This window comes from Staphylococcus sp. GDX8P114P-2, assembly GCF_017892945.1.
GTDB classification, from domain to species: Bacteria; Bacillota; Bacilli; order Staphylococcales; family Staphylococcaceae; genus Staphylococcus; species Staphylococcus arlettae.
The window spans coordinates 346,029-389,836 of record NZ_JAESMB010000008.1 but is presented as its reverse complement, the minus strand read 5'-3'; the positions used below and the strand labels follow the sequence as shown (position 1 = coordinate 389,836).

Annotated in this window: 51 protein-coding genes and 1 pseudogene (1 of these 52 only partly in view); 35 read left to right on the top strand and 17 right to left on the bottom strand. The window is 34.5% G+C overall.

Annotated features, from left to right (window positions below; translation table 11 throughout):
• Nucleotides 1–113: 113 nt before the first annotated feature.
• Nucleotides 114–320, bottom strand: a complete 207-nt coding sequence (locus KA845_RS05040) for a helix-turn-helix domain-containing protein (protein WP_103388415.1) — start codon at nucleotides 318–320, stop codon at nucleotides 114–116.
• 220 nt (nucleotides 321–540) lie between these two features.
• Here KA845_RS05040 and KA845_RS05035 point away from each other — a divergent pair, with 220 nt between their 5' ends.
• Together KA845_RS05035 and KA845_RS05030 are read left to right on the top strand one after the other, a co-directional pair.
• Nucleotides 541–1,299: a glycerophosphodiester phosphodiesterase family protein gene (locus KA845_RS05035; RefSeq protein WP_103388414.1), complete on the top strand. Its 759-nt coding sequence runs from the start codon at nucleotides 541–543 to the stop codon at nucleotides 1,297–1,299.
• 1 nt (nucleotide 1,300) lies between these two features.
• Nucleotides 1,301–2,587 carry an MFS transporter gene (locus tag KA845_RS05030; protein ID WP_021459097.1) on the top strand — a complete coding sequence of 429 codons (1,287 nt, stop codon included), beginning with the start codon at nucleotides 1,301–1,303 and terminating at the stop codon, nucleotides 2,585–2,587.
• An 87-nt stretch (nucleotides 2,588–2,674) separates the two neighbouring features.
• On the opposite strand, the gene KA845_RS05025 is transcribed toward KA845_RS05030, so the two are convergent.
• The 3 genes and pseudogenes from KA845_RS05025 to KA845_RS13155 form a co-directional block, all read right to left on the bottom strand.
• On the bottom strand, nucleotides 2,675–2,959 hold the full coding sequence (locus tag KA845_RS05025) for an LOG family protein (RefSeq protein ID WP_258027394.1): 285 nt from the start codon (nucleotides 2,957–2,959) through the stop codon (nucleotides 2,675–2,677).
• Nucleotides 2,960–2,963: 4 nt separating this feature from the next.
• Complete coding sequence (locus tag KA845_RS13005) at nucleotides 2,964–3,125, bottom strand: hypothetical protein (RefSeq protein WP_021459099.1); 162 nt, start codon at nucleotides 3,123–3,125, stop codon at nucleotides 2,964–2,966.
• 57 nt (nucleotides 3,126–3,182) lie between these two features.
• Nucleotides 3,183–3,263, bottom strand: a pseudogene (locus KA845_RS13155) (hypothetical protein); the annotation flags it as partial.
• A gap of 11 nt (nucleotides 3,264–3,274) precedes the next feature.
• Between KA845_RS13155 and KA845_RS05015 the strand changes: the two are divergent.
• From KA845_RS05015 to KA845_RS04995, 5 genes are all read left to right on the top strand, one after another.
• Entirely contained in the window at nucleotides 3,275–3,802 is a 528-nt protein-coding gene (locus KA845_RS05015; protein WP_227006523.1) for a sodium:solute symporter family transporter, read from the top strand.
• 19 nt (nucleotides 3,803–3,821) lie between these two features.
• Nucleotides 3,822–4,988 carry an aminotransferase class I/II-fold pyridoxal phosphate-dependent enzyme gene (locus KA845_RS05010; RefSeq protein ID WP_021459101.1) on the top strand — a complete coding sequence of 389 codons (1,167 nt, stop codon included), beginning with the start codon at nucleotides 3,822–3,824 and terminating at the stop codon, nucleotides 4,986–4,988.
• Nucleotides 4,989–5,325: 337 nt separating this feature from the next.
• Nucleotides 5,326–6,402, top strand: a complete 1,077-nt coding sequence (locus KA845_RS05005; RefSeq protein WP_021459102.1) for a branched-chain amino acid aminotransferase — start codon at nucleotides 5,326–5,328, stop codon at nucleotides 6,400–6,402.
• Nucleotides 6,403–6,635: 233 nt separating this feature from the next.
• A complete protein-coding gene (locus tag KA845_RS05000; RefSeq protein WP_103388411.1) occupies nucleotides 6,636–7,325 on the top strand; it encodes an HAD family hydrolase in 690 nt (229 codons plus the stop codon).
• Nucleotides 7,326–7,399: 74 nt separating this feature from the next.
• Nucleotides 7,400–7,789, top strand: coding sequence for a hypothetical protein (locus KA845_RS04995; RefSeq protein ID WP_002509522.1), 390 nt, complete (start codon nucleotides 7,400–7,402; stop codon nucleotides 7,787–7,789).
• Nucleotides 7,790–7,839: 50 nt separating this feature from the next.
• Here KA845_RS04995 and KA845_RS04990 read toward each other — a convergent pair whose 3' ends face one another.
• Nucleotides 7,840–8,508 (bottom strand): deoxynucleoside kinase, encoded by a 669-nt coding sequence (locus tag KA845_RS04990; RefSeq protein WP_002509523.1) that lies wholly within the window; start codon nucleotides 8,506–8,508, stop codon nucleotides 7,840–7,842.
• Nucleotides 8,501–9,118, bottom strand: coding sequence for a deoxynucleoside kinase (locus KA845_RS04985; protein ID WP_021459104.1), 618 nt, complete (start codon nucleotides 9,116–9,118; stop codon nucleotides 8,501–8,503). Before KA845_RS04985 ends, KA845_RS04990 begins: the two co-directional genes overlap by 8 nt.
• Before the next feature lie 62 nt (nucleotides 9,119–9,180).
• Here KA845_RS04985 and tadA point away from each other — a divergent pair, with 62 nt between their 5' ends.
• From tadA to KA845_RS04970, 3 genes are all read left to right on the top strand, one after another.
• Nucleotides 9,181–9,672 carry a tRNA adenosine(34) deaminase TadA gene (gene tadA / locus KA845_RS04980; RefSeq protein WP_002509525.1) on the top strand — a complete coding sequence of 164 codons (492 nt, stop codon included), beginning with the start codon at nucleotides 9,181–9,183 and terminating at the stop codon, nucleotides 9,670–9,672.
• 100 nt (nucleotides 9,673–9,772) lie between these two features.
• Nucleotides 9,773–10,642 carry a Cof-type HAD-IIB family hydrolase gene (locus KA845_RS04975; RefSeq protein WP_002509526.1) on the top strand — a complete coding sequence of 290 codons (870 nt, stop codon included), beginning with the start codon at nucleotides 9,773–9,775 and terminating at the stop codon, nucleotides 10,640–10,642.
• An 18-nt stretch (nucleotides 10,643–10,660) separates the two neighbouring features.
• A complete protein-coding gene (locus KA845_RS04970; protein ID WP_002509527.1) occupies nucleotides 10,661–11,227 on the top strand; it encodes an NADPH-dependent FMN reductase in 567 nt (188 codons plus the stop codon).
• An 85-nt stretch (nucleotides 11,228–11,312) separates the two neighbouring features.
• On the opposite strand, the gene KA845_RS04965 is transcribed toward KA845_RS04970, so the two are convergent.
• The 4 genes from KA845_RS04965 to KA845_RS04950 form a co-directional block, all read right to left on the bottom strand.
• Nucleotides 11,313–11,651, bottom strand: a complete 339-nt coding sequence (locus KA845_RS04965; protein WP_002509528.1) for a transcriptional regulator, SarA/Rot family — start codon at nucleotides 11,649–11,651, stop codon at nucleotides 11,313–11,315.
• A gap of 668 nt (nucleotides 11,652–12,319) precedes the next feature.
• A complete protein-coding gene (gene folE2, locus KA845_RS04960; RefSeq protein ID WP_002509529.1) occupies nucleotides 12,320–13,198 on the bottom strand; it encodes a GTP cyclohydrolase FolE2 in 879 nt (292 codons plus the stop codon).
• Between the two features lie 14 nt (nucleotides 13,199–13,212).
• Nucleotides 13,213–13,878, bottom strand: a complete 666-nt coding sequence (gene bshB2, locus KA845_RS04955) for a bacillithiol biosynthesis deacetylase BshB2 (RefSeq protein WP_103388410.1) — start codon at nucleotides 13,876–13,878, stop codon at nucleotides 13,213–13,215.
• A 15-nt stretch (nucleotides 13,879–13,893) separates the two neighbouring features.
• Nucleotides 13,894–14,253 (bottom strand): YojF family protein, encoded by a 360-nt coding sequence (locus KA845_RS04950; protein ID WP_210127813.1) that lies wholly within the window; start codon nucleotides 14,251–14,253, stop codon nucleotides 13,894–13,896.
• A gap of 365 nt (nucleotides 14,254–14,618) precedes the next feature.
• Between KA845_RS04950 and nagB the strand changes: the two genes are divergently transcribed.
• The 8 genes from nagB to KA845_RS04910 all read left to right on the top strand — a co-directional run bounded on the left by nagB (nucleotide 14,619) and on the right by KA845_RS04910 (nucleotide 21,670).
• The gene (gene nagB, locus KA845_RS04945; protein WP_103388409.1) at nucleotides 14,619–15,344 is read left to right on the top strand and encodes a glucosamine-6-phosphate deaminase; all 726 of its coding nucleotides are present in this window, start codon (nucleotides 14,619–14,621) and stop codon (nucleotides 15,342–15,344) included.
• Nucleotides 15,345–15,474: 130 nt separating this feature from the next.
• Nucleotides 15,475–16,107, top strand: coding sequence for a 3-hexulose-6-phosphate synthase (gene hxlA / locus KA845_RS04940; RefSeq protein WP_103388408.1), 633 nt, complete (start codon nucleotides 15,475–15,477; stop codon nucleotides 16,105–16,107).
• Between the two features lie 2 nt (nucleotides 16,108–16,109).
• Nucleotides 16,110–16,658 carry a 6-phospho-3-hexuloisomerase gene (gene hxlB / locus KA845_RS04935; protein ID WP_002510765.1) on the top strand — a complete coding sequence of 183 codons (549 nt, stop codon included), beginning with the start codon at nucleotides 16,110–16,112 and terminating at the stop codon, nucleotides 16,656–16,658.
• A gap of 335 nt (nucleotides 16,659–16,993) precedes the next feature.
• Nucleotides 16,994–18,355, top strand: coding sequence for an AMP-binding protein (locus tag KA845_RS04930; RefSeq protein ID WP_002510766.1), 1,362 nt, complete (start codon nucleotides 16,994–16,996; stop codon nucleotides 18,353–18,355).
• Nucleotides 18,352–19,491, top strand: a complete 1,140-nt coding sequence (locus KA845_RS04925; protein ID WP_103388020.1) for a thiolase family protein — start codon at nucleotides 18,352–18,354, stop codon at nucleotides 19,489–19,491. The genes KA845_RS04930 and KA845_RS04925 overlap by 4 nt, the downstream gene beginning before the upstream one ends.
• Nucleotides 19,466–19,852, top strand: a complete 387-nt coding sequence (locus KA845_RS04920) for a protein VraC (protein WP_103388021.1) — start codon at nucleotides 19,466–19,468, stop codon at nucleotides 19,850–19,852. The genes KA845_RS04925 and KA845_RS04920 overlap by 26 nt, the downstream gene beginning before the upstream one ends.
• The gene (locus tag KA845_RS04915; RefSeq protein ID WP_021459287.1) at nucleotides 19,839–20,111 is read left to right on the top strand and encodes a hypothetical protein; all 273 of its coding nucleotides are present in this window, start codon (nucleotides 19,839–19,841) and stop codon (nucleotides 20,109–20,111) included. Before KA845_RS04920 ends, KA845_RS04915 begins: the two co-directional genes overlap by 14 nt.
• Nucleotides 20,112–20,269: 158 nt before the next feature.
• Nucleotides 20,270–21,670, top strand: coding sequence for an MFS transporter (locus KA845_RS04910; protein WP_210127812.1), 1,401 nt, complete (start codon nucleotides 20,270–20,272; stop codon nucleotides 21,668–21,670).
• A 446-nt stretch (nucleotides 21,671–22,116) separates the two neighbouring features.
• On the opposite strand, the gene vraX is transcribed toward KA845_RS04910, so the two are convergent.
• From vraX to KA845_RS04895, 3 genes are all read right to left on the bottom strand, one after another.
• On the bottom strand, nucleotides 22,117–22,287 hold the full coding sequence (gene vraX, locus KA845_RS04905) for a C1q-binding complement inhibitor VraX (RefSeq protein WP_002510771.1): 171 nt from the start codon (nucleotides 22,285–22,287) through the stop codon (nucleotides 22,117–22,119).
• Nucleotides 22,288–23,129: 842 nt separating this feature from the next.
• Nucleotides 23,130–23,960, bottom strand: a complete 831-nt coding sequence (thiD, locus tag KA845_RS04900) for a bifunctional hydroxymethylpyrimidine kinase/phosphomethylpyrimidine kinase (protein ID WP_021459209.1) — start codon at nucleotides 23,958–23,960, stop codon at nucleotides 23,130–23,132.
• Nucleotides 23,961–24,070: 110 nt separating this feature from the next.
• The gene (locus KA845_RS04895; RefSeq protein WP_103388022.1) at nucleotides 24,071–25,060 is read right to left on the bottom strand and encodes a choloylglycine hydrolase family protein; all 990 of its coding nucleotides are present in this window, start codon (nucleotides 25,058–25,060) and stop codon (nucleotides 24,071–24,073) included.
• A 222-nt stretch (nucleotides 25,061–25,282) separates the two neighbouring features.
• On the opposite strand from KA845_RS04895, the gene KA845_RS04890 reads away from it, so the two are divergent.
• The 4 genes from KA845_RS04890 to KA845_RS04875 all read left to right on the top strand — a co-directional run bounded on the left by KA845_RS04890 (nucleotide 25,283) and on the right by KA845_RS04875 (nucleotide 28,254).
• Complete coding sequence (locus KA845_RS04890; protein WP_103388023.1) at nucleotides 25,283–25,954, top strand: uracil-DNA glycosylase; 672 nt, start codon at nucleotides 25,283–25,285, stop codon at nucleotides 25,952–25,954.
• A 5-nt stretch (nucleotides 25,955–25,959) separates the two neighbouring features.
• Nucleotides 25,960–26,322, top strand: a complete 363-nt coding sequence (locus tag KA845_RS04885) for a DUF5327 family protein (RefSeq protein WP_103388185.1) — start codon at nucleotides 25,960–25,962, stop codon at nucleotides 26,320–26,322.
• A gap of 24 nt (nucleotides 26,323–26,346) precedes the next feature.
• Nucleotides 26,347–26,709 carry a DUF423 domain-containing protein gene (locus KA845_RS04880; RefSeq protein ID WP_002510775.1) on the top strand — a complete coding sequence of 121 codons (363 nt, stop codon included), beginning with the start codon at nucleotides 26,347–26,349 and terminating at the stop codon, nucleotides 26,707–26,709.
• Between the two features lie 63 nt (nucleotides 26,710–26,772).
• Nucleotides 26,773–28,254 (top strand): APC family permease, encoded by a 1,482-nt coding sequence (locus KA845_RS04875; RefSeq protein ID WP_103388024.1) that lies wholly within the window; start codon nucleotides 26,773–26,775, stop codon nucleotides 28,252–28,254.
• Nucleotides 28,255–28,336: 82 nt separating this feature from the next.
• Here KA845_RS04875 and KA845_RS04870 read toward each other — a convergent pair whose 3' ends face one another.
• From KA845_RS04870 to hemQ, 3 genes are all read right to left on the bottom strand, one after another.
• Entirely contained in the window at nucleotides 28,337–28,789 is a 453-nt protein-coding gene (locus KA845_RS04870) for a threonine/serine exporter family protein (protein WP_002510777.1), read from the bottom strand.
• An 11-nt stretch (nucleotides 28,790–28,800) separates the two neighbouring features.
• Nucleotides 28,801–29,571 (bottom strand): threonine/serine exporter family protein, encoded by a 771-nt coding sequence (locus KA845_RS04865; protein ID WP_037580256.1) that lies wholly within the window; start codon nucleotides 29,569–29,571, stop codon nucleotides 28,801–28,803.
• A 451-nt stretch (nucleotides 29,572–30,022) separates the two neighbouring features.
• Nucleotides 30,023–30,772: a hydrogen peroxide-dependent heme synthase gene (gene hemQ, locus KA845_RS04860; protein WP_002510779.1), complete on the bottom strand. Its 750-nt coding sequence runs from the start codon at nucleotides 30,770–30,772 to the stop codon at nucleotides 30,023–30,025.
• Between the two features lie 172 nt (nucleotides 30,773–30,944).
• Here hemQ and pta point away from each other — a divergent pair, with 172 nt between their 5' ends.
• The 5 genes from pta (at nucleotide 30,945) to KA845_RS04835 (ending at nucleotide 36,177) form a co-directional block, all read left to right on the top strand.
• Nucleotides 30,945–31,934 (top strand): phosphate acetyltransferase, encoded by a 990-nt coding sequence (pta, locus tag KA845_RS04855; RefSeq protein WP_103388025.1) that lies wholly within the window; start codon nucleotides 30,945–30,947, stop codon nucleotides 31,932–31,934.
• Nucleotides 31,934–32,773, top strand: coding sequence for a lipoate--protein ligase family protein (locus KA845_RS04850; protein ID WP_210127811.1), 840 nt, complete (start codon nucleotides 31,934–31,936; stop codon nucleotides 32,771–32,773). The genes pta and KA845_RS04850 overlap by 1 nt, the downstream gene beginning before the upstream one ends.
• 397 nt (nucleotides 32,774–33,170) lie before the next feature.
• The gene (gene mvk / locus KA845_RS04845; RefSeq protein ID WP_021459202.1) at nucleotides 33,171–34,094 is read left to right on the top strand and encodes a mevalonate kinase; all 924 of its coding nucleotides are present in this window, start codon (nucleotides 33,171–33,173) and stop codon (nucleotides 34,092–34,094) included.
• Nucleotides 34,095–34,098: 4 nt separating this feature from the next.
• Nucleotides 34,099–35,082 carry a diphosphomevalonate decarboxylase gene (gene mvaD, locus KA845_RS04840; protein WP_002510783.1) on the top strand — a complete coding sequence of 328 codons (984 nt, stop codon included), beginning with the start codon at nucleotides 34,099–34,101 and terminating at the stop codon, nucleotides 35,080–35,082.
• A gap of 12 nt (nucleotides 35,083–35,094) precedes the next feature.
• The gene (locus KA845_RS04835; protein WP_002510784.1) at nucleotides 35,095–36,177 is read left to right on the top strand and encodes a phosphomevalonate kinase; all 1,083 of its coding nucleotides are present in this window, start codon (nucleotides 35,095–35,097) and stop codon (nucleotides 36,175–36,177) included.
• Nucleotides 36,178–36,282: 105 nt separating this feature from the next.
• On the opposite strand, the gene KA845_RS04830 is transcribed toward KA845_RS04835, so the two are convergent.
• On the bottom strand, nucleotides 36,283–37,041 hold the full coding sequence (locus tag KA845_RS04830) for a MurR/RpiR family transcriptional regulator (RefSeq protein ID WP_002510785.1): 759 nt from the start codon (nucleotides 37,039–37,041) through the stop codon (nucleotides 36,283–36,285).
• A gap of 225 nt (nucleotides 37,042–37,266) precedes the next feature.
• Between KA845_RS04830 and KA845_RS04825 the strand changes: the two genes are divergently transcribed.
• The 8 genes from KA845_RS04825 to KA845_RS04790 form a co-directional block, all read left to right on the top strand.
• The gene (locus KA845_RS04825) at nucleotides 37,267–38,346 is read left to right on the top strand and encodes a Gfo/Idh/MocA family protein (protein WP_103388026.1); all 1,080 of its coding nucleotides are present in this window, start codon (nucleotides 37,267–37,269) and stop codon (nucleotides 38,344–38,346) included.
• Nucleotides 38,347–38,368: 22 nt separating this feature from the next.
• Nucleotides 38,369–39,085, top strand: coding sequence for a ThuA domain-containing protein (locus KA845_RS04820; RefSeq protein ID WP_021459201.1), 717 nt, complete (start codon nucleotides 38,369–38,371; stop codon nucleotides 39,083–39,085).
• 18 nt (nucleotides 39,086–39,103) lie between these two features.
• Nucleotides 39,104–40,144, top strand: a complete 1,041-nt coding sequence (locus tag KA845_RS04815; RefSeq protein WP_167868006.1) for a Gfo/Idh/MocA family protein — start codon at nucleotides 39,104–39,106, stop codon at nucleotides 40,142–40,144.
• A gap of 12 nt (nucleotides 40,145–40,156) precedes the next feature.
• Nucleotides 40,157–41,125 (top strand): sugar phosphate isomerase/epimerase family protein, encoded by a 969-nt coding sequence (locus KA845_RS04810; protein WP_002510789.1) that lies wholly within the window; start codon nucleotides 40,157–40,159, stop codon nucleotides 41,123–41,125.
• A 218-nt stretch (nucleotides 41,126–41,343) separates the two neighbouring features.
• Entirely contained in the window at nucleotides 41,344–41,676 is a 333-nt protein-coding gene (locus KA845_RS04805) for a YuzB family protein (protein WP_002510790.1), read from the top strand.
• Between the two features lie 300 nt (nucleotides 41,677–41,976).
• Entirely contained in the window at nucleotides 41,977–42,909 is a 933-nt protein-coding gene (locus KA845_RS04800; protein WP_210127810.1) for an aldo/keto reductase, read from the top strand.
• A gap of 60 nt (nucleotides 42,910–42,969) precedes the next feature.
• Nucleotides 42,970–43,509: a flavodoxin family protein gene (locus KA845_RS04795; RefSeq protein WP_002510792.1), complete on the top strand. Its 540-nt coding sequence runs from the start codon at nucleotides 42,970–42,972 to the stop codon at nucleotides 43,507–43,509.
• Nucleotides 43,510–43,750: 241 nt separating this feature from the next.
• On the top strand, nucleotides 43,751–43,808 hold the 5' end (the start) of the coding sequence (locus KA845_RS04790) for a GNAT family N-acetyltransferase (protein WP_002510793.1). It continues 419 nt past the right edge of the window; the window shows 58 of its 477 coding nt (coding positions 1–58); its start codon is at nucleotides 43,751–43,753; the stop codon falls past the right edge of the window.

Below are 43,808 nucleotides of genomic sequence, written 5' to 3'. Positions count from 1 at the left end.
GAGAATGTTTTAACTTTATAAATAAGAAAGAGAAGTACAACTAATATTAGTTGTACTTCTCTTTCTTATTTATAAAGTTAAAACATTCTCATATAGCAAGTAAAATAACACTCTCACTGTAAAAGTGAGAGGTTTTGTGTCAAAAACGATCGTTTACTTAACCCTTCGGGTCCAAATTCTTTATATTGTGCAATCCATCTTTCGATTAAACTTTTAGTCGATATTTCATATTTCTTTGCTAATGCTCTATAACCTAATGAACTATTTAAATATTCTTGAACTACCTTTAATTTAAATTCATATTTATAATGTTTACCCATAAAAATACACCCCAAAAGTTAGACTAAAAATCTAACTATTGGGGTGCACATCAATTCTAAGAAGTCTTTTTTATATTATTAATTTGTTTCTATATGCCCTCTTTGTTAATAATGTTAAATATAAATTGAACATTATTAACAAATTTTGAAAAAGGTGTTGGACGCGTTTACATAATGTAGTATCATATATTGTCGAATAAAATAATAAGGAGTCTTATAAATGAATACAATATTTGCACATCGAGGTTTACCTAAAATCACACCAGAGAATACATTAGCTTCTTTTGTAAAATGTGGGGAAATTGATAGTTTAAATTGGATAGAAATAGATATAGCTATTACAGCTGATGAAGAATTAATTATTATACATGATGACTTTTTAGATAGAACAACAAACACGACGGGTGAAGTATCTAAATCATATTATGAAGATATTAAAAATGCTTCAGCTGGACTATGGTTCGGGGAACAATACAATAAAGAAACAGTTCCTACATTCAAACAATTAATCGATATTGTAAACAAATATGATCTTAATGTGAATATTGAATTGAAAGGTGTTACAGGCAATAATAGTGTAAACCAATCGAAAAAGTTAATCCAACTTTTAAAAGAAAATCTTGGTTTATTGAATGACAATATTAAAGTGCTTATATCTAGTTTTAATTTTACGTTATTAAAATTAGCTCAAGAATCATTGCCTGAAGTTGAAAGAGCTGTTTTATTTGAAGAACATGCATTTTATCCAGATTGGCAATCAATCGTCGATTATTTAGGATCTAAAACTATACATATAGAGGATAAAGGATTAACAAAAGAAAAGGTTAATCATATTATTACTCAAGGTTATACTTTAAATGTTTGGACAGTAAACGATAAAGAAAGAGCTAACGAACTGTTTAATTGGGGCGTAAACGGCATATTTACAGATATAGCCAATGAGTTACTACACCTAAGTTCGGAAGAAACGGTGCAGTAATATGAATATGTTAATTGAAAAATTAGGCTTAAAAAATAGAAAAGACCTAGTAGGTTTCTTTTCTGTTTTAACAGCAGGACAACTTATATACTCAGGTTTTGAAGCCTTCAAAGGAACTTTTTACAATTTATTACTTGAAGTTTTGAACATATCTAATTCAGAGTTAGGCGTTATATTTAGTTTAATTGGTATATCTGTATTTTTCTATATACCTGGCGGATGGATAAACAACAGGTTTTCTGTTAAATCTATATTAATTTTTGGTTTGGTCGTTCGCTTTGTTACCATGACTGTCGTAATAATGTTTTCTCCCTCATTTAGTATTTTAAAAATAATTGCCATTATATGGGGAATAGTGGACGCTTTCTTTTGGCCAGCAGTATTAAATGGAGTTACTTTATTTACTAACGAAAATAAACGTGCACTCGGTTTTGGTCTCTTAGAATCGGTGAGACGAGCAGAAGAAATGCTAATGAATTTATTAATCGTTGCTGTTATGGCACTCTTTAGTGGACTTATTATATTTAAAGGAGGTATGTTGATATATAATTTATTAATAATACCTCTTATTTTCTTAATTATTAAGTATGTACCTAAGAATGGTATAGCCGTAGAGGGAGAAATCAATGAAAGTGATACATCAAATAAGTCACTCGAAGCGCTTAAGGGAATCTTTTTTGTTTTCTCAAAACCAAAGGTTTGGCTTGCTTCAATCAGTGCTTTAACTATATATTGGTGTTACATAATTTTAATCTATAGTGTCCCATATTTACAAAACATGTATAATTTATCGACGTCGCAAACAGCATTATTTGGGATTTTTAATACTGGTTTAATGGGCGTTTTAATGGGGCTTGTAGCTGGAGTTGTTTCAGATTTCGTTTTTAAATCCTCATCTAAAATGATTTCTGTTGCTTTATTAATTTCGGCTGTCACATTATCGATTGTTGTATTTTTTAAAGTGGATATGATTTTCAGTTTTGTACTTTTAATCTTATTCTCAGTAACTACCTTTTTATCTAAAAGCGTTATTTTAGCTCCGATAGCAGAACTTAAGATACCTGAGAAATATATGGGGTCTGCAATGAGCATAGGATCTTTTGTTGCTTACGCTCCAATATTTTGGGTTTATACCATGAATGGGTCATTACTTGATTTGTATTCTGATGATAAAATCGTTGCTTACGAATTGATATTTAAAATAGGTATAGGAATAGCTATTTTAGGTAGTTTATCCTCCTTATTATTAGTTATTATTAACAAACGAAAAAGCGGAAATACTATATAAGTGAATTAGGTGTACTTTTTTACTCCACCACTGCAATAAACGAGGTTTCAAAGGTATTAAAAAAGCAGCGATAATTATCGCTGCTTTTTATTTATAACTACGTACTACTGGTTTTTCATAATTAGAAATAAATTCTTCTATAGAATCTAAAGAATTACTAAAAAGTGTTTTTTCTCTATCAGTTATAGTTAAAAAGCCATTTTGAACCATGTCATCATACATATTTTCCATTGGATGATAATAACTGTTTATGTTATAGAATATACAAGGACTATCATTTTTGCCAACACCTGCCCAAGATATCACTTCTGTTATTTCTTCCAAAGTACCTGGGCCCCCAGGAAGAGCTATGCAAGCTTGCCCTAATTCTATGAATTTAGATATTTTTAGATATTTCTTGTTTATATTGTTTATACATATCAGTATTATTTACTTTTTTATCAATCTCTATTAATAATTGTTCAGTATATTCTTTTGATAAGTTAGCCTTATCTTTACAATACTTTTGCCATTCTAGTATAGGATCTATTTCACTCACATACCATTCCTCAATATTGGGTAAGATGAATACAAGATATCCTGCTAGTCCATGAATACCATTAGATTCTTTCGCAATTAGCGTGTGTAATATGAGGTGTTCAAATAAATCGCAGTAAACTAAATTTTCCTTATACACAAAATGTATTTATGCATATGGCATTTGAGACATTACAACCCGGTTTATTAGGCATTGTATTTGCAGCACTCGCAGCTGCTATTATGTCTACTGCTTCTGGAACATTACTCGCATCAGCTACCATTATTGCCAATGATTTATTAAAGCCGTTTTTCTTTAAAAATATCGAGGACAAAATGTTTTTATTATTAACGCGTATAACGACTTTGTGCCTTGCTATTATTGCCATTGTAATTGCAATGTCGATTAAAGAAGTGCTCGTTGCAATCGATATCGCTTATGCTATTTTAACAGGAGCTATTTTTATGCCAATTATGTTAGGAATATTTTTCAAATGGATTACTGGTAGAGCAGCATTTTTGGCAATTCTAGTTAGTATTATTACAGTTTTTTTATCTTTAATTATTGTTGGTCCAAGTTCAACCGGAACAATTATTTATGCGATTATTTTAAACACACTTACTTTACTAGGTATATCGTATTATGATAATAACGTAGCAAAGAAAAAGAATAGTATTGATTCAACGCGTACCGAGTGAAATAAAAGGAGGTTTTTCGATGAAGCCATTAAATCAATATATTTATGATATTGAAGTACCTGGTACCCGTCAATTTGCAAATAAAGTTGATCAATATGAAAATACGATTGATTTAACCTTAGGGCAATCAGGATTTGACCCACCTGAATATATTAAAGAAGCAATGATTGCGGCAATAACAGACAACAAATTACGTTACACACATAACAAAGGTCTGTTGGAGTTAAGAGAAACTATTTCAGAATATACTTTTAACAGGCATCAAACATATTTTAATCCTGAAAATGAAATTGTCGTGACTAATGGGGGCTCTGAAGGTATAGATGACGTATTGAGGACAATATTAAATCCGGGTGATGAAGTGATTTTGCCTTCTCCTACGTATTTAGGTTATGAACCTATTATAAAATTAGCAGGTTGTGATACTAAATTGGTAGATACCACAACTACAAATTTTAAACCTACGGCGAACAATCTTGAACAAGCTATTACTGAAAAGACGAAAGCAGTTATTTTTAATTATCCTACAAATCCAACAGGCACGACGCTGACTTATGATGAAATAGCATCGATTGTCAATGTACTAAAAGGTACAGGCATTTATATTATTACCGATGAAATATACAGTGAAAATGTTTATGAACGGAAACATCGCTCATTTATGGAATTTCCAGCAATTCGCAATCAACTATTTGTAATAAATGGCTTATCTAAATCCCATGCATTAACGGGTGCAAGAATAGGTTATGTACTCTCTACGCCCCATCTAATTGAGCAAGTAACAGCTGTACATTTATATAATTCAATATGTGTTGCTACACCAAGTCAATATGGAGCAATCAGCGCATTGAAACATGGTGATGAAGATATTAAAAAAATGAGTCAAGCGTATGTGGAACGACGTAATTATATATATAGTCGAATTCAAAAGATGGGTTTACCTGTTGAAAAACCAGAAGGTGCTTTTTATATTTTTCCTGATATTAGTCAATATAATCCAAATTCATTTGAATTTTGTACGGAGCTTTTAGAAAGTGAGCAACTAGCCGTAGTACCAGGGAAATCATTTTCACAATTTGGTGAGGGACATATTAGATTGTCATTTGCTTGTACTATGCAAGAAATAGCAGAAGCATGTGATAGACTACAACGATTTTTAGCAAACTATGATAAGCAAGTAAATTAATAAGCAAAAGAATATTGTTTGTAATTTTATGTTGAAACATCATTTAACGTATCGCAAGTAGATAGGCACATTTAATATAGTTATTAGCTTATTTTAAAAGTTTAGATATATTTGAAAATAAATATGAGTGGCAGTTTTATTCGTAAGAATTATCTTGATTAGCCAATTAAAATAATATGTAGAGTAGATAATCTATTGATTAGACCTCTATAACGCAAAGGTCGTTGTTTCTTATTAGTCAATTTGTTTAAATTTTTTGAAAATTATTGAATGCGACTATATGGATTGATATACTTTATAATACATATGAATTACGAATATACTGGAGGAATACGCTATGTCAGAAAAAATTGAATTTGTGCAACGTGAAAATCTTAAAGAAAAACCTGATCCAACTGATTTAAGTTTTGGAAAGTATTTCACTGACTATATGTTGAGCTACGACTATGATTTAGATAAAGGATGGCATAATTTACAAATTGTGCCGTATGGTCCAATTGAAATTTCTCCAGCCGCTCAAGCAATACATTATGGTCAAGCTGTATTTGAAGGTTTGAAGGCATACAAACATAATGGCGAAGTTGTCTTGTTTAGACCTGATGAAAACTTTAAACGTATCAATCACTCTTTAGCAAGATTAGAAATGCCCCAAGTAGATGAAGAGACAGTGTTAGAAGGATTAAAACAACTTGTAGATATTGAACGTGATTGGGTACCAGAAGGTGAAGGACAATCATTATACATAAGACCTTATGTCTTTGCTACAGAAGGTGTTTTAGGAGTACGTCCATCTTACTCTTATAAATTACTTATCATTTTATCGCCGTCTGGTTCTTATTATGGTGGTGAATCATTAAGTCCAACTAAAATTTATGTAGAAGATGAATATGTGCGTGCAGTTCGTGGTGGCGTTGGCCATGCTAAAGTAGCAGGTAACTATGCAGCGAGTTTATTAGCGCAAACGAATGCCTCTAAATTAGGTTATGATCAAGTGTTATGGCTAGATGGTGTGGAACAAAAATATGTAGAAGAAGTTGGCAGTATGAATATCTTCTTCGTCGAAAATGGTAAAGTTATAACACCAGAATTGAATGGCAGTATTTTACCAGGTATTACACGTAAATCGGTAATTGAGCTAGCCAAACAATTAGGTTATGAAGTAGAAGAACGCCGTGTATCCGTTGAGGAATTAATTGAATCTCATAAACAAGGTGAGTTAACTGAAGTGTTTGGTACAGGTACAGCGGCAGTTATTTCACCAGTAGGCCAATTGAAGTATGGTGAACAAGAAATTATTATTAATAATAATGAAACAGGTCCAGTTACGCAAAAACTTTATGACAACTATGTTGGCATTCAAAGTGGTCAATTAGCTGATCCACAAAATTGGAGAGTAGTTGTTCCTAAATATTAAACTTTTTATGTTATAACTAATATTATTATACGCAAAAATTAACTAAAATTGTAACATAGTACAGTGAAGTAGGGCATGAAAATCTATTGATTTCAGCGCTACTTCTTTTTTAATTAAATTGAGTATCATTTTTTGATATGATGAGAAAGTATAATACTAATAGTTATGCTATAGCATGGCATAATTGATATGAACTTAATAAAATGGATGTAAGTATGGGAGAGTAGGCACTTATGAAATGGATTTTATTTGATAAAGATGGCACATTGATACATTTTGATAGGAGTTGGATGAAGATTGGTCTCCAATTAGTAGATGACTTTATGATACAATATGAATCGGCTATAGGTGATGTGACAGAGGCTTATAAGCGATTAGGTATCGTGAATAATGAAATTCAACAAGGTACAGTTATGGCGTCTGGCTCGTTAGATGAAATCATTAATGCCTTTGATAACCTAGCAGGTCAAGATGTCTCATCATGGGCGCAACAACGAAGTCAAACATTAGTTGATCAACGTGTGCCTGAAAATGTGTGGGTAGAAGGTGTCGATCAAACAGTCAAAGCTTTACATCAGCAGGGCTATAAACTAGGTATTGTTACTAGCGATACGAAAAAAGGTGTCGAACAATTTTTAACTGATACAAATATGCATAAATACTTTGATGTGGTTATTTCAACTGAAGCAAATGCAGTAGAGAAACCTAATCCAGAGGTGCTAAAACCATTATTTGATAACTATGATGTCGATTCAATTGATGTTATGATCGTCGGTGATACAGCTAATGATATTAAAACTGGGAAAAATGCACAACTTGGGCTTAGTGTTGCAGTATTAACGGGTGTGGATATTAAAGAAACGTTTACAGAAGCAGATTATATTTTACCTACTGCCAATCAAGTGTTAGATATATTAAATTAATAGTAGAGTTTTCTAAGATATGTCATAATATACGAAACGTATATTATGACTTTTTTATAACAGAGGTGAGAGACGTGATTGATGGGAAGTATGCTGTATATCAAAGCGAAACATATAAAGTTGTTGATATAAGTGGTAGTGAAGTGTTGCTTGTTACAGAAGATGCAGCGAGCGAACTAAAGGGATTTCAAGCAGAAACTACAACACACACATTACATACGCTGTATTATAAACATGTGCAACGTGATAAGTTAGATGAGTTATATGAGTTGTTTCAAGAAGCACGATATCAAGGGGCTATATTTGACTATTATCAAGATAATGAAGGCAATCATTATATAGGTACAAATGATCAAGAAAAAGCGAATACGTTTGGTTTAGTTGCATCACTTGATGATTATTATAGTGCAGTGGTGGCTGAAGAAGACATAGAAAAAATTATTCATCGACATCATTTAGAATAAAAAAAGAGGGGCATGAGTTTACTCATAGCTCCTCTTTTTAGGTTGAATATTTAATGTTGTCGTTGATCTACGTTTCTATAAGTATCAATAACTGTTTTGATTTTATTGATGACACCGTCAAGGGAGTCTGGGTCATCATGTAAGTCATATTCATTGATGTTAACTCTGACTACTGGACAAGCGTTAAATTCGCTAACCCAATTGTCATAGCGTTGGAATAGTTTTTGCCAATATGCAGGATCTGTGTCAATTTCCATTTGACGGCCACGTTGTTTAATACGTTCAATGACATCATTATAATCACATTCTAAATAAATAAGGACATCTGGTTTTGGGAAGTATGGTGTCATAACCATAGCATTAAATAATTCAGAATACGTATGGAAATCTTCAGGAGTCATAGTTCCTTGTTCTTCGTGCATTTTCGCAAAAATATCGACATCTTCATAAATAGAACGATCTTGAATAAAGCCGCCACCATATTCAAACATACGTTTTTGTTCTTTAAAACGTTCGGCTAAGAAATATATTTGTAAATGAAAGCTCCAACGTTCAAAATCGTGATAAAACTTATCTAAATATGGGTTATGTTCTACGTTCTCAAAAGAAGTACGGAAGTTTAAGCGTTCGGCTAATGCTTTAGTTAACGTTGATTTACCTACACCTACTGTACCCGCAATGGTAATCACTGCGTCTTGTGGTATACCGTAATTATTCATGTACATTTCCTCCAATCATGGGTTTCACTAAATTTAATATATAAGCATAATCATCTGCGTGTTGTACAAAATCAAGATGGGTCGTATCAATTTTAATGACATTCGCACCTTCAGCTTTTAACGTATCGTAATATTGATTATAATCTCGTTTCAATGATAATAAATAGTCATCTGAAATTTGATGCTCAAAGCTACGATTGCGTTGTGCAATTCGTGACTTTAACACTTGTAAGTCGGCATCCAGAAAGATAATCATATTAGGCATTTGTAAGTCTTCAGTTAAAATATCATAGATACGGGAGAATTTTTCAAACTCTACAGGTGTAAGTGTGTTATGTGCAAATATTTTATTTTTGTGGATATGATAATCGCTGACAATACCATTTTGAATTTGGGCAATGTCTTGAAATTGTTTATATCGATTACATAAGAAAAACATTTCGGTTTGGAAGCTCCATTTTGAAATGTCTTCATAGAACTCTGATAAAAAAGGATTTTCATCGACAATCTCTTTTTCTTCGTAAAAATTGAACTCACAACTGAGTTTATGTGTTAATGAGGATTTACCGACACCAATCGGTCCCTCTATTGCTATAAATGTGTTTTTCATAATTAACGCTCCAATGTTAAAATAGACAATAAGTATTGTACCATATGTGAGGAGTAAGACCCATGACAAGAGATGAATTTTATATGGAAATTGCGTTGGCAGAAGCACGCAAAGCAAATAATATTGGAGAAGTACCGATTGGTGCAATCATTGTGAAAGATGAAGAAGTTATCGCTAGAGCACATAATTTGAGAGAAACTTTGCAAGACCCAACAGCGCATGCAGAGCATATTGCAATTCAAAAGGCAGCTGAAGTAATAGGTAGTTGGCGCTTAGAAGGTTGTACATTGTATGTTACTTTGGAACCTTGTGTGATGTGTGCAGGGACTATTGTTATGAGTCGTATACCACATGTTGTGTATGGCGCACCAGATCCGAAGGGTGGATGTGGCGGTAGCTTGATGGATTTAATACAAGAAGCACGATTTAATCATCGTGCCAGTGTAACATCTGGTATATTAGAGCAAAGTTGTGCTGAAATGTTAACGTGTTTTTTTAAAAACATTAGAAAACAGAAAAAAATCAGTCGAACAGAGGATAATACAAATAGCTAAAGATTTATTAAACTATATAATGTGTTACAAATTTGTGGCAAATGAGAATAATTCATAGTGTTTGTGTGATTGAGAAAAGAAGGAAATGAGGTCATTAATAATGATAAATTTAATTGCAACAGATATGGACGGGACGTTATTAAATGCGGCACATGAGATTTCAGAGGAGAATATAAATGCGATTCATTATGCGCAATCACTAGGTATCACAGTAGTTATTGCCACAGGAAGAGCTTTTTATGAAGCGAGTACACCCGTTGCACAAACTGATTTAAAAGTACCATATATATGTTTGAATGGTGCAGAAGTTAGGGATGAATCTTTCAATATTAGTAGTACTTCAAATTTAAACCGTGAGTTAATTGATAGAATTACTGGTGAACTGAACAGTGAAGATATTTATTATCAAATCTATACGAATATTGGTATTTATACGGAAAATCCAGAACGTGATTTAGAAATTTATATCGATATTGCAGAACGTGCAGGTCAACAAGCAGATGTTGAAAAGATTAAAGCTGGTATTCAAAAACGTATTGATAATGGTACGTTAAAAGTGGTGGAAAACTACGATAAAATTAAAGAAACTCCCGGAGAAATCGTCATGAAAATATTAGCATTTGATAGCGATTTGGAGAAGATTGATCGTGTCAGTGCTAAGTTGGCCGAGTCTGGTAGTCTAGCTGTTTCTTCTTCTTCTAGAGGGAATATTGAAATCACACATGCGGATGCTCAAAAAGGAATTGCATTAGCTACAATTGCCGAAAAACTACATATTGATATGGATAATGTTATGGCGATAGGAGATAATCTCAATGATATTTCTATGTTAGAACGTGTTGGTTATCCGGTAGCAATGTCAAATGGTACTGAAGAAGTGAAAGCAGCATCTAAATATATCACTGAAACAAATGAAAACAGTGGTGTGGGCAAAGCCATCATGAAATTGCTTGCAGAATGTAACAAATAATACTATGAGGTGACATAAATGAAAGGTTTAATAATTGTTGGAAGTGCCAAAGTTGGCTCTCATACAACAGCGTTATCAAAATATTTGAAAGGTCATTTTGAAACGCATGATTTTGAAGTAGAAATTTTTGATTTAGCTGATAAACCTATACATCAGTTAGATGTTTCAGGAGCGTTAGCGCCTCTAGAAACTTACAAAGCAAATTTACAAGAGCTACAAACTAAAGCACGCGAAGCGGACTTTTTCGTGCTAGGTACACCAAACTACCACGGTTCGTACTCTGGTATTATAAAAAATGCGTTAGATCATTTAACTATGGATGATTTTAAAATGAAACCAGTTGGCTTAATTGGTAACAGTGGTGGAATTGTCAGTGCAGAACCACTATCTCATTTACGTTTGATCGTCCGTACATTATTAGGTATCGCGATACCAACTCAAATTGCTACACATGACTCTGATTATAAAAAATTAGATGATGGTACATATTATTTAGCAAATGAAGAGTTCCAATTACGTGCGAGATTGTTCGTAGATCAAATTGTTTCATTTGCTCAAAATAGTCCATATGAACATTTAAAATAAACCATTTTTCTTAGCTACTTAAATATGATGTTTGCGTTAGAGACAGTTACATCGGTCTACGTAAGGCGTCGTACTTAAGTAGCTTTTATTGTGGCGTCATAATTACAGTGTTAACAATTTCTTTGAACCGTAAAAGTAAGTTGTTGATTTTAGCTAATTGAATATCATATAAGTGTATGCGGCGTTCATCGTGTAAATCACGTTCTTTCTTGAGTAAACCTAAAGCGATAAGGTTACTGAGTTGTGTTGAAATGGGTGTGTTTTTGTTGTACAGTGCTTGTTTTAATTCAGTTGCTTCGATGCTGTGCTTATTAATTGTCGCAATTTTATCTAATATAACAATTTCAACTAATGTTAAATTTAAATCTTGCTTGATTAATCGTTTTATTAAAGTACGTTTTTCTTCGTAATGAATAATATTCATAATATAAAACCTCCAATGAATAAAGTGACAATGTCAGTGAGTCGGATTTTTAATAAATTCCGGCTATATAAAAAATCAATTAAGCTGAGTTATTTCTGTGTGTGAAATGATAGTGTGTTATCGAACATTGTGTCACTTTAATGTATGTATAATAGGTGGAAAATAAATTTAAAATAAGATGGTTAACAGGTATTAAGTAGTAGCCATATAAGTATTTACTATATGCCCATTATTGTAATATTTTTTTGACTAGATAGAAATAAAGTTTTTTTACTCTTAGTAGCTAAATATTTACTATATAAAATGTTGATAATCTAGATATTGTTAAAATATTAATAAATAATGCTTTTATTTACAAATTAACAAAATGGGGGTGGGATAGAAATCTGAATTTATTAAATGGATTGCGTTGTCTTACTTCGACATGGATGGCTAAAACTGACCAAGTTTCCGGCTTTGTTGGCAGTTTTTGTGCACGCTTTCCGCGGGCACTGCCTTAGCCTGTAGTCTTCGGCAAGTGCTATTCCCGCAGGAGTTGGCACAAAAGACTGCTAATATTATAGATAAACGCTTAGGAGACCTAAAATTTAAGGGCAATTTAATGCTAATACAAAAAGAGACTGGGACGAATCAATTTTGTCCCAGTCTCTTAAAATGTTTATATGAAATTATTTACGATATTTTAATTTAGCAAAAGCATCATGTTGGTGGATTGATTCTTCGTTACGACATTCAATATCAAAACCGTCTATCCAGTCTAATTCTACTAAATCTGCAGCGATTAAACGAATTAAATCTTCGACAAAACGAGGGTTTTCGTAGGCACGTTCAGTGACACTTTTTTCGTCAGGTCTTTTTAAAATTGGATAAAGGATAGAACTTGCATTTGCTTCCATAGCATCTAAGATTTTTTCTTTATAATCATCGATAAGTTCTTTATCTTTATTCATATATGCTTTGACCGTAACAATACCACGTTGATTATGTGCCGAATATTCACTAATCTCTTTTGAACAAGGGCACAGTGTAGTAACTGCCGCTTCGACAGTTAATTCTTTTCTGGTAACGGAGTGTTTATCGATAGCTAAACCATAAGTAACATCTGCATGTCCGACTGCTTTAATGTTAGTTACTGGGCTAATGCGATCGAAGAACCATTTACCAGACACATCGACACCGGCATCATTTTGATTCATACTTTTTTGTAAGCTTTGTAATACTTGATATAAAGCAGTGAAATCTAACTCAATCCCATTATTGTAATGTTTTTCCACACTTTCTAAAATTCTACTCATGTTAATGCCTTTTTCATCTAGTTTTAAACTCGTTGAAAAACTAAATGTACCAGCAGTTTGGAAACGATCAATGAGTACAGGATAGACCAAGTTTTTAATGCCAACTTCTTCTATTTCAAACAAGAAATTTTTATGCGTACTTTGTAGGTCTTTCATTTTTTCTTTAATTGTTGGTTTGGTACCTTCGATAGGGTCGACAGAACCGAAGTGTTTCCATCTGCCTTCTCTTGTAGATAAATCAAATTCAGTCATGCTATTGCCTCCACTTAAGATTCAAAGTTATAAGTCCAATAAGGTTCAACTTCTAAGAAGCCTTTTGCTTCACCAGATAGTTCCGGTGTGGCCAATTGTTGTAAGAAAGGACCTGTTTGTGATGCGTGTGCTTCAAATGCGCGTAGTTTTACCTCTTTATAATCACTGATCTCATTTAAGATATCAGGCTCACCTAATTTTTCGGGAGCATCATTGCTAAATGCTACTAATTGTAATCTTGGTCTTTCATTTTTAGGCATACGACCGACAGTACGTACGACTGCTTCTGCAGTGGCTTCATGGTCAGGGTGCACTGCAAATTGTGGATAAAATGAAATAATCACTGACGGTTTTAATTCATCTATCAATGATTTTATCATAGCGTCCATTTCATCATTTGGTTCGAATTCGACAGTTTTATCACGCAATCCCATTTTACGTAAATCTGTGATGCCTATTGCTTCCATTGCTGCTTCTAGCTCTTTTTCGCGAATATCTGGTAACGACTCTCTAGTTGCGAACGGTGGATTCCCGAGGTTACGACCCATCTGACCTAAAGTTAGGCATGCATAAGTGACGGGAACGCCGTTATTAATATAGCGTGCAAGTGTTCCGGCTGATGAGAATGTTTCATCGTCTGGATGTGGAAAGACAACCAGTACGTGATTTTCTTCTGACATATGTGGTGTCCTCCTTTAAATATTAAATGGTTGTGTGCTGATTTCTAATGTAGCTGCAAGTTGACCTTCATAATTAAAACCTGCAATTAGAAATTCTCCATTATCATTGATTTCGTAATGTGTTACTCCTTGTACATAAACCCATCCATTATTTGTAAGTTTTAAACCAACGCGAAATGGGTCTTTGTCGCCACCTTTTAATTGTGCATGTTCAAAGGTAATATTGATATTTCTTAAAAATGTCCCTGCATTAAAAACACGTTGATCAAAATGGTTGGCATACGCGCCATTTGTAGTCTCAACATGGATATAAACAGGCTTATTTGCATATGATGTTAGTATGGATTGTACTTTTTCTCGTTCGATAAGTTCCAACAACTTCACTCCCTGTTTGATGTTTAGTAATTTAAGTGATTAAACATAACATTCACTAATATCATGAATGCTAATACTAAAAATCGGAATAAGAATATATTTTAAATAGGAAAAAACATCCTATACCAGTTTATTAAAATAACTACATTTAATTACTATTATTTTTCTATTCTACTAAAAACTGCGGTAGAAATGTATAACTATGCTCAATTAATTTTATAAATTGAATATTAATGATACAGGATTTTAGGTTAAATAACTAGCCCCATGATAAACTAAGAGTTGATAATGTTATTTGCTGTTAATGATGCCAACAGTATACATTTAAATAAAAGTATCGAAAAGTTTATAGAGGGGGAAGTTTTGTGAAAATAACTAATTTAGGTTCGCAGTCTTATGCATCTTTTTATGTAGCGTGTGAATTATATAAGCAGATGAACGGTGATAAGCATAGTAAGTTAGGCCTAGCTACTGGCGGGACGATGGTTGACGTGTATCGATTTTTAGTAGAGTTATTGCATAAAAATCAACTTGATGTGAGTGATGTTATAACGTTCAATTTAGATGAATATGTCGGTTTAACTTCAAACCATCCACAAAGTTATCATTATTATATGAATGATATATTATTTAATCAATATCCTTACTTTACTACAACACAAACTTATATTCCAAGAGGCGATGCTGATGATTTAGATCAAGAAGCTAAGCGCTACGAACAACTTATAGATGAGTTAGGGCCGGTTGATATTCAAATATTAGGCATTGGAGAAAATGGTCATATTGGCTTTAATGAACCAGGCACTGATCTTAATAGCCCAACACACATTGTAGATTTAACAGAAAGTACCATTCAGGCAAATAGTCGCTATTTTGAACATGAAGCTGAAGTACCAAAACAAGCAGTGTCGATGGGATTAGCATCAATTTTAAAGGCGAAGCGGATTATTTTATTAGCATTTGGAGAGAAAAAACGAGCAGCTATAACAAAATTAGCACAAAAAGAAGTAAATAAAGATGTGCCAGCAACTATATTACATGCACATCCCAATGTGGAAATATATGTAGACGATGCAGCAGCACCTTTTTAATTAACATATCGTTTTAATCATGTTTTCTCAGGGTAGAGATGTAATGTACGAAATATAAGCAGTTTTTATGCATATTGAAGTGTATTTTAGTAGCATTAAGATATGATGAAATATTGAAAGGATGAGATTATTGGAATTACAATTAGCAATTGATTTATTAAACAAAGAAGAAGCAGCAGAGTTAGCTAATAAAGTAAAAGACTATGTTGATATTGTAGAAATTGGTACACCAATAGTAATCAATGAAGGTTTACCATCTGTACAGCATTTAAATGATAATGTTGATGGTGTAAAAGTATTAGCAGATTTAAAAATTATGGATGCTGCCGATTACGAAGTAAGCCAAGCAGTTAAATTTGGCGCAGATGTTGTAACCATCCTTGGTGTTGCAGAAGATGCATCAATTAAAGCAGCAGTTGATGAAGCACATAAACATGGCAAACAATTATTAGTAGATATGATTGCAGTACAAGATTTAGAAAAACGTGCGAAAGATTTAGATGATTTAGGCGCAGATTATATCGCTGTTCATACTGGTTATGACTTACAAGCTGAAGGTCAATCTCCTTTAGAAAGTTTACGTAAAGTTAAATCTGTAATTAGTAATTCTAAAGTAGCAGTCGCAGGTGGTATTAAACCAGATACAATTAAAGATATTGTTTCAGAAAATCCTGATTTAATTATTGTTGGTGGCGGCATTGCAAATGCTGATGACCCTGTAGAAGCTGCTAAACAATGTAGAGCTGCGATTGAAGGAAAATAATGATGACAGAAATCACAAATTATCGTTTAATACTAGATGAAATAGACAACACATTATCACATGTGAAAGACAGTGAAGCCGAAACGTTTTTAAAGCAAATTATTAAAGCAGAGCAAGTTTTTGTATCTGGAAAAGGACGTTCGGGTTTTGTAGCAAATAGTTTTGCGATGAGATTGAATCAGCTTGGGAAGGGGGCACATGTAGTTGGTGAGTCCACTACACCTTCCATTACCGAAAAAGATTTGCTTGTTATCCTTTCTGGCTCAGGTTCGACAGAACATTTAAGATTATTAGCAGATAAAGCTAAAGCTGTAGGTGCAGAAGTTGTATTATTGTCAACAAATCCAACGTCAAAGATTGGTGAACTTGCAAATGCAGTGATTGAATTACCGGCGGGAACGAAATATGATGCTGAAGGTTCAGCACAACCTCTAGGTAGCTTATTTGAACAAGCATCACAAGTGTTTTTAGATAGTATTGTTTTAGATTTAATGACTGAGATAAACGTTGATGAAGAAACAATGCAACAGAACCACGCTAATTTAGAATAATAGTAATAATAAAAAGTCTGGAACAGTAAGCTGTTTCAGACTTTTTTCTATCTTCGATAAATTTCAAACGTGGAGACAATGTTATATTGTCACAGTATTTTCGCGCTTCCCTAAATAATAAGATTGTTTATTGTTGAAGGAGAAGTGGGATTGTTCACCACATGAGAGTTGATAAACGATTTGAGCTAACATATCTTTACCATTTTAAAAGGTATGTTAGCTATTTTTATAGGATAAATTGGGTTAAGGTTACTACTGTAATGCCATATACGTTGTTAACTTATAAATGTTAATATATAAAATATATAGGTTAACAAAGGGGTGAAGGTGAAAAGATGAAAGTTTGGAGCAATATACAGTATTTCGCACAAACTCAACCTGACAAAAAAGCTTTGATATTTGATGCTAACTGTGTCACGTATGAGGAACTGTGTCACGCTATCAAAGAACAAGCGGATATGTTAGATAGTATTAGCGATGGGCAACGTGTTGCCTTGACGATGACGAATCCATTAGCTACGATGATTGCCTATTTTGCGGTATTACTAAAGGGTGGCGTTCCGTGTGTATGTGATTTTAGATGGCCTGATGCCAAATTAAGAGAGATTTGTGCACATTATCATATTAATTATCAACTTAACGATGATGGCGTATTAACAGAAAAACACAAATATAACCATGTACAACAGGTGACTGATTTATTACATATTGGATTTACTTCAGGAACGACAGGTATCCCTAAAGCTTATTATCGTGGTGAAAACTCTTGGATTGCATCGTATAAACAAAATGAGGCATTAATGGTTCACCCCATTGAAGTTATTGTAGCTCCAGGACCGCTTGCGCATTCACTATCATTATATGCGTGTGTGTTTGCCTTATATACTGGTAGAACATTTATTGGGCAACAACACTTCGAAGCACAACAGTGTATACGGAACATGCAACAGAACGATGGTACTTTCGCATTTATGGGAGTGCCAACGATGCTCCAACAATTAGTTAATTACTACGCACATATACCATACCTGCACTATATTTTTAGTACAGGTGACAAATTACATATTGCGTTGAGAACACGCATTCAGCAATTATTTAGTCAGGCAACACTGATAGAATTTTTTGGTTCTTCAGAGGCTAGTTTTATTAGTTATAACATTGATAATAGTGCGCCAGCACAATCCGTTGGCAAAGTATTTCCAAATGTAAAAGTCCAGATTGTCGAACCTGATAATGAGGGCATAGGTTTGTTGTATGTAAACAGCGACATGGTCTTTGATGGTTATGTCGATGCAAGCACACCTACTAAAGAGTGGATTACTATTGGTGATTATGCTCATTTAGATACTCATCAATATTTATTTTTACATGGTAGAGAAAATGATCGCCTGATTATCGGAGGCAAAAATGTTTATCCTATGGAAATTGAAAAAGCAGTAGTGTTACATCCAGATATTGAAGAAGCTGTGATTATTAGTCGTCCGCATGCACAATTAGGTGAACTGGCTATTTTACTTTATACCGGATCAAGTGAAATCTCATATACAGCAATGAAAAGTCATTTGATTACGCATTTGGCACGTTATCAAGTGCCATCTAAAGTAGTAAAAGTACCTAAAATGACATATACCCATAGCGGTAAAATAGCACGTGCACATATGAAGGAACGTTATTTAAAAGGAGAGTTTAAGGGATGAAACAAGCAGTTATAGTAGCAGCTAAGCGTACACCATTTGGTAAATATGGCGGTGTTTTGAAGCACCTTGAGCCGGAAGATTTATTGATGACTTTATATGATCACTTTAAATTACAACACTCTGATAGTTTGGCCGGTGTGGATGATATTATTTTAGGTAATGTTGTTGGAAATGGTGGTAACATTGCACGAAAATCATTGCTAGAAGCAGGATTAGCGCACTCGATACCAGGGGTCACGCTTGATAGACAATGTGGTTCTGGTTTGGAGGCAATCATGCATGCATGTAGAATGATTCAAGCTGGCGCAGGCGAAATTTATATTGCTGGTGGTGTCGAAAGTACAAGTCGGGCACCGTGGAAAATTAAAAGACCACAATCCGTCTATGATACAAAATTACCTGAATTTTATGAACGTGCTGCTTTTGCACCAGAGGGTCAAGACCCATCTATGATTCAAGCAGCAGAAAATGTGGCACGTACTTATCATGTGTCGCGAGAAGCACAAGACAAATATGCCCATGAGAGTCATAGAAAATCTCTATTAGCGCATCAACAAGGGGTTATGTCCCAGGAAATAATTCCTTTAACAGTTAAAGGAGCAGAGGTTGCACTAGATGAAAGCATCAAGCCTAAATTAACATTGAAAAAATTATCACGCTTACGTTCAATATTGCCTGATGGTACTGTTACAGTTGGTAATTGTTGTATGAAAAATGATGGGGCAGTCATGCTGTTGATTATGGAGGCGAAAACTGCACAACGTTACGGTTATACTACCGGCTTACGTTTTGTTGATGGTCGTACAACTGGGGTCGACCCTCAACTGTTGGGTATTGGACCATTCCCAGCAGTGCAACAATTATTGGAGCGTCAACAATTAACTATAGAAGATATTGATGCCATAGAATTAAACGAAGCCTTTGCTTCTCAAGTAATTGCAAGTCAACAACAGTTACATATTACACCGCAACAGTTAAATAAATATGGAGGAGCCATTGCAATCGGTCACCCGTATGGCGCCAGTGGTGCTGCACTTGTGACGCGCTTATTCTATATGACGGCAGCGCGTAAATCTATTGCAACGATGGGGATTGGAGGTGGCATGGGTAATGCAATACTCTTCGAACGTTGGTAGCGAATGGCAATCCATTTATTTTTCCCAGCAACTTGTAACAGACTATAAAGACTTATGCCAAATGAAACACGGTGCAACAGATGAAGTACCACCTTTACTATGTGCTCGGGTGTGGCAAAATTTTAAGCTATTTCAAATATTTAAAGACCGTAGTATTGCACTTGTCAGCACTGACTTAACACAACATCATAAATTAAACTGTGATATGACATATCAAGCTAAATTAACATGTAAAAATATTAAACAACTTAAAAAATATACGAAATATACATTTGTTTTAGAAATTTTTGAACACCATTCATTGTGTCTAGCCATAACACAACAGTTCATAGAATGGAGGTCTGAAAATGCAAATTTCTGAGGAGATGTTGCAACAATATTTAACGTTAGTGAATGACCCTAATCCCATACATCAGGATATTGTACCTGGACAATTAGTGGTAGAAATAGTCTTTGCAGAGTGCAATATAACTTGGCAATACTTTAAAATAAAATACGTTGAACCGATTGAAATAAATGAACAAATTACCATAAGCGACTTGTCAGACTCCTGTATTATAGTTTCGAATGCGGATAATGGGGTAAAGAAAGTAATCTTAACTAAAAACGATGAACTATAAAGTTATGCGTTTCTTAATTTTAAAAATAATTATTACAAATGCTAAAAAACTGACTATTGTATGATTATTAAAAATTAAATAAATAATTTTTGTTAAAATTTGACAAAAAATTTTAACTACGTATAATGTTATAACATGTTAAAGGAGTGACATGTTCAATGGATTTTGATAAAAACGAAATAAACATGGTCAATGCCAAGAAAGCGAAAAAAACTGTTTTTGCTACTGGCCTTGGCAATGCTATGGAATGGTTTGATTTTGGTCTTTATTCCTACTTGGCAGTCATCATTAGTCAAAACTTTTTCAGCTCAGTTGAAAATGACCAATTAAAATTAATTTTCACTTTTGCAACCTTCGCTATTGCGTTCTTACTGAGACCAGTAGGAGGCATTATCTTTGGTATCATTGGTGATAAGTACGGACGTAAAGTAGTATTAACAACAACTATTATCATGATGGCATTTTCTACATTGTTAATAGGTATACTACCTACATATGATCAAATTGGAATTTGGGCACCGATATTATTATTAGTTGCTCGTATTTTGCAAGGATTCTCAACCGGTGGAGAATATGCAGGTGCAATGGTGTATGTAGCTGAATCTTCTCCAGATAAAAAGCGAAATACTTTAGGTAGTGGCCTAGAAGTTGGGACATTATCAGGGTACATTTGTGCTTCAGTAATTACAGCAATTTTATTTTATGCGTTAAATGATGAGCAAATGGCAACATGGGGTTGGAGAATTCCATTTATCTTAGGATTATTCTTCGGTATTTTTGGTTTCTATTTACGTAGAAAACTAGAAGAATCACCAGTATATGAAAATGACATTCAAAAACAACCAAAACGTGACACCATTCGTTTCTATACGATTATACGTTATTACTATAAAGATATTATTGTCTGCTTTGTGGCAGTGGCATTCTTCAACTGTACAAATTACATGGTAACGTCATATTTACCATCGTATTTGCAAGGTACAATTAAAATGGAGAGTGGAACAGTATCAGTCATTATCACACTAGTAATGGCATTTATGATACCGTTAGCTTTAATGTTTGGACGATTAGCTGATAAAGTTGGAGAGAAAAAGGTCTTTTTAATTGGGTTAATCGGGTTAACATTGACAAGTGTATTTGCATTCTCACTAATGCAATTAGAACATATTGCATTTATTGTGATCGGTGTGTTCATTTTAGGATTTTTCCTATCAACATATGAAGCAACGATGCCTAGTTCATTACCGACAATGTTCTACACACATATTCGTTATCGTACATTAGCTGTAACATTTAACGTCTCTGTTTCGTTATTTGGTGGTACGACGCCATTAATCGCATCTTCTTTAGTAGCGAAAACGGGCGATCCATTATCACCAGCATACTATTTAATGGCGATGAGTATTGTGGGGATTTTAGTTGTAGGTTTATTACATGTTAGTACATCACATAAATCACTTAAAGGTTCGTATCCAAATGTCGACAATCAAGAAGATTATGATTATTTTGTTGAAAATCCGGATAAAGCATTGTGGTGGACGAAAGATAAACGAGTATAATTTATTTTCGGCATTATTAAAAGAGGTTGGGACAATATTGATTTGTTCCAACCTCTTTTAATATTGGCAGTAGCTGACTGCATTGAAAATGCGCTTTAAACCAAGCTTTTTTCAACGCTAGTCATCCTTGCCGGGGTGGGACGACGAAATCATTTTTTCAAAATCAGATTTCTGTCCCACTCCCTTTTTTACATACTAAAAGCGACGATTGAGTTAGTAAACCTCGAGGTGCTCTCCAGGTTATTAAAGGGGACAATCTTTAATCTAACTGCTTTATCGCCGCTTAAAAGTGAGTTTTTAGGGTTGTGTGTTTAAAAGTATCATGCGTAAGGGGACAGCTTAGCAAGTACTTTAAATACGACTTTATTCATACTTTTTGGGGAGTAATTTTATGTTCAATCTTTTAAGTCTTGGTACAGTATTTTGTTGTTCTAAGGTGTGAAGTGTTAATAACTTAGTTTCATGTTATCAACATCGTGCTCTAGTAGAGAGAGTAATTTGTATAATTCATTATTACTAAAATGTTCATCACATTTTACTGTAATGGTTTTGAAGGTTTTAGTAATAATTTCATAAATTGGATTACCATTGTCAAAAGCTTGTCTATAAATAATCATGATGTAATACCTCCTTTGCTCTCTACACTTAATATGGTATCGTAATATGATTTGATTTTCATGGGGCTAGGGTATCAATTTATACTACGACTATCGTCTAAGTTTAAAATGTAAAGTTTATGTTCTATTGTTTTAATGTGTTTGTAGCGTTTTTGTACAATTGGGATACTAGCGTTAGTTAACCTAACTTGTAGATTACTAATGAAACTTACCTCCTTTGTTCGCTACAATTTTATTATATTACAGGGTATAACCGCATGCATGAGTCTTGTGTATTAACTTATCCTACGACTTTATTATTATGTAAGTTAAGAGGAGTGGGTTGTTAAGTTGCATAGTGAACAGTGATTTAAGATGAGATTAGGATATAAATGTCCATTTTAAATATTCGATTTTGACTGTGCATGCTTGACTAGGGGGATGGTTCGAGCCTGTAGTCTCTCACTCGTACTATTTCCTCGGGCATCAACATGATACAAAATCGATACAACATGTACTTTGTTATTAAAAAACAATCGATTTTGACCGTGCATGCTTGCCTGGGGTATGGATCGAGCCTGTAGTCTCTCACGCATACTATTTCCCCGGGCGTCAGCACGTTTCAAAATCGGTACAATTTATATTTGGTTAATCAAATATAAGGATCTTCGAAAACATAAAAGTTAAACAAGAACTTGTGTTTGTCTTAATGACATTGAATATAGGAAGGGCAGTAGTTTAGCAATCAACAAATTTTCATAAAACTAAAGAAAACATCAATTACTATATCTTACAATAGAAATTGATGTTTTTTAGTCAGAGATATTCATGTGTATGTTATTTAGTTATTTTATGACGATGAATTATACTTCTGTTACTTCTACATCGATATGTTCGACACGGTTATGTGCACCGTGATCGACTGGACCGACAAATTGATTCATTTTCCAACCGTTTTTAATAGCGGAAGCAACAAATGCTTTTGCAGCGATTACTGCTTCTTTTGGTGATTTACCATTTGCTAGGTAAGCTGTTGTTGCGGCAGCAAATGTACATCCTGCACCGTGATTGTAACTTTGTTGGAACATAGGGGTTGTGAGTTGATAATACTGCTCGCCATCATAGTATAAATCATATGATTTATCTTGATCTAAGGCTTTTCCACCTTTAATGATAACGTGTTGTGCACCTTGGTCATGAATGATTTGTGCTGCTTTTTTCATGTCGGCTATAGACGTTAATTTGCCTAATTGTGATAACTGTCCTGCTTCAAATAAGTTAGGTGTTACAACAGTTGCCTTAGGTAATAGGTATTCAATCATAGCATCTGTATTTCCCGGGTTAAGTACTTCATCTTCACCCTTACATACCATTACTGGATCAACTACAAAGTAATCTGCACCAGATTGTACATAAGCTTCACCAGCACGCTTAATGATTTCTTCCGTGCCTAACATACCTGTTTTTACAGCGTCAGGTCCAATTGAAATGGCAGTTTCTAGTTGTTTTTCAAAGACGTCAAATGGGATTGGTGTTACGTCATGTGACCAAGTGGCCTTATCCATAGTAACGATAGAAGTTAAAGCAACTATGCCATACGTTTGTAATTCTTGAAAAGTTTTTAAATCAGCTTGCATACCAGCTCCGGCACTTGTGTCAGAACCTGCAATTGTTAACGTTTTTTTTAGTGCCATTATAAATTGTTCACTCCCAAAAATAATTTATCTATATCATATCATGTTTAGCAAATATGCAAAATACTAATACTTAAACTCCGGCAACAAACTAGATGTCATTTTGACACCTAGTCATTGTCATTTAGTGAGACTGTTGAAAAAGTATTTTCGAGAGGGAAATATGTTAAATCAGCAGCAGAAAGCAGAGCTTCAGTTAACGTGATTTGGAATAAAGTATTATTATAATAAGGTTTAATATAATATGTTTTGGTCTTACTATCTAACACTAATTGATATTGTGTGTAATGCGTTTCCTGTGCATCGATTACAGCACCACGAGGAATACTTACAGCATCTAACACTTTAAAGCAATTTGTAATATTCGTAGTTTCATCTTGTGCATCTTCTAAATTATTACGTAAGTATGAGGCACGGACAAAACGTTCAGTAGATGTATAGCCACCAGGTAGTCCGGCTGTGCCACCCTCTACGCCCATTGGTCGAATTAACACTTTTCCCGTTACTTTGGGTTGATGTTTTGTTGGTGTTAAAAAAGGATAGTTACGTAAATTTTCAATGTGCCACTCTAAATTAGGTGCATTTGTTAGTACATTGACGTAATTGTCTTTGACAATTAATTTGCCATCATGGGGTTCGACTGCAACAGTGTAGCCATGTCGATCTGTAATAAGGAAATGTAATGGAGGTACTACATCTAATGCTGGATTTTTAATGTTCATAATATTGAGACGAGCGGCTTTATATTTTAAGTCGGCAATATCTTTAACGAATCCTAATACCCAGACGATAAATTCTTCAGGGGCTAGGTTAATAAAGCCTTGTTCTTTCTCCGTAGCGTAACTCGCTTCTCCTGTAAAATAATGATTAGAGACACTAAGTCCATGTTCATTTATACCATCGCCGAAACGATAACGTCCTACTTTAACCCCCGTACCGATAAAACCATAGTTGAGTTTAGTCGCTTCCTCTAAATCAAATTGGTAATGATAATTTCTAGGAACGGCTATAGGTACACTATTAAATTCAAACGCAAAATCCATAGTTCTTGCTAAGTAATGATGTTGTTTGTTAGTGAATAACGAAAAACCTGTACACATATGAATCACTCCCTTGATGAAGATAGCATTTGTCATTAGCATAAACGAATGAGAAGAAGTAATGCAATTAATATCGTTAACTATTTCTTTGTGAAAGTTAACAAAGTGGAGAGGTTCGCAAAATTGTTGAATTTGTGTACTTACCGTTATTTCATTGCTTACTCACCATAGTGTATGATGGTATTATTGTAGTAACGTAACTTTTTGCTATATGTTATGATGATGCGTGAGGTGAACAGTATGGAATGGTCAGAGGTATTTCATGATATTACAACACGTCATGACTTTAAGGCTATGCATGATTTTTTAGAACAAGAATATTCGACGCAAACGGTTTATCCAGAGCGTGAAAATATATATCAAGCATTTGATTTAACACCATTGGATAAAGTGAAAGTAGTTATCTTAGGACAGGATCCTTATCATGGACCCAATCAAGCACATGGTTTAGCTTTTTCTGTACAGCCTAATGCTAAGTTTCCACCATCATTAAGAAATATGTACAAGGAACTGGCAGATGATATAGGGTGTGAGCGTACGTCACCACACTTGCAAGACTGGGCAAAAGAAGGTGTCTTATTATTAAACACTGTATTGACAGTACGTGCTGGTGAAGCACATTCACATAGAAATATTGGTTGGGAGCTATTTACCAATGAGATTATCCAAACAGTGTCAGAACAGTGCTCAGATGTGGTTTTTATCTTATGGGGAAAGCCTGCACAGGATAAAGTTAAGCTTATCGATACCTCAAAACATAAAGTCATTAAAGCGCCTCATCCGAGTCCGCTTTCTGCGTATAGAGGTTTCTTTGGTTCTAAACCATATTCGACAGCCAATGCTTATTTAAAATCTAAAGGTATTCAACCAATTCGTTGGTGTGAAGGTGAGTGATAATGATGAATAAAGATAAAATGATTCAACTTATTGAAAATGAATTACTACAAGCTGAAGAGGCAAGTAACGAAACAGAGTTTGAAAAGCATATGTATGCAATTCATACTTTGACTTCGTTATATACAACATCAACTAAGCAACATACTACGTCTTATCCATTAGCATCTGAAGTGAGTTCTAGTGTCTCCACACAGATACCAAGTGATCAGTCAAAAAAACAAGTATCTGCAGCGGAAATTAAAGCTATGGGTGGTAAAGTGTCACAGTCAATGCAACAACACAAAGCTAGCCCAACAAGTTTGGACAGTAATAGATTAACTACGGATGATGAAATTGGTAATGGTGAGTCTATTTTTGATTTTTAATAGAAAAGGATGGAGAGCAAAATGATGAAAGTGTTTATTATTTTAGGTGCCTTGAATGCTTTGATGGCAGTAGGTACAGGTGCATTTGGCGCACATGGTTTAGAGGGAAAACTCTCTGATAAATATATGTCTGTATGGGAAAAAGCTACAACATACCAAATGTACCATGGTCTAGGCTTATTAGTTTTAGGTATATTAAGTGGTACAACTTCAATTAATGTAAACTGGGCAGGCTGGTTAATATTCTTAGGCATTGTATTTTTCAGTGGTTCACTTTATATTTTAGCGTTAACTCAAATTAAAATTCTAGGCGCTATTACACCTATTGGTGGTTTGTTATTTATCGCAGGCTGGTTAATGTTAGTCATTGCAACAATTAAATTATAATTTTTTTATGTTAAAAAAGCTCGTCTTATGGGTATAATACACTCCATGAGGTGAGTTTTTTAAATGAGTAGAAAAAATGTAGAAATAGATAGGGGAGATTTGAAACAAAATCTCTCTGAAAAATTTGTATGGGCGATTGCATATGGCTCATGTATTGGCTGGGGAGCATTTATACTCCCTGGAGACTGGATTGGTCAGTCTGGCCCTATAGCAGCGGCTATCGGTATTACTATAGGTGCGCTGTTGATGATTTTAATCGCCGTCAGTTATGGAGCGTTAGTGGAACGTTTTCCGGTATCTGGTGGAGCATTTGCATTTAGTTTTTTAGGTTTTGGACGTTATGTGAGTTTTTTTTCATCATGGTTCCTCACATTTGGTTACATATGTGTGGTTGCGTTAAATGCCACAGCATTTAGCTTATTAATTAAATTTTTAATGCCTGGCGTATTAGAAGTAGGTAAATTGTATACCATTGCAGGTTGGGATGTTTATATTACTGAAATAATAATCGCATCTGTATTATTATTAGTATTTATGGGCATTGCAATTAAAGGAGCTAGCGTGTCAGGCTCGTTACAATATTATTTTTGTGTGGCATTAGTAATAACTGTATTATTATTATTTTTCGGCTCATTTTTTGGTAGTAATTTTTCATTAGACAATTTACAGCCACTGGCTAATAAGTCAGAAGGATGGTTTACGTCGATTATAATGATTGTAGCAGTTGCTCCGTGGGCTTATGTTGGTTTTGACAATATTCCACAAACTGCAGAAGAATTTGATTTTTCACCTAACAAAACATTTAAACTAATTGTGTATAGTTTATTAGCTTCGGCGTTAACTTATGTCGTAATGCTCTTGTTTACAGGTTGGTTGAGTACGAATGCAAGTAGTGTAAATGGTAATTTATGGTTAACAGGTGCGGTGACACGTGAGGCGTTCGGTCACATAGGTTTAGCAATCTTAGCAATTGCTATTATCATGGGGATTTTTACTGGATTGAATGGCTTTTTAATGAGTTCTAGTCGCTTGCTCTTTTCAATGGGGCGCTCAGGTATCATGCCTACAGTATTTAGTAAATTACACCGTCGATACAAGACACCATATGTAGCTATTATCTTTTTAGTAGCTATTACGTTAATTGCACCATGGTTAGGACGTACGGCATTGACGTGGATTGTTGATATGTCATCGACTGGCGTGTCAATTGCTTATTTTATTACATGTTTATCTGCGGCCAAATTATTTAGCTATAATAAAGCGAGCAATACGTATGGTCCAATATACAAGACCTTTGCGATTTTAGGCTCAATCGTATCATTTATTTTCTTATTGTTATTATTAGTACCCGGTTCACCAGCGGCATTATCAACACCTTCATATATAGCATTAGGTGTATGGGCGATTATAGGATTAGGATTCTTTGTTTTCCGTTATCCGAAATTAAAACGTATTAATAATGATTATTTAAGTCAAATGATCTTAAATCAATCCGCGAAAGATGTAGATGAAATAGTGAATACGTCAACACAAGAATCAAAATAACTAAAAAAAGACTGTCGGCAACTGTCGACAGTCTTTTTAATGCGTAATTATATTTTAATTGAGGTGCAATACTATAGGGGCTTTAGATTTTGCGTATCGTTCGTTTTGTTCCAGTAATGATTAGTTTAGAAATTTGATCTGCAAAGAGTAAGCCTAAGGCAATAGCACCAGCGATTAATGTGACCTCTAGCATTGTATTAATTGCTTTACTAAATTGAATAAGAATTAAATTCTTAGTAGCATCAAAAGCTAATCCACCTGGTACGAGAGGGATGATGCCAGGCACCATAAATAAAATAACTGGTTCTTTTTTATATCGGGCCATTACATGACTTAATAAACCGAGTGCTAAACCGCCAAAGAAATTTGAATAAATGGTATGGAACTCTAAAGTATCATAAAAGATAGTGTAAACGATCCAACCGCATGCACCAACGATACCTGTTGTATGATATAACCGTTTGGGGACATCAAAGATGACACCAAAAAATAATGCTGCTAAATAGCTAAAAATTAAATTTAAGATCCAAAACATAATCAGCACCCCTAAAAAATAATTAAGATTGTCCCAACACCTGCACCAATGCCAAAGGCTGTAACTAAAGCCTCTAAAGACTTAGTAATAAACATCAGCATATGCCCACCAAACAAATCTTGTATTGAATTGGTAATTAGGACTCCGGGCACTATTGGCATAACAGACGCAATGATAATAGTTTCAACAGAACCTCCTGGTATAAGGTTATGGCCTGTGACGGCTATAAAGCCGATAACTAGAGCGCCCATAAATTCAGGAATAAAATGTGTATGTAATTTACGGCTTAGTATTTCTGTAACTAAGTAACCAAATGAGCCGGCAAGTAGGGCAGTCAAAATGTCTATGAGTTTGCCATCTTGTAAATATAAAAAGCTCAGTGACACGATGCTTGCTGCAATAAATTTGAATACTAAATCATGTTGAATACTTTGTTCAGTATAGATTTGTTCTAATTCAGTATAAGCTTCCTCTAAAGACAGAGAACCAGCTATTAATCTACGTGAAACACCATTAGTACGTGAAATACGGAATAAATTAGTGTCTCGAGATTTAATACGAAAGACTCTAGGATAAGTTTCATTGTGCAACATAAAATTGATTACTGTATTAGTAACAAAACTATTACTTTCATGATATCCCAACTGATTGGCAATACGTGTCATAGTATCTTCGACGCGTGTGCCTTCCGCTCCGGATTCTAATAATATACGTCCTGCTAAGAGGATTACATCTTTTGTTAACTTTTCTTCATAGGTTTCATTGTATTGTATGTTTGTCATATCATCACCAAGTTATAGTTTATTCTTTAGCGTTGGGCTTTTTAAGTAAGATTAATTTCGTTTATTGTAACATGGAATGAGTGTTTTGTTTTGTTAGGAGTCGTATTAAGATAAAAAATATATTGTGCAGCATGTATTTTGCGACTTTATGTTTGCGCGATTTATATTTCGGATAAACTAATAATAGTTAACTGTTACTGATATATTGAGTAGCGACAATATAAACAGCAGTTAATTATTAAGTGGTGATTAATGTTCTCCTAGACACACTACAGAAAGCACACTTGTTTGCTCACAAGTGTGCTTTTTTATATTTGAAATTTTACTATTTTCTTTATACATAAGTGTAGCCAACCTAACATTGAGCATTTACTCAGTTAAATTGTGTCGCTACACTTGATGTACAAAAATTACGTGTTTAGCCTGCTAACAACGAACAGTAGTGGTGTTGTTATAGTTTAAAGAATGTTGCAAGCTCAGATGTCGGTAGGATATGACCAACATAAAAGCTACCAAAATCACCATAGCGTGCTGTTGTTTCATCAAAGCGCATTTCATAAACGATTTTTTTAAATTGCAATGGGTCATCTGCGAATAATGTTACGCCCCATTCGTAATCATCCAATCCTACTGAACCAGTAATAAATTGTTTGATTTTACCTGCGTATTGACGGCCGATTTTACCATGTGCATACATTAACTCTTGACGTTTTTCTAATGGCAACATATACCAGTTATATGTTTCGTTACGACGTTTATCCATAGGATAGAAGCAAATGTACTCGGCATGTGGTAGTTCTGGATATAAACGTGGTTTAATATGTGGGTTTTCATATGGATCTTCATCAGATTTACCAGCTAAATAATTACCAAGTTCAATGATGGAAACATATGAATAAGTTGGAATTAAATAATCTGCTATTTTTAATTTATTAAAGTCATTTTCAATAGCATTTAACATTTTTAATTCAGGGCGTAGTACCCATAGTAATAGGTCTGCTTTTTGACCAGTAATATTATAAAGCGCATGGTCGCCTACATTATTTGTACGTGCTGCTTCGTGTGTTGTTAAAAAAGATTGTAATTCATCTACCATCGCTTGACGTTCTTCAGATGGTAATAGACGTAATGTAGTCCAATCTATTGCATAAAATAAATGTAAACTGTACCATCCATCTAATGTTTCAGGTGCTTGTGGCATTTAAATCGCTCCTTTATAAAATACTTAATACCTCACTGAAAATTCTATCATAAAGGTATCTTGATAACATAAGTAAATGTTTACAAATTGGTGACATGGAATTCTATCGCAAAATAACGTATAATGACAAAGGAAAATCACTATAAACTATACTCAAAATTTCAAGGAGGCTATTATGTCTTTATTAGATGTATTACAAGAAAAACTTTCAGGGAAAAATGTCAGAATCGTTCTGCCAGAAGGTGAAGATGAGCGTGTGTTAGCTGCTGCGGTAGAATTACAAGCAACAGATTATGTGACACCAGTATTATTAGGAAATGAAGCAAATGTAAAAGCTTTAGCAGCAGATAAAGGTTTCGACATTGCTCAAATAGAATTAATCGATCCAGCAACAAGTGACTTAAAACAAGAATTAGTAGAAGCATTTGTAGAACGTCGTAAAGGTAAAGCAACTGAAGAACAAGCACAAGAAATGTTACAAAACGTGAACTATTTCGGTACTATGCTTGTATACACTGGTAAAGCTCAAGGTCTAGTGAGTGGGGCTGCACATTCTACGGGTGATACAGTTAGACCTGCATTACAAATCATCAAGACAAAGCCTGGAGTATCTAAAACATCTGGTATCTTCTTTATGATTAAAGATGATCAACAGTATATTTTTGGTGACTGTGCAATTAATCCTACATTAGAAGCACAAGATTTAGCTGAAATTGCTGTAGAGAGTGCAAAATCAGCACAATCATTTGGTATGTCACCACGTGTGGCAATGTTAAGCTTCTCAACTAAAGGTTCTGCTAAATCAGATGATGTTGAAAAAGTTTCAACTGCAGTTGAATTAGCACAAGAAAAAATTGCTGAAGCACAATTAGAAGATGTTATTGTTGATGGCGAATTCCAATTTGACGCAGCGATTGTTCCTGAAGTTGCGAAGAAAAAAGCACCAGGTGCTCAAATTCAAGGCGATGCAAATGTCTTTATTTTCCCAAGTTTAGAAGCGGGTAATATTGGTTATAAAATTGCACAACGTTTAGGTGGATTTGATGCAGTTGGACCTGTTTTACAAGGTTTAAACTCTCCAGTTAATGACTTATCTCGAGGCTGTTCAACTGAAGACGTTTATAATCTTTCAATCATTACTGCAGCTCAAGCACTACAATAATGGACTTAGCAAGTAAATATTTTAATAGTATAGATTGGCGTTATATTGATCATTCTTCTGGTTTAGCGCCAATGCAATCTTTTGCGTTTGATGATACTTTTTGTGAAAGTGTAGGTAATGATGATTCACCAAATGTGGTACGTACGTGGGTACATCAGCATACCGTTATTTTAGGAATTCATGATTCACGACTACCTTATTTGCATGATGGCATTAGATTTTTAACTGAGGAACAAGGTTATAATGCGATTGTGAGAAATTCAGGTGGTCTGGGTGTAGTTTTAGACCAAGGCATTTTGAATATTTCATTAATATTTAAAGGTAAAACTGAAACTACAATAGATGAAGCTTTTACAGTTATGTATTTATTGATTGCTAAGATGTTCGAAGATGAAGGTGTAGAAATTGAAACACACGAAATAACGCAATCTTATTGTCCAGGTAAATTTGATTTGAGTATTAACGGCAAAAAATTTGCTGGCATTTCACAACGTCGCGTACGTGGTGGAATAGCTGTACAAATTTATTTGTGTGTCGAAGGTTCTGGAGCTGAACGCGCTGAAATGATGAAAACATTTTATGAACGCGCATTGAAAGGCGAATCAACAAAATTTAAATATCCTAATATTGAGCCAAACTATATGGCATCACTTGAGACTTTGTTGAATAGAGAAATCACAGTCCAAGACGCAATGTTCCAATTGTTATATGCAATGAAAGATTTAGGTGCCCGTTTAAATATGGAACCCATTACTGAAACAGAATGGGAACGTTATGATGGCTACTTTGACAAAATGATTGCACGTAATGAAAAATTAAATAATCGAATGGATATATAAGATTATTTTGTAATTTTAATAAAATTAACTTAAACGGTGCTGTAGTAAGGTACACTGGACACGATTGTTTAGTGTACCTTTTTCTTTTTGTTGAATTATAGAAATTAAAAAAGTAATATAGTAAAAGTGTAGTATTTCTGAAAAATAAAAAACCAGAAAATAGCGTAACTTTTTGAATATAATATAATTGCGCATTATAATGGAGAAGTATGGTTATGAATTAGTAGCAGGTGTTAATTTTGGATGAGTGAGTATTGATTTTCACCAAAGACAACCATAGTGCTGCTAATTCAATGCTGTTTATGGAGTGGAAATTTCAAACATGCTTCCTAGTAGAACTGTAGTAAAAGAGAAATACTGAATGAAAATTAACAATAATCTAAAGGTGATTGAGAAAATGGCACAATATGGATATGGGGAAGCAAATGGAAAAGTGATATTAATTGGTGAGCATGCAGTTACTTTTGGTCAACCAGCAATTGCCATTCCATTTACTTCTGGAAAAGTAAAGGCAACAATAGTTTCACTAGAACAACATGCAACTTCAGAAATTGATAGTGATGTCTACAGAGGCTCGCTAGCGGAAGCACCAGAACATTTAAAGGCAGTGGTTACAAGATTTATTGAACGTCATAACGTGACACAACCAATTAAAATAACAACTGAAACAAATTTGCCACCTTCAAGAGGGTTAGGTTCAAGTGCTGCTTTTGCGGTTGCATTTGTACGTGCGAGTTATGATTTTATCAAGCAACCACTTTCTGATGAAACGTTAATTGCAGAAACGAATTGGTCTGAACAAATTGCACATGGCAAACCAAGTGGTATAGATGCCCAAACCATTGTGTCAAACAAACCTGTATGGTTCAAACAAGGTAGTGTTACGACATTAAAGCCATTAGACCTAGATGGCTATATGGTTGTAATTGATACCGGTATTTTAGGTTCAACCAAACAATCTGTAGAAGATGTTCATAGATTGTGTGCTTCTGAGGAAAAATATCTGCAATATATTAAAGAAATTGGTAAACTAGTTTATGATGCACGTAACGCTATTGAACAACACCAATTTGAAAAATTAGCACCTGCATTTAACTGGTGTCAAAAATATTTGAAACTATTAACTGTAAGTCATGAAAAAATTGAAACAATTTTAGAAGAAAGCAACAAGCTAGGCGCGGTTGCAGGTAAGCTGACTGGCAGTGGTAGAGGTGGCAGTATGATAGTACTAGCAAAAACGCTTGAAATTGCTAAAAAAATTGAACAAAGCGCTCAAAAGCTTGGAGCGCAGCATACATGGATTGAAAATTTAGGAGGTTAACAAGGTGGTTAAAAGCGGTAAAGCACGCGCACATACAAATATTGCATTGATAAAATATTGGGGAAAAGCAGATGAAGATTTAATTTTACCTATGAATAATAGTTTATCAGTATCTCTAGAGCGGTTTTATACTGAAACGAAAGTGACATTTAGTGAATCTTATACAGAGGATACTTTAGTGTTAAATGGTGAAACTGTTAATGCGGCAGAAAGTAAAAAAATCACTCGATTTATGGATATGTTGAGAGCAAAGACGAATACTACTTTGTATAGCTATATTGAAAGTGAAAATTTTGTACCTACTGCAGCTGGTTTAGCCTCATCTGCTAGTGCGTATGCAGCTTTAGCGTCAGCATGTAATGAAGCGTTACAATTAGGTTGGTCTGATAAAGAGCTGTCGCGTTTAGCGCGTAGAGGTTCAGGTTCAGCATCTCGTAGCATATTTGGAGGCTTCGTTGAATGGGAAAAAGGGTACGATGATACAACATCATATAGTTTTCCTATTGATGCCGATCGTTGGGAAGATGACCTAGCGATGATTTTTGTTGTTATCAATAATAAATCCAAAAAAGTATCAAGCCGTGCAGGTATGTCATTAACACGTGATACATCAAGGTTTTATCAATATTGGTTAGACCATGTAGATGAAGATATAGCAGCTGTTAAAGAAGCGATATCACGCAAGGACTTTAAGGGTCTTGGTGAAGTCATTGAAGCCAATGGCTTACGAATGCATGCAACCAATTTAGGTGCGCAACCCCCGTTTACTTACTTAGTGCCTGAAAGCTATCAAGCTATGGAAGTGGTTCATCAATGCCGTGAATTAGGCTATCCATGTTATTTCACAATGGATGCAGGACCTAATGTTAAAATTTTAGTGGAAAAACATAATCAAGCTCATGTAATTGAACAATTACACCAACATTTCGAACCACACCAAATCATCGCAAGTGACATCACGCGTTCAGGAGTAGAAATTATAGAATAAGGAAGAGATAAAATGATTCAAGTAAAAGCACCAGGAAAGCTCTATATTGCAGGAGAATACGCAGTTACAGAACCTGGCTATAAGTCTGTATTGATTGCAGTAGATCGTTTTGTGACAGCTTCTATTGAAGATACAACATCGTTAGCAACACAAGGTACGATACATTCTAAAACATTACATCATGAACCAGTGACATTTCAGCGACGAGAAGACAAAATTGCAGTGTCAGATTTACATGCTGCGAAACAACTAAAATATGTAATTACTGCGATTGAGGTATTTGAGCAATATGTACGTAGTAACGATATTAGTTTAAAGCATTTTAATTTAACTATTGATAGTAATTTAGATGATGCATCTGGTCATAAATATGGACTAGGTTCGAGTGCAGCAGTTTTAGTTTCTGTGATAAAAGCATTAAATGAGTTTTATGATATGCAATTGTCTAATTTATATATTTATAAATTAGCAGTCATTGCTAATATGAAATTACAAAGCCTAAGTTCATGTGGCGATATTGCAGTGAGTGTGTATACAGGTTGGTTAGCCTATAGCACTTTTGATCACGAATGGGTGATGCAACAAATTGAAGATACTTCTGTCAATGAGGTGTTAAATAAAAACTGGCCAGGGTTACATATTGAGCCATTGCAAGCACCAGAAAATATGGAAGTGTTAATTGGATGGACAGGTTCGCCTGCTTCATCACATCATTTAGTGAGTGAAGTGAAAAGGCTAAAAGCAGATCCGACTTTTTATGGCAAGTTTTTAGAGCAATCTCATACCTGTGTGGAAAAACTCATACATGCGTTTAAAACTAACCATATTAAAGGTGTACAACAAATGATTCGTCATAATCGTAAAATCATTCAACAAATGGATAATGAAGCGACGATTGATATTGAAACGCCACATTTAAAAACACTATGTGAAATTGCAGAAAAGCATGGCGGGGCCGCTAAAACATCCGGCGCTGGCGGTGGAGATTGTGGTATTAGTATTATAAATAGTGATAGTAATAAAAAGCATATCTATAAAGAGTGGAAATCACATGAAGTTATTCCTTTAGAATTTAATGTTTATCATGGGCAATAGTAGACGATAAAACATTGTCTAAACACGTAAACTAAAAAGTAATAGAATATACTGAAATGAGCTTGCTAGATCAAACCAACTACTTTTGACCTAACAAGCTCATTTTTATGTATCTTGAGCAATTTTATAATCATGGTACGTACGCACGATATAATCAAAAATTACATAATAGGGTGTAAAGCTATAATATTGTTTATGGTTGAAAAAAGTAATTGGCGTAGTGCTCACATAAATGTTAAAAATAGCATGTTGTGCTATAAAGTTATCTTGTAATGTTGTAATAGATACGTATGGTAAGTTGCGTGTTTTTAATAATTGTACTGGATATTCAATATGTTTTGTTGCGCCTGATAGCGAAATAATAAAAAGTAAGTCGGTATCGCGCATTTGATCGATTGCTAACAACAATTCACTTTCATCATTCAAGATAATAACACGTTTGGAAATGGAGAGCATATGGCGTTGGGCATCTCGGGCGACATTTTGTTGCGCCATGCCTGTACCAAAAATATAAATAATTTCAGCTTGATCAATACGTTGATTTAACACTGTATAATCTAACATTTCTAAATGTTCCACAGTACGTTGGACATCCTCCATAACGGCATGTGCATGTACCAGTTGCTTGGGTACAGCTTGTTGTTGTTCCATTTTAATATGAAATTTAAAATCACTGTAGCCTTCAAATCCTAATTTTTTTACTAGTCGATGAATGGTTGAGATAGATGTGTGCGTAAGGTGACTTAAATCTTGAATTTTCATTGTTACCATTTCGTCAATATGTTGATGAATAACGTTAATGATATGTAAGTCGTTGTCGTTTAAAGCATCATAATGTTTGTTAATCAGAGGATCGAGTATCATAAAAGATTATTTCACACCTAACATGGAAAATTTTTCGCTACTTGGAAATATATTCTAATATTAATACATAAATTCTAAATACGTCAAAATTATTGGTCATATGAAGCTTTTATATTACGATTAATGCAAACATAATATTTTATAGCAACATAAATGATTGTCATTTGTGTTTTTTAATAACTTAAAATGAAAACGCTTCCTTAAAAGGGTGAAAGGATGAGATACATGAAATTGAATGTTGGTATTATTGGTTGTGGTGGTATTGCAAATGGTAAACATTTACCTAGTCTACAAGCTATTGACGAAGTGAGGTTAACAGCTTTTTGTGACCTTGAACAAGCGCGCGCAACAGATGCAGCTAATAACTATGGCAGTGAAGAAGCACGTGTTTATACAGATTATCGTGAACTATTAGCAGATAATTCTATTGATGTTATTCATGTTTGTACTCCGAATAGTTCACATAGAGATATAACAGTTGCAGCATTGGACGCTGGTAAACATGTGATGTGTGAGAAACCAATGGCCAAAACGACTGCAGAGGCCAAAGATATGATTGCTGCTGCGAAACGAAATAACAAAAAGCTGACAATTGGTTATCAAAACCGTTTTAGAACAGATAGTCAGTATTTACGTCAAGTGACGCAACGTGGTGATTTAGGAGAAATTTATTTAGGTAAGGCACAAGCTATTCGCCGTCGTGCTGTACCAACTTGGGGAGTATTTTTAGATGAGCAACAACAAGGTGGAGGACCACTCATCGATATTGGAACACATGCTTTAGATTTGACTTTATGGATGATGGATAATTATGAACCGGAATCGGTTATGGGATCAATTTTTCATAAGCTAGGACAAAAAGCAAATGCAGCTAATGCTTGGGATTCTTGGGACCCTGAAGCATTTACAGTCGAAGATTCTGCATTTGGTTATATTAAGATGACTAATGGAGCTACTATCATTTTAGAATCAAGTTGGGCATTGAACACTTTAGATGAAGACGAAGCAAAATGTGCATTATCAGGTACTGAAGGTGGTGCTGATATGAAAGATGGCTTACGTATTCACGGAGAAGACATGGGCAAACTCTATACGAAGCATATTGCATTAGATAATGAAGGTGTTGCTTTTTATGAAGGCGAAGATGAAGATGAAGCAGAAGTAGAGGCAAGAGCTTGGATTGATGCGATATTGAATGATACAAAACCAGTAGTTGACCCACAAGAAGCACTAGTTGTTACTCAAATTTTAGAAGCTATTTATCAATCTGCGCAAAGTGGTCAAGCAGTGTATTTCAATAAGTAAATTTCAGTTGAGGAGTGATTAAATGAAAGTAACAGTATGGAATGAATATCGTCATGAACAAGAGAATGAAGAGGTACGTCAAGTTTATCCTAAAGGGATTCATCAAGCCATTGCCCAATTTTTAACAGATGAGCATAAGGTGACAACAGCAACGTTAGACCAACCAGAACATGGTTTGACAGAGTCAGTATTAGCACAAACGGATGTCTTAATTTGGTGGGGACACAAAGCCCATGATGAAGTTGACGATGCAATTGTCGATCGTGTAAAAGCACATGTTCTTAATGGTATGGGACTTATTGTGTTACACTCAGGACATTTTTCAAAAATATTCAAAACACTTATGGGCACAACTTGTGATTTAAAATGGCGTGAAGCAGATGATAGAGAGCGCTTATGGGTTATTGATCCGACACACCCAATTACGACTGGATTACCGTCGTATTTTGAATTAGATAAAGAAGAAATGTATGGAGAGCATTTTGATATTCCAGCGCCTGATGAAACGATATTTATTAGCTGGTTTGAAGGTGGAGAAGTTTTTAGAAGTGGAGCGACGTTTAAGCGCGGAAACGGTAAAATATTCTATTTCCGACCAGGCCATGAAACTTATCCAACTTATTATAATAATTATGTACAACAAGTGATTCGCAATGCTGTGAAATGGGCGCAACCCCAGGCGACACCAAAGCATGATTATGGTAATGCTCAACCATTAGAACATATTACAAAAAAATAATTCTAGGAGGCACTTGACGTGGATAAATTAAAAATCGGAATTATTGGTGTCGGTGGTATTGCCCAAGGTAGACATATACCTGCATTTACAGAAATGAGCGATAGAGTAGAATTGGTCGTAGTCCATGATGTTAACCAAGAGTTAGCGGAGTCTATAGCTGAACAGCATCACATTCCACATGTATGTACTGATTATAATGACGTATTTCCATATGTGGACGCCGTTACAATTTGTACGCCGAATAAATTTCATGCGGAAATTAGTATTGCCGCATTACAAGCAGGAGTCCATGTGTTATGTGAAAAACCGATGGCCATGACACCAACAGAATGTGAGGATATGGTTGCAGCTGCGCGTAAACACAATAAATTGTTATCTATTGCTTATCATTATCGTTATACCGAAGCAGCGATACGTTCAAAATTAGCGGTAGAAGCAGGTGCTGTCGGTAAGCCTTTAGTTATTCGTGTACAAGCGCTACGTAGACGAAAAGTACCGGGTTGGGGAGTCTTCACGAATAAAGAATTACAAGGTGGCGGTAGTCTTATAGATTACGGTTGTCACTTTTTAGATTTATCATTATGGCTTTTAGGCGAAGTCAAACCGGTAGAAGTGTTAAGCAAAACGTATAATAATTTAAGCAAAATGCCGAATCAACTGAATGAATGGGGCGCAATAAATCACGAAACGTTTGATGTCGATGATCACGTCACTAGTTTTATTACCTTTGATAATGGAGCAACGATGCATTTTGAATGTTCATGGTCTGCAAATGTCAAAGCAGATCAAATGCATATAAGTATTTCGGGAGAGCAAGGTGGCTTAAATGTTTATCCTTTTGAAACGTACACACCCAAATACGGCACATTTGTTACGGAAAGTGCAGATGCGCCTCATGATGAACATAAAGCAGCTCAACAACAGGCGCGTAATTTTGTAGATAGTTGTTTAGGTCTAGATACATTAGTAGTACAACCTGAAGAAGCACAAACTGTTAATCAGCTTATCGATGCAATTTATCGCAGTAGTGAAACAGGTCACAGTATAGTAATGGAATAGGAGGAATGCAAGATGAAAATAGGTGTTTTTACAGTATTATTCCAAGATAAGTCATTTGAAGAAATGTTAGATTATGTTGCGGCTGCAGGTGTGACTGCAGTGGAAATCGGAACTGGAGGCAATCCAGGTAATCATTTTTGTGATGTTGATGCATTATTGGCAAGCGAAACGGAACGTGACAGTTTTTTAGCGGCCATCCATAACCGCGGATTAACTATTAGCGCTTTCAGTTGTCATGACAATGGTGTGTCTCCGAATCAAACAGAAGCAGACTTAGCCCATGAGACATTAGTGAAAACTATTAAATTAGCGTCATTGCTCAATGTCCCGGTAGTGAATACATTCTCTGGAGTTCCTGGCTCAGATGATGATGCAAAGCACCCTAATTGGCCAGTAACACCTTGGCCAACTGCATATAGTGATATATACACATGGCAATGGAAAGAGAAATTAATACCTTATTGGAAAGAAGTAGCAGAAATTGCGCAAGCACATGATGTAAAGATAGGTATTGAATTACATGCAGGTTTTTCAGTACATACACCTCATACATTACTCAAATTGCGCGAAGCTACTAATGAGTCTATAGGTGCCAATTTAGACCCGAGTCATTTATGGTGGCAAGGCATTGACCCAGTAGCAGCAATTAAAATTTTAGGTAGAGCAAATGCTATACATCATTTCCATGCTAAAGATACTTATATAGATCAAGATAATGTTAATATGTATGGTTTAACAGATATGCAACCGTATAGTGAAGTGGCAACTCGTGCTTGGACTTTTAGAACTGTAGGTTATGGTCATTCGCCACAAGTTTGGAGTGAGATGATTAGTGCGCTCCGTACTTATGGTTATGATTATGTAATTAGTATTGAACATGAAGATCCGATTATGTCGATAGAAGAAGGTTTTCAAAAAGCAGTTGCTAATTTAACTTCAGTAAACATTAATCAACCTGCTCCAGATTTATGGTGGACATAAAAGAGAATAATATATGATAAACGGCTGGAACATTATTTGTGTTTCAGTCGTTTTAGTTTTTCGTATTGAAAGACTTGAAATTATTATGAGAAAGCGTACAATAATTAAAGTTATGATAACTAAATGCTATCTATCAAGTTGTGTTACTTAAGCATCAATAATGCATCAAGTAACTGTGCGCATTTTATATTATTTAGAAAATGAAAGGTGGGGTGAATGTGCACAATAAGTTTTTAATTTGTGATGACTGCCAAGGCGTTGATTGTAAATCTTTAGAAAACAAGCTGTCAAAATTAGATCCGCAAGCTGAAATAGAAATTGGTTGTCAATCATATTGTGGTCCCGGACGGCGTAAAACATTTGCCTTTATCAATAATAGGCCACTGGCAGCTTTAACTGAAGAAGAATTAATGGAAAAAGTAACGAAGCATTTACAAAAACCACGTGATCCAGAAGAAGAAGAACGATTGAGAAAACGTAACGAAGAACGAAAGCGTCGTAAAGAAGAACAAGATCGTAAGCTTAAAGAAAAATTAGCAAAGAAAAAATAACATACATAGATCAGGCTATATGCACTTTGACCAAAGTGCATATAGTTTTTTTAATATATATATGAAATTATGGATTTTTATAAGAAAAAGTGTGTCAAACTATAGCATTAAATTTGTGAAATGTTATCATAATATTGTGAATATATTATAAAAGAATTTACAATATTAACCGTATGTAAATAATCTAACTATATAAAAGTAGTATGTATTAAAAAAATGTAAACTAATTAAACTATTAATATAAATGGTTACAATGTCTTAAAAAAGGTAATAGTAATCAAAAAAAGGAGATAATAAGTTATGACGGAACAAGTAAGACTTGGAAAATCAGATGTCTATGTATTTCCTGTCGCACTAGGCACGAATGCAGTAGGTGGACATAATTTATATAATGATTTAGATGAAGAACAAGGTAAAGAAGTTGTGAGAACAGCGATTCGAAATGGTATTAATTTATTAGATACTGCGTATATCTATGGCCCTGAACGATCAGAAGAATTAGTTGGTGAGGCATTAAAAGAATTTCCAAGAGATGAATTTGTGATTGCTACCAAGGGTGCACATTATTTCGATGATAATGGCGATGTGCATTTTTCTAATGATCCTAAGTTTTTAAAACAACAAGTAGAGGATAGTCTTAAACGCTTGCAGTTAGATTATATTGACTTATACTACATTCATTTTCCAGATGATGACACAGCTAAAGACGAGGCCGTTGCAGCATTAAAAGAACTGAAAGATGAAGGCAAGATTAAAGCGATAGGCGTATCCAATTTTTCGTTAACACAATTGAAAGAGGCTAATAAAAATGGTGACGTTGATGTTGTGCAAATGGAATATAATTTATTAAATAGAGAGAATGAAAAAGTGCTTGAGTATACTGAAGCAAATCAAATTACTTTTATTCCATACTTCCCATTAGCTTCAGGCATACTTGCAGGTAAGTATAACGAAAATACAACTTTTGATGATTTACGTGCAGAAAATCCAGAGTTTCAAGGTGACAAATTTAAAGAAAACTTAGAAAAAGTCGATAAATTAAGAAGTATTGCAGACAATCATCGTGTTGATGTTGCACACATTGTATTAGCATTTTATTTAACTCGTCCATCACTTGATGTAGTCTTACCAGGTGCTAAACGTGCAGTCCAAGTTGTTGATAACTTAACAACAACAGAAGTTAAGTTAACAGATGATGAAATTGCAGAAATTGATCAAATATTTCCTATATAGAGTAATAGAGTAATAGCCCTAAAGCACTAAGCAAAAAGAATTGTATAGAAGGAGAAACTAATGATTACAGTATTATTTGGAGGGAGTCGTCCAAAAGGGAACACCGCGCAGTTGACGCAATTAGCATTAGAGGGACATGAATATAATTGGATAGATTTAACGACATATCAATTGAATCCTGTCAGAGATTTACGTCATGAAGACACTGAGATTAATCATTATGAAGATGATTATGCAACTATTATTGATCAAGTATTAGCGAGTGACACAGTGATATTTGCTTCACCTATTTATTGGTATAGTGTGTCTGCTTCTATGAAAAGCTTTATTGATCACTGGTCAGAAAGTTTGTTGGACCCGCGTTATGCAGATTTTAAACAACAAATGGCAACTAAAGACTTTAGACTTATTGTTGTTGGGGGTGACTGTCCTCAAGTAAAAGCAAAACCATGTATTGCGCAAATGAAATACAGTTTGGGCTTTTTAGGTGGTCAACTCAATGGTTATATTATCGGTACAGCGGAACGACCAGGTGATATCGAGAAGGACACATATGCCTTCAAAAGAGCACGTGAATGGCAACAAACATTAAAAGATTAAAGACAAATATGGTATATAAATATAATACAGGAATCGATTCAATCGCGATGATATATTGCTTAGAATCGGTTCTTTTCCTATTTAAATCGCTATAATACGTATAGTCGCAAATGCATTGGAATATGTGAAAGGTAGTTAAATAATAAAAGGTCACATGCGATATAGTTTACGTATGGTGACTGATGGAATTATGATATAATATAGCTACTAATTAGCCTATCAAACATAGGGGGACAGCAACATGTACAAAGTAAGAACGGCAACACCATATGATGTTATTGGCATTAGAAATGTAGCAA

Coding starts and splice junctions, on each gene's coding strand:
- KA845_RS05005 (WP_021459102.1), top strand. CDS start 5,326: ATGTCAGAAAAAATTGAATTTGTGCAACGTGAAAATCTTAAAGAAAAA.
- mvk (WP_021459202.1), top strand. CDS start 33,171: ATGGCACAATATGGATATGGGGAAGCAAATGGAAAAGTGATATTAATT.
- KA845_RS04910 (WP_210127812.1), top strand. CDS start 20,270: ATGGATTTTGATAAAAACGAAATAAACATGGTCAATGCCAAGAAAGCG.
- KA845_RS04890 (WP_103388023.1), top strand. CDS start 25,283: ATGCGTGAGGTGAACAGTATGGAATGGTCAGAGGTATTTCATGATATT.
- vraX (WP_002510771.1), bottom strand. CDS start 22,287: ATGATTATTTATAGACAAGCTTTTGACAATGGTAATCCAATTTATGAA.
- KA845_RS05010 (WP_021459101.1), top strand. CDS start 3,822: ATGAAGCCATTAAATCAATATATTTATGATATTGAAGTACCTGGTACC.
- thiD (WP_021459209.1), bottom strand. CDS start 23,960: ATGGCACTAAAAAAAACGTTAACAATTGCAGGTTCTGACACAAGTGCC.
- KA845_RS04975 (WP_002509526.1), top strand. CDS start 9,773: ATGATAAATTTAATTGCAACAGATATGGACGGGACGTTATTAAATGCG.
- folE2 (WP_002509529.1), bottom strand. CDS start 13,198: ATGACTGAATTTGATTTATCTACAAGAGAAGGCAGATGGAAACACTTC.
- tadA (WP_002509525.1), top strand. CDS start 9,181: ATGACAAGAGATGAATTTTATATGGAAATTGCGTTGGCAGAAGCACGC.
- KA845_RS04850 (WP_210127811.1), top strand. CDS start 31,934: ATGGACTTAGCAAGTAAATATTTTAATAGTATAGATTGGCGTTATATT.
- KA845_RS04970 (WP_002509527.1), top strand. CDS start 10,661: ATGAAAGGTTTAATAATTGTTGGAAGTGCCAAAGTTGGCTCTCATACA.
- KA845_RS04920 (WP_103388021.1), top strand. CDS start 19,466: ATGCAATACTCTTCGAACGTTGGTAGCGAATGGCAATCCATTTATTTT.
- KA845_RS04875 (WP_103388024.1), top strand. CDS start 26,773: ATGAGTAGAAAAAATGTAGAAATAGATAGGGGAGATTTGAAACAAAAT.
- KA845_RS04810 (WP_002510789.1), top strand. CDS start 40,157: ATGAAAATAGGTGTTTTTACAGTATTATTCCAAGATAAGTCATTTGAA.
- KA845_RS05035 (WP_103388414.1), top strand. CDS start 541: ATGAATACAATATTTGCACATCGAGGTTTACCTAAAATCACACCAGAG.
- KA845_RS04825 (WP_103388026.1), top strand. CDS start 37,267: ATGAAATTGAATGTTGGTATTATTGGTTGTGGTGGTATTGCAAATGGT.
- bshB2 (WP_103388410.1), bottom strand. CDS start 13,878: ATGTCAGAAGAAAATCACGTACTGGTTGTCTTTCCACATCCAGACGAT.
- KA845_RS04870 (WP_002510777.1), bottom strand. CDS start 28,789: ATGTTTTGGATCTTAAATTTAATTTTTAGCTATTTAGCAGCATTATTT.
- KA845_RS05030 (WP_021459097.1), top strand. CDS start 1,301: ATGAATATGTTAATTGAAAAATTAGGCTTAAAAAATAGAAAAGACCTA.
- KA845_RS04800 (WP_210127810.1), top strand. CDS start 41,977: ATGACGGAACAAGTAAGACTTGGAAAATCAGATGTCTATGTATTTCCT.
- KA845_RS05040 (WP_103388415.1), bottom strand. CDS start 320: ATGGGTAAACATTATAAATATGAATTTAAATTAAAGGTAGTTCAAGAA.
- KA845_RS04795 (WP_002510792.1), top strand. CDS start 42,970: ATGATTACAGTATTATTTGGAGGGAGTCGTCCAAAAGGGAACACCGCG.
- KA845_RS04865 (WP_037580256.1), bottom strand. CDS start 29,571: ATGACAAACATACAATACAATGAAACCTATGAAGAAAAGTTAACAAAA.
- KA845_RS04985 (WP_021459104.1), bottom strand. CDS start 9,118: ATGAAAAACACATTTATAGCAATAGAGGGACCGATTGGTGTCGGTAAA.
- hemQ (WP_002510779.1), bottom strand. CDS start 30,772: ATGCCACAAGCACCTGAAACATTAGATGGATGGTACAGTTTACATTTA.
- KA845_RS04925 (WP_103388020.1), top strand. CDS start 18,352: ATGAAACAAGCAGTTATAGTAGCAGCTAAGCGTACACCATTTGGTAAA.
- KA845_RS04835 (WP_002510784.1), top strand. CDS start 35,095: ATGATTCAAGTAAAAGCACCAGGAAAGCTCTATATTGCAGGAGAATAC.
- KA845_RS04930 (WP_002510766.1), top strand. CDS start 16,994: ATGAAAGTTTGGAGCAATATACAGTATTTCGCACAAACTCAACCTGAC.
- KA845_RS04965 (WP_002509528.1), bottom strand. CDS start 11,651: ATGAATATTATTCATTACGAAGAAAAACGTACTTTAATAAAACGATTA.
- KA845_RS04915 (WP_021459287.1), top strand. CDS start 19,839: ATGCAAATTTCTGAGGAGATGTTGCAACAATATTTAACGTTAGTGAAT.
- KA845_RS04885 (WP_103388185.1), top strand. CDS start 25,960: ATGAATAAAGATAAAATGATTCAACTTATTGAAAATGAATTACTACAA.
- KA845_RS04895 (WP_103388022.1), bottom strand. CDS start 25,060: ATGTGTACAGGTTTTTCGTTATTCACTAACAAACAACATCATTACTTA.
- KA845_RS05000 (WP_103388411.1), top strand. CDS start 6,636: ATGAAATGGATTTTATTTGATAAAGATGGCACATTGATACATTTTGAT.
- KA845_RS04820 (WP_021459201.1), top strand. CDS start 38,369: ATGAAAGTAACAGTATGGAATGAATATCGTCATGAACAAGAGAATGAA.
- hxlB (WP_002510765.1), top strand. CDS start 16,110: ATGACAGAAATCACAAATTATCGTTTAATACTAGATGAAATAGACAAC.
- KA845_RS04990 (WP_002509523.1), bottom strand. CDS start 8,508: ATGAATAATTACGGTATACCACAAGACGCAGTGATTACCATTGCGGGT.
- KA845_RS04830 (WP_002510785.1), bottom strand. CDS start 37,041: ATGATACTCGATCCTCTGATTAACAAACATTATGATGCTTTAAACGAC.
- KA845_RS05015 (WP_227006523.1), top strand. CDS start 3,275: ATGCATATGGCATTTGAGACATTACAACCCGGTTTATTAGGCATTGTA.
- KA845_RS04880 (WP_002510775.1), top strand. CDS start 26,347: ATGAAAGTGTTTATTATTTTAGGTGCCTTGAATGCTTTGATGGCAGTA.